The organism is Halomonas qaidamensis, from assembly GCF_025917315.1.
GTDB classification, from domain to species: Bacteria; Pseudomonadota; Gammaproteobacteria; order Pseudomonadales; family Halomonadaceae; genus Vreelandella; species Vreelandella qaidamensis.
The window spans coordinates 2708629-2766299 of the sequence record NZ_CP080627.1 but is presented as its reverse complement, the minus strand read 5'-3'; the positions used below and the strand labels follow the sequence as shown (position 1 = coordinate 2766299).

The following is a 57671-nucleotide window of genomic DNA, read 5'->3' as shown; positions in this document are numbered from 1 at the left end:
TGTTGGGGCCTACTATTTCTCCGCTGCCAGGGGCACTGGCCTGGGAAGGGTTTTGGCTACAGTTGATGGGCCACTCGCTAGCAAAAGCGGCTATGTTTATGGCCGTTGGTAATTTGATTCTTGCCACCGGCGAAAGCTCAATCAAAGGGCTTGCAGGCACTAGCCGCCGTTTACCGCTGTCACTGCTTGTGTTCGGCATTGCGTCCGTTACGCTGATGGGATTGCCGCCTAGCGCAGGGTTTACCGCAAAGTGGTTGCTGCTACAGGCGATGGTGATGACACAGCAATGGGTAGCTGTTGCCGCACTATTGGTGGGCACACTGCTGACAGCTGCTTATATATTTCGTGTTTTCCGTTACTGCTTTGATGAAACTGCGCCTCGCCATCATTACCAGCCGTTAGCGCCTGGCATGGATCTTATTGCGCTTTGTTTGGCGGTGGCAGCGTTTGCCCTAGGCTTATTGGCTCACCTACCACTGGCGCTACTCCAGGGAGGTGGCGCATGAATGCGGCTTGGCTACCGCTAACAACGTTAGCAACGTCTCTTTTTGCAGCAGCGGTTATTTTTCTTTTGCCTGAAGACGCGCGGCGGCTGCGTACCAGCATTAACCTGATTGCCGCTGTGAGTAAAATCATCCTGGTAACCTTGATGGTTGGGCGGGTTTCTCAGGGGGTTGAAGACACCTTTAGTTTCCAGATAGTGGGCGGTGTTGAGTTTGTATTGAGAGCTGATGCGTTGGGAGTAATGTTTGCTGGACTTTCTTCGCTACTGTGGCTGTGTACCACGATCTACGCGATCGGCTATTTAGAAGGGGCGGCGAACCGAAAACGTTTTTTTGGCTTTTTCAGCCTGTGTGTCGCGAGTACGTTGGGTATCGCGTTAGCCGGGAATCTGTTTACGTTCCTGATTTTCTACGAAATGCTGACCCTTTCTACCTACCCGCTGGTCGTCCACTACGGAACCGCCAAAGCGTTAGCAGCGGGGCGTGTTTATCTGCGTTATACCTTAACGGCTGGCGTGGTGCTGCTACTCGGTGTGGTGCTGCTTTATAGTTTAACCGGCGACCATTCGTTCGCTTCTGAGCAGGGATTGTCGCCATACCTCAATGATCATCGTGGTCTGCTGATACTGATATTTACATTACTGGTAGGAGGCCTTGCCGTTAAAGCTGCCATGGTGCCGTTGCATGGATGGCTGCCAAGAGCAATGGTAGCGCCTGCGCCAGTTAGCGCGCTGTTACATGCGGTTGCGGTTGTAAAAGCCGGTGCCTTTGGCATCCTTCGGGTGATTTATGATCTTTATGGTATTGAGCTCAGCGTTGAACTTGGTGTCACCACTGTATTGGCGGTCGCGGCTTCAATTACGATTATTTACGGCTCGCTGCGCGCGATTGCCCAGCAAGAATTAAAGCCTCGGTTGGCATTTTCTACTATCAGCCAGGTCTCCTATGTTGTGCTTGGTGTTTGCCTGTTTGGCCCCTTCGGTACCATTGGTGCACTTGCGCATCTTCTGCATCAAGGTTTGATGAAAGTCACGCTGTTCTTTTGCGCGGGTAACTACGCTGAAGAGCTTGGTATCCACCGTATTGATGAAATGAACGGTGCCGGCAAGCGTATGCCCCTTACCAGCTTCGCATTCACCGTAGGGGCGTTGGGTATGATTGGGCTGCCTCCTATCGCGGGCTTTATCACTAAGTGGTACTTGGGGGTGGGGGCTATCCAGGCGCAGATGTATTGGGTTGTGGCGGTTTTAGTTGCGAGTAGTACCTTGAATGCTATTTATTTTTTGCCTATTTTGCACCGCCTTTGGTTTCGTGAGGGGCCGGCTCATGGAAAGGGTGAGTGGCCTAATGAACAGCGCCTTGGGCGCTTGGAAACCCACGGCTGGCTATTATGGCCAGCCGTGTTTACTGCACTGGTAAGCATTGGAGCAGGTTTATTGGCAGGATTGCCGTTTAGCCCGCTGGATTGGGCTACCCGCGTGGCGGTAGGGGAGTACCTGCCATGATCACGCTACTTTTGCTTGCGGCATTACTTTGGCCTCTGTGCGTTGCGGGCACCACAATATGGCAGGCGTATAGAACGCCTGCGGCGAGCCGCGACTACTTCTCGATGCTCTGGGTGAGTGCTTCATGGCCGGCGTTACTGCTAGCCTTTAGCGGCGAGGTCCAGTGGTCAATCAGCGCCTGGATGTTAGGCGGTTATTGGGAGTTAAATGCACTGAGCCGTCCGTGGCTGGCCTTTACCGCTTTGCTATGGAGCTTAGCGGCCATTCATGCGCGTGGATACTTTGCAGCAGAGCAACGAAAAGCACAGGCAGGCGATCAGGTTATACAGCGTCGATGTCAGCGGTTAGCGCTTCTGTGGCCGCTGACGTTGTTGGGCAATGTGCTGCTGATTATTGCTCAAGATATCGCCAGTTTTTATCTGGGCTTTGCATTGATGACGTTTGCCGCATATGCCCTGGTAGTCCATAGCGGTAGTGACGAAGCGCGGTTGGGCGCAAGGGCATACTTAATCTTAGCCGTTATTGGTGAAGGGCTTATCCTTGGCGGTTTTCTTTGGGTGGCAGGCACTTCAGAAACGCTGACGCTTAAGGGAGTGCGTGAGGGAATCGCTGTCGCTGACCACGGGGCCACGATGGCGCTTTTGTTGTGGCTTGGATTTGGGGTGAAAGCGGGGGTTATTGGCCTTCATGTTTGGTTGCCGTTAGCGCATCCAGTAGCGCCTGCTCCTGCTAGCGCGGTGCTGAGCGGCGCGATGATTAAAGCTGGGCTATTAGCATGGATAAATGTATTGCCGTTAGGAGTTAACGGATTGTCACCTGCGCTCCTCCAGCTTGGCAACGTCATGCTAATAGCAGGATTGGCAGCCGCCTTTGGTGCTGCGTTGTATGGTGTGTGGCAGCGCCATCCAAAAGCGGTTCTGGCGTACTCCAGCATCAGCCAAATGGGAATGCTCACTGCTATGGTGGCAATGGGGTTAGCCGCCCCAGACGTGTGGCCGCTGTTATTACCTGGTGTGGTGTTGTTTACCGCTCATCATGCATTGGCAAAAGGAGCACTCTTTCTGGGTACTAGTATTAGCGAGCACATGCCTCGCTGGCCGCAACCGATGCTGTTTGCGTTAATCGCCTTGCCTGGCGTGTCGCTAACGGGTGCGCTAGCGGCGGGGATGCTAAGTAAGTGGGGCGTTAAAAGTGCGCTTTATGACATGCATCACGAACATCTTATTATGCTGCTTACCTGGGCGGCCATTGGCACTTCTGCGTTGATCAGTGTTTGCGTGTGGCGTCAGTGGCAGCAACGGCACTCAGGGGGTAGTAATGCCTTCCAGTGGGGCGCGTGGTTGGCTGCATTGGTCGCCGCCCTGGTAACGCCAATATGGCTTCCACTGCCCGCTGGTAGTGTTGAGATACCACCAGCCTCCGAATGGTTAAGCCTGAGTTGGCCTTTCCCTGTTGGTGTCATGATTGTTGTGATGGTGGTGGTGATTGGCGCTAGCTTACTGCGCCGCGTTGTCATTCAAGCGCCACCTGCAGGCGATTTATGGTGGCTGTATAGCGTCTTTTCTGTAAAAGGATTGCGCGTTATAGAGGCTTTGGCCCATGCCTGTGAAAAGGTGAAAATGGCGAGTGTTGCGTTTTCGCTTGCTCGTGAAAGAGCGTTAATGAGGCAGTTGAACAGAGGTTTATTCGCAGAAGCATGGATGCGTCATCATGGTAGCGGTTTGATGATGGTGTTCGCTGTAATAGTGGCGCTTTTACTAATGTGGGAGGGGCTGCGATGAGCCAAAAAGGGAGAGTAGAGTCTCACTGGCGGGGTCGGAAAGCCACAGCGCCTGACGATATCCCCCGTAAGGGGTGGCACGATATTATTTGGCGGGTAGTGCGTGCTGCTCGTCGTGACCGTATTACCATGTTTGCGGCGGGCGTGGCTTTTTATGCCTTATTGGCGCTATTTCCAACGATTGCAGCAGTTATCTCTCTTTGGGGGCTGTTGTTTGATCCTGTTGAGGCCGGTCGTCAGCTTTATGAAATTAGTCGTTTTATGCCGCCGGATGCGGCGAAGCTGATTGATCAGCAGGCCCAAGAGGTCGTGGAAAGTACGGAGTCTGGGAATGTAATGACTGCGCTAGCAGGACTGTTGGTTGCCATGTTTATTGCGTCAAAAAGTGTTTCTGTACTCGTCGTCGGTTTGAATGTGGTGTACGGGGAACATGAAAAGCGTCCGTTGCTACTGCGCGGTGTGGTGTTGGTGTCGTTAACCTTCGGGCTAATTACGATGACGTTAGTGTCACTGGGGTTTATCGCCATTGTGCCGATTGTGGTTGATACGCTGATGATTGAACCACCGGTAGATAGTGTCTTGAAATGGTTGCGTTGGCCGGCGTTGTTGGTACTGATGAGCGTACTTATTGCTTTACTATATCGTTACGCCCCCTATCGGCGTTCTGCCCAGTGGCGGTGGTTAAGCTATGGCACGCTGTTTGCCACCACTATGTGGCTACTAGGCTCCGGCGGTCTATCGCTTTACGTACGTTACTTTTCTACCTTTAGTGAGCTGTATGGCTCTCTCGGGGCCGTTGTAGCGTTAATGCTATGGTTTTGGCTCTCAGCGTTTGTGGTGCTGTTTGGTGCGGAGCTCAACTGTGAGATGGAGCGTCAGACTTGCAACGATACAACGATTGGAGCGGCTCGCCCCCTAGGTGAACGAGAGGCGTTTGCTGCCGATACAGTGGGTGTTGAAAACCCTTGGAATAGTGAAAATTCTGACACGCAGCACCAACCACGGGAGTAGAGTAATAGCCCTGCTAGCTATATTCATTAGAGCACATCGCCCAGTTTTGCTGGGCGATGCTCTTAGTCGAAGGGTGAATCGGCAAGGTGGTTTGCGGCAAGCGTTACAAAAGCTCTTCAGCTGCCAGCGCGAGGCGCGACCGTTCAACGCTTTTCAGCGTGATATGCCCAGCATGGGGCCAATCTCTAAATCGTTCGACAACAGCAGCCATGCCACAGGTGTTGGCGGTTAAGTAGGGGGTGTCGATCTGGCCAACGTTGCCTAAACAGACAATCTTAGTATTTCGGCCCGCTCGGGTTACCAGCGACTTGAGTTGTTTGGGGGTAAAGTTTTGCGCCTCGTCAATAATCAAGAACGTATCGTTTAAGGTACGCCCACGCATGAAGCTTGGGGAGCGAATCTGCACCCGCGAGCCAATAAGCTGTCGGGTGGCACCATTATCCCAGCTAGACTCTCCCTCTTCGTTACGCAACAGGTTATCCATATTGTCGTGGAAGGCACCCATCCACGGTGACATTTTCTCCTCTTCGGTGCCCGGTAAGAAACCGATATCTTCGCCCATGGGAATCGGTGCACGGGTAAATACAATGCGCTCAAATAGTTTGGCATCTAGTGTTTGCTGGAACGCTGCGGCGAGCGTCATAAACGTTTTACCGGTACCTGCATTACCAGCAATCGTGACCAGATCAATGTCTGGGTCCATCAGCAAGTTGAGGGTGAAGTTTTGGCGGCTGTCGTGGGCATGAACGCCCCACACGCCAGCATGGTGACGGTAGTTGGTAAGTAGCTGTAGTCGGGCAGATGACGGTGATAGCTCACGGACAATGGCTTCAAACTCAGCGCCATTTTCGCTATCGGATACCAGCATGCCGACATGCCAATGGCGCGGCATGTTGCCACTTAATTGATAGAAAGTATGGTGGTCGACACGCTCGACGGTGACATCGACATTGAGCGTTTCCCACAGCGAGGCACCGTCCTGCCCCGCAGTGGTGTATACCTGTGCGCCTTCAATCATTGCATCGCTGTCAGAATAGGCGCGATCATTCAGGTAGTCTTCCACCGGCACTTTTAGTGCGGCTGCTTTTACCCTCAGGTTAATGTCTTTGGTGATCAGGATGACCGAAGCATCCGGGCGCTCATCGCGTAACCGACAGGTTTCCGCCAAAATGCGGTTGTCGGGGCTGTCATCAAGGGAGTCGAAGGGTTTAAGGTCGTTGTAGCACAAAAAATGTAAGCGGCCCGATTCACCGCTAATGCGCGGAATAGGAATACCTTTCTGGATCTCATCAAAGGTGACTTGGTTGGTAAGGTCTGACAGCGTGCGGCTAATCTGCCGCGCGGTGCGGGCGATCTCTCTGATGCCGTTTTTATGCTTGTCTAGTTCTTCAAGCACAGTCATGGGAATAACCACGTCGTGCTCATCAAAATGGTAAAGCGCGGCGGGGTCATGGATCAGGACATTCGTGTCCAGGACATACAGCCTAGTGGCTTTCTTATCGAGTCGTACCATCGTGGAAACTACTCCTTAGTTGACGGCAACATCGACACTGGCAGATGCACTTTACGCTTAGATGACACTCACCTGTGTCGGTTCTCTAGCGTGTCCTTTTGATCTCCTTGTATGGTTTTTTATAGATTGGAAGCTACAAGCGATTTTTTCCAATGCTCTATTTCAACGTTTTGGCGGGCCTCAACGAGTGTTCCCTAAAAAGCGTGACACCTTCGTTAGCAGCGCGGTGGCGACTACCCCTAGGCTTTCGCCTTCCACATAGCGGTAGTAATGACTGTCCAGGGCAAGGTCATGGTTAAGAGCGCAAAGCTGATGGCTTTCTATGGCTTCCTTGACTAGTGGGTAAGGTAGCAACGCCCAGCCAGTGCCATTAATCGCTGCATCGCGGATGACCTCGAACATGGTCAGGCCCAAGTAATTTGTCGAAAAAAGTGCTTCACTGACCAACTTATCGCCCTGCTCATAGGTTAAACAGACTTGGGTATATTGGGCGAGATCATCGCGAGTAACGCTGGGAAGCCGGCTTAACGGGTGCGATGTTGCTGCTACTAAGCACATGCTGACCGGTGCAAGGTTACTGGCATTTACGTCGGCACCTTCAGCGGTATACAACCCAAAAGCTATATCAACGGTTTGTCGAAGGACGAACTGTGGGTGTTCTTGGGGGGGCAATAAATATACCGAGATGGCTGTAAGTGGATAGCGCTGTTTTAAGTCGTGCATGACTTGTCGCCAAAATGCTTCAGGCAGCGCATCATCCCGGGCAATGCAGAGCTGGTTTTCGACCCCCTGCAGGTGTTGTTGGCAGTGTTTTTTGATTCGGCTGGCACTGGTCAGTAGGCGGTAGCAGTCCGGCAAAACGCTTTCACCTACGGCTGTTAGCTGCAGGCTATTGCCTGAACGCTCGAACAGCACGACTCCAAGACTGTCTTCCAAGGCATTCACTGTGGCGCTTAGGGTGCTGCGTTTCATTCCGGTGTGCCGCGCGGCGGCGGCAAAGGAACCATGTTCAGTAACGTCAATAAACGCCTGCACTTGTTCTGCGCGCATAGGTTACTCCATGGAGAGCCAAAAAAGTTGGCGCTGAGCGATTGGTGAAACGTTAGTGTACTCACTATTATGCGTTGGGTTTAAGACACTTTACTGGAGTATTTCGCGTGACCCCCTTTGTCGCCGAGCGCCGAGCGCTCAGATTTTCTGCTGTCTCCGCCAGCCTGTTTGCCTTTACTGGCCTTGCTCTCGGGCTTGCCAGTGGATCAATTACTATTTTATTCGATAGTGGTTATTCGCTATTAAGTTTAGTGCTGGCGTCGCTGTCCTTGTTTGCATTGCAGCAGGCGCGCAAACCGGCAGATGATCACTACCCCTTTGGGCGGCTTACTGTAGAGCCGTTGGCTGTGCTGCTTAAAGGCGTAGTGATAGCACTGGTGTGCCTGTTTTCGATGGTCTCGGCTGTATGGAGCCTTGCGCAAGGTGGGCGGCTGGTAACGTTGGATCTTGCGTTAATGTTTGGCGTGGTAAACGTAGCAGGATGTTTACTTACGTGGTGGTGGTTGAACCGTTATGCTCGAATTGCGCGCTCATCACTGCTAGCTGCCGAACTGCGTCAGTGGCAAATGGATACTTGGTTAAGTGCCGCCGTTATGTTGGGCTTTGCGCTCACATGGGGGTTGACGCTTACCCCGTGGTCTCACCTTGCGCGCTTTGCCGATCCGGTGATGGTACTAATAATCGCGGGCTACTTCCTGCCGATGCCCATTCGTATGGTGCGTGGCGCGCTGCGCGAATTGATGTTTGGCGAGCCTTTAGGTAGCGTTCGCCAGGAGATGGTGCAAGAAGTGGCAGATTTTGATATTGCCAATGACGATGTACGTCTAGCTCAAGTGGGTAGCTTCTTAATGGTTGATATTCAGCTAGATAAGCAGCAGATCAATGATGCTGAAGAGATTGTTGAAAGTGTTGAGCAGCATTGCAAGTTGCGGAATCTGCGTGCTGTGACCAGCATTACGTTAGTAACTTAATCACATAAACTTCTCCCACAACGGCACAGCGATCACTTCTGCCTTTGCTGTTGCCGTTGTGGAACACAGCTTTTTCAATCATCTTCTTTCTTTTGCGGTTTTCCCTTGCGCTGAGTGCTGGCCATTTCTTCGAGTTCCTCTTCACTCATTGAGTCATACATCTCTTTGGAGGAATCATAAAGTTCACTGGGCTGTGTTTCACCACGCTTGGCAGAAAGCGCAGCCCCAGCGGCTTTCTGCTGTGCTTTGGAAGTTGCTTTCATATCAAGACTCCTGTCAGTTGACATCCTTAAATCAATCACGCTATTTAGCGTAGCAGGGAGAAGTCTACTTTTCAGGCAGGCTGATAATGCTAACTTAAGAGAACTTCATGACACCGGCGATCAATAGTGCAAAACACGCAGGCATTGCGTTTCAGCTCCATGAGTATCAACACGATGCTGCTGCGCAGTCCTACGGGCTGGAGGCAGCTGAAAAACTGGGTGTTGCCGCTCAGCAAGTATTTAAAACTTTGGTAGTTACCTTGGATGGTAAGCAGTTGGCCGTTGGTATTGTGCCGGTCACCAGCCAACTGGGGTTAAAGCAAATTGCTAAAGCGGCAGGGGCGAAAAAAGCGGCAATGGCAGCGCCAGGTGACGTGGAGCGGACCACGGGGTATGTGCTTGGCGGTGTTAGCCCTCTCGGCCAGAAAAAGCGTCTGCCTACTTTTATTGATAGCTCGGCGCAGGCGTTTTCGACACTTTATGTAAGCGCGGGGCGGCGTGGGTTGGAGATAGAGCTTTCCCCAAGCGACTTAGCAACATTATGTCAGGGGCGTTTTGCAGCGTTAGCAACTGCGTTGTCTTAAGTGCTGTGTCTTAAGTGCTGTGTCTTAAGTGCTGTGTCTCCACTACTCTATCTTAATTACGCTGTCCTACTCGCTGGCCTGTTGGCTAAAAGTCTAGCAATCACCCATGGTTTAACGTTTGGCTATCCTTGCAGCAAGGCATGGGTTGGCGCTTTCTGGTATGGTGCTTCACATTATAGGTTTGCTGGGCAATATAGCCCCTTCAGGATGATTTTGTGTCTGACACTTCTTTTGCATCGCTTGCGCTCTCTCCTGCGCTTTTAACCAACTTAGACTCCCTTGGCTATCACGCCATGACACCAGTGCAGGCGCAAAGCCTGCCACCGATGTTGGCGGGCCGAGATGTGTTGGCCCAGGCCAAAACGGGATCGGGGAAAACTGCTGCCTTTGGTTTGGCACTGCTGGCAGAACTGCGCATAGAGGCGTTTGCTGTTCAGGGCCTTGTGCTGTGCCCCACCCGAGAGCTTGCTGACCAGGTAGCCGAAGAGTTACGGCGATTGGCGCGTGGGTTGCCTAACGTTAAAGTGCTCACTCTATGTGGCGGTGCGCCGTTTGGGCCGCAGCTTGGCTCCTTAGAACACGGCGCGCATATTGTCGTAGGGACGCCTGGGCGAATCGATGAGCATTTGCGCAAAGGCTCGTTGACACTAGGGTCGCTTACCACCTTGGTACTTGATGAAGCCGATCGTATGCTCGATATGGGCTTTCAAGACACCATTGATGCGATCATTGATGAGACGCCCGCCGACCGCCAAACGCTGCTGTTTAGCGCGACGTTCCCCGATGACCAGGCGTCAGGTGGCCTGACGGCTATGACCCGCGGCATTATGCGTGAGCCAGTGATGGTCAAAGTGGCCGAGGTTCATGATGCCACTACCATCGATCAACACTTCTATGACGTTGCCAATGAAGAGGCGCGTTTTGCGGCCCTTCAACAGCTGCTACTGGTTTATCGGCCAGCGACCAGCGTGGTGTTCTGCAACACTAAGCGCGAAACTCAGGCGGTGGCTGAGCAACTGGTAGATGCTGGCTTTAGTGCCGTGGCGCTCAACGGCGACTTAGAGCAGAAAGATCGTGATCGACGGCTAATTCTGTTTGCTAACCAAAGTGCGTCTATTCTAGTAGCAACGGATGTTGCTGCACGTGGTTTAGATATTGCTCAATTAGATGCGGTGTTTAATTATCAGATTGCCCGTGAGCTTGATGTTCACGTGCATCGGGTAGGGCGAACCGGGCGCGCAGGGGCTAGCGGCATTGCCTGTACGCTGGTCACGCCTAAAGAGCATTATCGGCTGGAGCGGTTGGAAGGCTTGCTAGAACAACCGATTACCACCGAGCCTTTGCCGAAGCCCCAAAATTCAGTGCCATTTGAGCCGCCTATGGCAACGCTACAGTTGGCAGGCGGTAAGAAAGACAAGCTGCGCCCGGGTGATATTTTGGGAGCACTGACCAGCGAGGGCGGCTTACGTGGCGACCAGGTAGGCAAAATTAAAGTGCTAGCCCGCAGTGCCTATGTGGCAGTGGAGCATGGCGCTGTTCAAAAAGCCCAAGCCAAGCTTGAGCGTGACAAACTTAAAGGGCGCGCATTCCGCGTCCGCCGTATTCGCTATTGATCGATTAATGATTGTGCACAGATAGTAAAGAGGAGCCGACGCAGCTAACCATGAAAATCCCTAAGCGATTACAGCCCCTGGTCGATGATGGAATGATCGATGAGGTGCTGGTGCAGTTAATGAGTGGTAAAGAGGCGCAGGTGTATGTCGTGCGCTGCGGTGAAGAAGTACGTTGTGCCAAGGTCTTTAAAGAAGCTAAACAGCGTAGCTTTAAACAGGCCGTGCAGTATCAAGAAGGGCGTAAGGAGCGCAATAGTCGTCGTTCTCGCGCCATGGCTAAAAAGACCCGCTACGGCCAAAAAGAGCAGGAGCAGGCGTGGTTGAATGCGGAAGTCGATGCGCTATATCGTCTTGCCGCCGCCGATGTACGTGTGCCTGAGCCACATGGGTTTGTTGATGGCGTACTGCTCATGGAAATGATTAGCGATGCCGAGGGGAACGTGGCGCCGCGCCTGGATGAAGTGACCCTCACTCATGAGCAAGCGCTTCGCTATCACGCCAAAGTGATTCAAGACGTGGTGCGGATGCTGTGTGCAGGTCTGATTCATGGTGATTTATCAGAATTCAATGTGTTGGTAGATGCTGAAGGGCCAGTGATTATCGACTTGCCCCAGGCAGTGGATGCAGCGGGCAATAATAGTGCAGAAGCAATGTTAGAGCGCGATGTTGATAATATGCGCGCCTACTTTGGTCGTTTCGCGCCGGAGCTTCTCACCACCCACTATGGTAAAGAAATGTGGGCTTTATATGAATCAGGCAAGCTGCACCCCGACAGCAAACTGACCGGCCACTTCGAGCTTGATAGCCACATTGCCAATGTCGATGAGCTATTAGAAGTGATTGACGATGCTATTGAAGAAGAGGCCGATCGACAGGCGCGAATGCGCGGTGATGAAGACGAAGATTGAGGCTAGCAGCACCTTGCGACTAACGCCCTAAATGCCCTTTATGGTGGTAAGCTAACGTTTACGCTTAGCAGGTTAACAATTGCGTTTTAACGTTAGAGATTAGGGTGGAGGGAAGCGTGAAGGGCATCCTTGTCAGCGCAGACAGTGCAAAGGGGCTGGTAACGTCGCTTGCCGTAGGTGCAGTAGGTGGCGTTATTTTTCAGCTCACCGGCTTACCGCTTGCCTGGATGTTAGGCCCATTGATTGCCAACCTGCTGATGTCAGCGAAAGGCATCAACGTGAGCGTACCTGAACCGCTGCGCAATGTGTTTTTAGCGGTTATGGGATTAGTGCTGGGCAGCCAGGTGACGCCTCAACTTGCCCATCGTGTGTTGGACTGGCCAATCTCTGCGGCACTCTTGCTGGCTGGTGTTGTGGCCTCTACCGCTGTTGCCGCGGCGTGGTATCGTCGCTGTGGCTTCGACCCGGTCAGTGCTTGGTTTGGTTCATCGCCAGGGGCAATGACGGCAATGATCATGCTCGGTGATAAATGTGGCGGTGACCCGCAACGTATCGCCATTGCCCAGTCGCTTCGTATTATCCTCGTCATTCTGTTTCTTCCTCCTCTGTTTTGGGCATTTGAAGGCGGTGCAGGTGACATTGGGCCGGCACAGGCCACCCTTGAGCACGGTTGGATGCTGCTCACTATTCCTTTCTTATTACCCATGGGCCAGTGGCTGCGCATTCCAAGTGCGGCGCTACTTGCGCCGCTTATTATGGCGGCCTTGTTGTCTGGGTTTGGGCTTGCAAGCCTTACGTTGCCTAGTTGGGGAATGAACCTCATGTTGTGGGTGCTAGGCAGCGCGATTGGCTCGCGTTTTCAGGGCATAACACGGCGCTTGCTCGGGCGCTATTTATGGCAGTCGGGGGTGGCGACGCTGCTTGCTCTGGTGGTATTAGCGCTGTTTGCTGAACTGATCCACCAGCTGCTGGGCGTGCGCCGTGACGTTGCTCTATTAGCGCTAGCTCCCGGCGGCATCGGTGAAATGGCTATTCTTGCTGTCGCGCTTAATATCGACCCAGTGTTTGTAGCCTTTCACCACCTACTGCGTATGGTCACACTGATGATTGTGGCCCCTTTTTGGGCTCGTTGGCTATTGCGTCATCAATCTTCTTAACTACGTCTGTCCACCAAGGTAACGAAAGGACCTTCCATGCTGTCACGTTTACTAGCGCCGCTATTCCGTTACTTTGAAACGCGGGTGAACCCCTATCCCGAAGGCGAGGTTGCCACGCCTCCGAAAGGTCTGCTGCCGTTTATTTGGCATTTTTCGCGCCCCGTTTGGCCGTGGCTGTTACTGATGTCGCTAGCGACTGCCCTGGTCTCTGCGGCGGAAGTGGTGTTTTTTAGTTATATGGGCGACTTGGTCGACTGGCTGGGTAACGTAGAACGCGCTAATTTCTGGTCGGATCATGGGCTTTGGCTGGCAGGTGTGGGCGTGTTGGTAATTATCGGCCTGCCGCTACTGGTGCTGGCGCAGTCACTGGTGACTCACCAAAGTATCTTCGGTAACTACCCGATGATCGGCCGCTGGCTTTCTCACCGCCATATGCTTAGCCAAAGCCTAGCGTTTTATCAGGATGAGTTTGCAGGGCGGGTGTCGCAAAAAGTCATGCAAACAGCGTTGGCCATTCGTGAGACCGTCACCAAAGTGATGGATCTAATGGTTTACGCCATCGTGTACTTTACCGGGGCGGCAATTTTACTAGGCCGTGCTGACCCGTGGCTACTGCTGCCGCTAGGACTTTGGTTGGTCGGTTATTTAAGCATTATGCGCTTTTTTGTGCCGCGCCTGCGCGACGTTTCAATGGCTCAGGCCGATGCCCGTGCCCAGATGACAGGGCGCGTGGTTGATAGTTACAGCAATATCCAAACGATTAAGCTGTTTGCTGATACCGAGCGTGAGCAGAGCTACGCCAAGGATGCGATGCAAGGTTTCATGGGGACTGTGCATCGGCAAATGCGGCTAGTCACCATCATGAGTGTTTGCCTAACGCTGCTCAACACGCTGCTGCTGGTGGGAACGGCAGGCATGGCGATCAGCGCCTGGTATTTGGACGCCATTTCCCTGGGTGTGTTGGCCATTGCGATTGCTCTGGTAATGCGTATCCGCTTTATGTCAGATTGGATTTTATGGGAAGTGGCCGGACTGTTTGAAAACATCGGTACCGTGCAAGATGGTATGAATACCATCGCCCAGGAGCCCACGATCAAAGATGCACCAAATGCTAACGCGCTTGCGGTGCCCAAGGGCGAAATTGTGTTTGATGCGCTGCGCTTTCAGTACGCCCAAGCTGAAGGTGAAAGTAAAAACGTGTTTGACGGGCTGAGTTTGACGATTAAACCTGGCGAGAAAATTGGCCTGATTGGCCGTTCTGGCGCGGGAAAATCGACGCTGGCAAACCTGTTGCTGCGCTTTTATGACTTACAGGGCGGGCGCATCTTGATTGATGGGCAGGATATTGCTGAGGTTACCCAAACCTCATTGCGCCATCAGATTGGCATGGTGACCCAGGATACCTCGCTACTGCATCGTTCGCTGAGAGATAATATTCGCTACGGTAGTCCTCATGCCAGCGATGATGATGTGTGGCAAGCAGTGTGCCGCGCCCATGCAGATACCTTTATCAACGAGTTGGTCGACCCTAAAGGGCGGCGCGGATTAGACGCCCATGTCGGCGAGCGTGGTGTGAAACTATCCGGTGGTCAGCGCCAGCGTATTGCTATTGCCCGCGTACTGCTTAAAAACGCCCCCATTCTGGTGTTGGACGAGGCTACCTCAGCGTTGGATTCCGAAGTGGAAGCCGCGATTCAAGAGCAACTCGATTCGCTGATGGAAGGCAAAACGGTGATTGCCATTGCTCATCGACTCTCTACCATTGCGATGCTTGACCGGTTAATTGTAGTAGATGAAGGGCGCATGGTAGAGAGTGGTACGCACCAAGAACTGTTAGCCCATAACGGCATTTATGCCAGCTTATGGCAGCGTCAGTCAGGGGGCTTTTTGGGTCACGACCTTGATCTTGGCCTTGATACTGACCACACTGCCCCCAGCTCTTAATAGACCAGTCGCTTATTGAGCGATTCTAGCTAAGCACTTTCAACAGGAGGTAGCGATGCAAGCCATTCAGCTTCAACAGCCCGGCGGTTTAGATAAACTGGACGTGGTTGACCTAGCGGCGCCGGGCGAGCCAGGCCCCGGTGAAATTAAAGTACGTCTACACGCCAGCTCGCTTAACTTCCACGACTACGCCGTGGTGGCGGGCATGATTCCTACTGAGGATGGCCGTATTCCCATGTCAGATGGTGCTGGCGTGGTTGAAGCGGTTGGCGAAGGTGTTAGCGAGTTCGCTGTGGGTGATGCGGTGGTATCGACGTTTTTCCCAGGTTGGCTCGAAGGGCCTGCGCGAATCGCTGATTTCCGTACCACCCCAGGGGATGGCATTGACGGCTATGCCCGCGAGCAGGTGGTGGCATCTGCTAATTCGTTCACCCATCAGCCGAAAGGTTACAGCCATGCGGAAGCGGCAACGCTAACCACCGCTGGTTTAACCGCTTGGCGCGCGCTGGTGGTAGATGGTGGCATTAAAGCAGGTGATACCGTACTGGTATTGGGTACTGGCGGCGTTTCCATTTTTGCGCTGCAGTTTGCCAAGATGATGGGCGCTCAGGTAATTGCGACGTCATCTTCCGATGAGAAGCTGGAACGCCTCAAGACGTTGGGCGCTGATCATGTGATTAATTACAAAACGACGCCAGAGTGGGGTAAAGCCGTTAGTGAATTGACCGCTGGCGAAGGGGTTGATCATATTGTGGAAGTCGGCGGCCCCGGCACGTTGCCGCAATCCATTGATGCGGTCAAAATTGGCGGCCACATTGCTTTAATTGGCATACTTACCGGCCGTCAGGGGGATATACCAACCATTAAGCTGATGGCTAAGCAGGCCACGCTGAAAGGCTTGATTGTAGGTAGTCGCCGTGACCAAATTGATATGATCCGCGCCATTGATACTCTCGGTCTCAAGCCGATTATCGACCGAGAGTTTGCGCTACATGAGATTGCCGATGCGTTTCGTCATCAGGAGTCAGGCAAACACTTCGGCAAAATCTGCCTAACCTTCTAGTCTCACTGGGAGAGCGCATGACGTTGCTTCTAGGCAAGTGAATTAAAGCGGCCATTTACGTAGAATGGCCGCTTTTATTTGCCGGTGACATACATGCAGCATATTGCCCATCTTATTCATAGCACGTTAGGTCAGGCAAGCCTGGGAGATAACGAATAAGCGAACGGTATGTCAGCGAAATGGGTACCGCTGGAAGAAGCGCTCAAACACAACCGTAGTGTTATCGCACGTCAGCCTGCCAGCATGGGATTATCTATTCATCGCGAGACGCTGGTGCTGGAACGTGTTGCCTCCGCGTTGGCAGGTTAATTTAGCAAAACGTCTTTTCAAACGTCGTCGTTTTGACGGCTATACACCACGCCTTTGACTTCAAGTTCCCAAATGTCGTCGTAAGGCACTGTCACACCATCGATATCGCCAGGGTCGCCTGTGCTGTTCTTAATCTGAGTTTCCGGGATGACTTTTAGTCCCATTAAGCCAACGTGCTGAATACGGGCGCTAAATCGATTTCCCTCGTGGTCAATAAGCACCCGTTCGCCTGCAATGCATTTTGAAAGCTTCTCATGCAGTTCTGCCATTGTGACGTTAACTACGCTCATTATCGCCTCCTGCGCTTTGCTCTCATATGGGGTAGTTACTGACTAACGACTTTATATTAGCCGATAAGTTCGGCTAACCCCTCAATAACACTATTTCCTCAACCTCACTATGAGGCATGCTAATCTTAATCTACTTATTTATGTTCGAGGCGGCATATGACGCAGCGCTTATCGAAGTCTGCTTTATCGCCATGGCAAGTCGTGGCACTTGAGTCGTTTCAAACACCAGAGCAGACCCAAGCCAGCCAGTGGCGGCGTAGCTGGCGAGCAGCAACCACGTGGATAATTGGTAAAGAGGCCTCGGAACGCCAGGCAAAGGAAGAGAGCGAGCTGCGTAAGTTGCCTGAAGTCGCGCTTTCACATTGGGTACCTGCTATTGATTGGGTGCCAGCAGCTAATGCCCTTAGCCAAGCCATGGGTGAATATGCTGATGCACCGGTCGTACTGTTTATTTCTCCCCCTTATGGTGGCCACGGTGCAGTCGTTAGCCATTGGGCGCAGCAGCAGGATGTCAGTTGCCTGTCCACGCCAACCTTTGCAGAGCTTGTTGACGGGTGTCTTGAGTGGGTGGAGCGTTGTGGTCATCAGCGTCGTTGGGCAATTCCTACCCTAGAGAGGCATTTTTTACGTCATAGTCTTGGCTTACAAGGTGTGCGCGAACTGTTAGAGCGGGCCTTAAGTGGCCGCCTAGGGCAAGGCGTAATAGGTTGTGATAGCTGGACGTATGCTTACCTGCAGCATGCGGTGGGTTTGGAGGGCGTCCCCGTGGTTACCTTGCAGGCGCTAGAAGGTGAGCAGCTGGCACACTATTTTACTCAGTTGGCGAATGATGGTGGTGTCTTCCCAACGGTATATAGCTCCCGTACGGGGCGGCCTATTCTTGCCAACACGAGTGAAGATGACGATGAGCGTGAGCGCTCCTATAAAGAGTTGCAACGTCTGGCGGCCCACTGTCGGGGGCATTTGGGTATAGCCTGGCACTACTGGCGGGAGCGCTTGCGAAAGCCGGTTGAAAGCTGCAATACCGAGCGCTCTGACGAGCAGTTTCAAGAAGAGCAGTCTCAAGAAGAGCTTTGGTTGTTAGACGCGTTAGCAGAAGCAGAGTTGCCTACTGATACAGGAGATGTGGCAACATTGTTACTACATGCTTTGTTAATTCATGGAGGGCTAGAGGATCAGGCGTTAGGCCATGTTCTGCCATTTTCACATCATGAAGCGCTGGGCGCTCGATTGGCGCTGGCTCGCCAAGAAATTCTTAGTTGTCATCAAGGACGTTGGCAAGTGGCTCCCTTAAGCTACGCCAGCGTAAGGCAACTGCTGGAATCGCGTAACTACCTAGTGGACCCGCTTTAGGAGCTGACATGGACGATCAAGAGCAGTACGCCAAACTGTTTAATGAATTTGATAGTCAAATGTTGATCACATTAGGCGTCATTCTAGTCAGCACAGTGATACTGATCATTGCTAGTCAGCGGGGGCTCAACTGGTTGGCTAATCGGCTTCATGGACAGCTTCGATTCCGAGTATTTGCGCTAGTGCCGCTAACCCGCCTGCTGATTTTAATTACCGCGCTGGCGATTGCTGTACCTATTGTCATTGAGCCTTCCTTGCGCAATATGGTAACGCTACTGGGGGCCATTGGCCTGGCGATTGGCTTTGCCCTGAAAGACTATGTCAGCAGCCTAATTGCAGGAGTAGTATCTGCCGTTGAATTGCCCTATCGGCCTGGGGATTGGGTCAATATCGAGGGAACTTACGGCGAAGTAAAGCATGTTGGAATGCGCACCGTAGAAATCCTTACGCCTGACGATGATCTGGTTGCGGTGCCTCATCTTAAACTTTGGGATTCAGCCATTTATAACGCCAACAATGGCGGCACCAGTCTTCAGTGCGTGGCAAGCTTTTATCTTCAGCCGGAGCATGAAGCTGGCTGGGTGCGCAAGGCGCTACGAGACGTCGCGTTAACCAGTGCTTACCTGAAATTTGATAAGCCGATTATTGTCGTAGCAGAGGAGAAACCTTGGGGAACCCATTACCGTATTCGTGCCTACCCGGTGGATCCTCGGCAACAGTTTTTGTTTATCACCGATTTAACCGTGCGCGGTAAACAGGTGCTAAGCGCGGCGGGCGTTACCCCAGCGTTGTTGCCGCCTGATGCGGCCTTGGATACACGGGGTGCCGCCAGCTAATGAGTGTATCTGAGTCGCTTTATATTGGCTGGGATGTGGGCGGCTGGAATTGCGATAATAATCCCACCAGCCGCGATGCGTTGGTGGTGTTAGATGAAACACTCCGCTTAGTGGGGACACCGTGGAGAGGCAATCTGCGAGCCGCGCTCAACGAATCGCTAACTAGCCGTGACTTGATAAATAGCCTAGTGGGGCTGTGTCAATACGCAGCAAGTGGCAATGAACGAGTGGTGATGGCAATAGACACGCCGCTTGCGCTACCAACGGCGCTGTTGGCACTGGCAAAAGGTGACGCTGTTGAGGCGCTAGGCCGCTCTCAAGATAATCCGTATCTATATCGCGAAACTGAACGCTGGCTGTTTCAGCGAGGTGTCACGCCGCTGTCACCCATCAAAGATATGATTGGCAGCCAGGCCACTAAAGGTATGCATCTGCTGGCGCGCTTTGCGCCGCATATTGCCGCTTGCGGGCAGTGGCAAAGTGCTGAGGGTGCGTTAAGTGTAGTAGAAGGCTACCCAACGCCCGCCAAGCGCTCAGCGGCATTTGCTGCACTACGTCATCAGGTAACAATGCCGTCTGAGTTTGCTTCCATGTTGCACCAGCCAACGCCAAAGCAGCAGGATATCCAGGATGCTTGGCACTGTGCACTCCTTGCCTGGAGCTTGGAGCACGCTAAAGAGACAGTTGCCTGGCCGCCAGCAGACATGCCAGCGGCCGAAGGATGGATTTTTGTCCCTTGTGACTCTTTAAGTGTGCAATGATTTAAGCAGTTTGTTCCGGTAGTTCGGCGCTATGGAAAACATTTTGCACATCGTCGAGCTCTTCAAGCATACCCAGCAGTTTCTCAAACATCGCCACGTCATCGCCTTCGATGGGCGTTGGGGTCTGTGGTAAGAACTGGATCTCGTCAACCTCGAAATCAACCTCACCAAAAGCATCTAGCAGCGCTTGTTTGGCTTTAGCGTAATCGGTGTGCGGCGCAAACACCGTGATACGACCGTCTTCCTGCTCGATATCGGTAACGTCGACATCGGCTTCCATGAGTGCTTCAAGCACGGCTTCTTCATCGCTGCCTGCAAACGAAAAAATTGCGCAGTGATCAAACATGTGGCTGACGCTGCCGGGGGTGCCAATTTTGCTTTTGGTTTTGGTAAAGCAGCCGCGCACATCACCAAAGGTGCGATTGGGGTTGTCGGTCAAACAGTCGACAATCACCATCACGTTGCCTGGCCCAAAGCCTTCATAGCGCGCTGGAGAAAAGTCTTCGCCACCTGCGCCACTGGCCTTATCTAAGGCTTTATCGATAACGTGAGAGGGTACTTGGTCTTTTTTAGCCCGCTCCATTAAACCGCGCAGCGCAAGGTTACCGTTTGGATCTGTGCCGCCTGCTTTGGCACAAACGTAAATTTCACGCCCGTATTTGCTGTAAACCTTGGTTTTCGCAGCGGCCGTTTTGGCCATGGATTCCTTACGGTTTTGAAACGCCCTACCCATATTGAAGTCCTTCATTAGCCATGAACCGCCTGCAGGGCAGGCGTCATCGTTTTCAAAAAGGGGAAAATTTTACCCAACAGCGTACCATGCTAACAGCGTTATTTAAGGAGGCGGATTTATTCGCTTAGAACCCGCTTAGCTGGCGTATAATTAGTCAGCCTATCTTGCTGATTTCAAGGAGAGAAAAATGCCGCTGTCACTCTGGCTATCGCTGGCTGCTATTTGTGCCATGGGAGCGATGTCCCCAGGACCTAGTCTAGCGCTAGTGTTGCGCCATACGTTAGGCGGGGGCCGCTTGCCCGGTATGACGGCTGCAGTTTTTCATGCGCTGGGTGTCGGGTTTTATGCGTTGCTCACCGTATGGGGCTTGGGTGCACTTATTGTGCGCCACCCAGCGTTATTTCAGCTAGTGACATGGTGCGGCGCAGCCTATTTGGCCTGGCTTGGAATAAAGGCACTACGGGCAGGCAGAGGTGGAGCGCTGTCACCCGAGGCAGCAGTGACGACACCACGCCAAGCGGCTAAAGAAGCAGTGCTAGTGGCGCTAGGTAATCCCAAGTTGATCATCTTTTTTGTGGCGCTATTAAGTCAGTTTGTAACGCCTGACATGAGTCTACTGGCCAAGGCTATCATCGTCGCAACTGCAATTATTATTGACGGGGGGTGGTACGTTTTGGTGGCGGTGGGGCTTTCCCACTCTCGCGTACTGCCTTGGCTTCAGCGTCATGCCCACTGGATCAATCGAATCACTGGTGTGCTGCTTATTGCGCTGGCGCTGCGGGTTGTTGCAGGCCCGATTAGTTGATAAACCGTACTGGTGTAACCGCCATCGCCGTGGCATGGTAAAGCCTATGCTGGTGGAGTCATTTAGGGGGGCCTTGCGATGATTTATGAGCAGGATTGTTACACCCATCAAGGCAAGCCGTTCAACTTGCGGGCGCTGCGCGGGCAAGTATTGTTGGTGGTTAATGTGGCTAGTAAGTGTGGCTTTACCCCGCAGCTAAAAGAGCTAGAGGGTTTATATCAGCGCTATCGAGATCGTGGGTTTACGGTGCTTGGCTTCCCCTGTAACCAGTTTGGTAAGCAGTCGCCAGAGAGTGCAGAGGCTTTCTGTCTTTTTGGCGAGCAACAGTTTGGAGTCAGCTTTCCACTAATGGAAAAAGTATCAGTGAACGGTCCAAACGCCCATCCGCTGTTTGTTGTGCTTAAACAGGAGGCACCGGGCGTATTAGGTACTAAGGCGATCAAGTGGAATTTCACAAAGTTTCTGGTGGGGCGCGATGGCAGGGTGATCGCAAGATTTGCCCCTAACGACCATGGGGCATCACTTCGGCTGGCGTTGGAAGCCGCTCTTGATAAAGAGTAACGGGTAAAAAAACGACGCGCACTGTTATATCTCGCCGCGGGTAACCATCAGTCGCTGCATTAATTCTACCCAGCGATGACGCACCATCATTGTGGTTAATCCTGAAAAAAGCGCCCAACTTTTGCGCCGCCAGCCTTTTAGGCGCAGGTTGTGGCTTACCAGCTGCTTCATCAGTTGATAGTCATCGAACTTTCGCCATTCACTGGCAATTGATAGCTGGTGTCTCATCATCACGGGAGCAAGCTCCAAGCGGAACATCCACTCTAATTCCTTCAGCGACATGTCATGCTGTTCAATCATCTCAATCATATGGGCGTAATCACGCTCGCTCGGCTCGCGGTCCAACCACAGCGGGGCGAGAGCAAGCCATAAATCGCCGCGTTCATCGACTAGCTGCTGTGCGTTCATCAGGGTCTCGTCGGCAAAGGAGTGGTCAGGTCGCTATCCTGCCGTGAATGGCGGAGAAGCTCAAGAGCGGACAGGGCGCGTCTAGACCGCTAGAATACACCCCACACGGTAATGGCATTGCCATGCTGATAGCGACATCAATCTGATAAAGGGGTCCAACGTGATCATTAAACCAAAAGTGCGTGGCTTTATCTGCACCACCACTCATCCTAAAGGCTGCGAGCAAAACGTTTTAGAACAGATTGAAGCGACCCGCGCGCGTGGTTTAGATAAAAGCCAAGGTCCAAAAAAGGTGCTGGTGATTGGTGCTTCCAGCGGCTACGGCTTAGCAGCTCGTATTACGGCTGCCTTTGGTTATGGCGCTGATACCCTAGGTGTCTTCTTTGAAAAGCCTAGCAGTGAGAAAAAGACCGGTACTGCTGGCTGGTACAACAGCGCCGCGTTCGACAAGTTCGCCAAGCAAGAAGGTCTGTATAGCAAATCAATCAACGGCGATGCGTTTTCTAACGAAGCACGTGAAAAAGCCATTGAATTGATCAAGCAGGACATGGGGGAAGTTGATCTGGTGGTGTACTCCCTGGCTTCGCCAGTGCGTAAGCTGCCAGATACGGGTGAAGTGAAGCGCTCGAGCCTGAAGCCAATTGGTGAAACCTATCGCGCAACCGCGATCGACACCAATAAAGACGCCATCATCGAAGCAGAAGTCGAGCCTGCTACTCAGCAAGAGATCGACGACACCATCACCGTGATGGGCGGCGAAGACTGGGAGCTGTGGATGAGCGCCCTAGACGACGCGGGTGTGCTAGCCAAAGGTGCACGTAGTGTGGCGTTTAGCTATATCGGCACTGAAATCACCTGGCCGATTTACTGGCACGGTGCGTTGGGTAAAGCCAAGGAAGACCTTGATCGCGCCGCCGCAGCGATTGATGCCAAACTGAAAGAGTCGGGTGGTGGTGCCAACGTCGCCGTGCTTAAGTCGGTGGTTACTCAGGCGAGTGCCGCGATTCCTGTGATGCCGCTGTATATCGCCATGGTCTATCGCATCATGAAAGAACAGGGCCTACACGAAGGTACGATTGATCAACTAAACCGCTTGTTTGGTGATTACCTCTACACTGGTCAAGGTGATGCGATGGCCACCGATGATAAAGGTCGCCTACGTCTTGATGATTGGGAACTACGTGACGATGTACAAAAAGCCTGCCAAGACCTATGGCCTGCCGTCACTACAGAGAACCTGTTCGAAATTACCGACTATGCTGGTTATAAGCATGAATTCTTGAAGCTGTTTGGCTTCGAGCGTGATGATGTAGATTACGACGCAGATGTGAACCCTGATGTTCACTTTGATGTCGTTACACTATAGCGCGAAGCGTGTCGAAGAGGGTTAATCGCCGCGTTTTGATCATCTAACCGGAAAGCGAGAGGTGTTGTATGGATACCAAGGAAAGCAAAACCCGGGAAGAAGAGAAAGAGCACGTCATGAACGAACGTCTGCCCGAGGACTTTGAAACGTCACAGCCACAACGGCAGCCGGAAGCAAAAAAGTCTCCTAACGGACTGCATAAAATGCTCCCTTTAATTATTATCGTGATGGGGATTATCGTTGCAGGCATTGTCATGCTGGGGCTTGGCAACAGCGGCGGTTAACGAAGACGACATAGTATCGCCTTTTGTAGTATCCCCCTATTGCCGAGCATTACGCTCGGCAATTTTGTATTTATGCCCGCTATTTTTGTTTTAAGAGCCATAGCGCTGCCTTCACTTGCGCAATTGGGTAAGATGGCTTTTTTCTTGGCTATTTATCTGAGTTGGCGGCGATTTCTATGCAGCAAAGCAACGTGTTATGTCCTCAAGTACGTTGATGTCATCCGCTGGTGAACGCAGGCGGGTGGCCTTTGTGCTGCTGCCTGGTTTTTCGCTGCTGGCCCATGCGAGCGCTATCGAACCGCTGCATATGGCCAATCAGCTAAGCGGGCAGATGCTTTACCAAACCGTTACGTTAAGCTTAACCGATGAACCTGTACGCAGCGGCGCGCAGCTTTCCTTACTCGCTCAACATGTCTTAGGCGCGCCGCTTGGGCCGCTTGATATGCTGTTGGTATGTGCTCCTACACCGCTACCCTATGCATTGCCTGCCAAGCTAAATGAATGGTTGCGCAGCCATCAGGGCAGAGGTGTTGCTATCGGCGGCCTTGCGGGTGGCACGGAAGTGCTTGCCCGCTGTGGGTTGTTGGAAGGTTACCGCGCTACATTGCCCTGGCAACGTTTCGATGCGTTTGCGCAGGCGTACCCCCAGGTCACGCTTTCTCAGCAGCTATTTGAAATTGACCGTGACCGGATAACCTGTGCCGGTGGCACTGCTGCAATGGATATGATGCTAACGCTGATTGGCAAGCATCACGGCCAGCGCCTTGCCGAGCAGGTTTCTGAGCAGTTCGTCTGTGATCGCATCCGCTTAGCCGATGAGCGCCAACATGTACCACTACGTAATCGCCTTGGTCATGCGCCGCAAAGCCTAGTAGATGCCGTTACATTGATGGAGGCCAATATTGAAGAGCCGCTTTCTACGCTAGAGCTGGCCGAGCATTTGGGTATCTCTCGGCGTCAATTAGAGCGCTTATTTAAGAAGTATTTGCAAGCAGTGCCCAGCCGTTATTACCTGGATTTGCGCCTGCAGGATGCGCGTAAACAATTAAGAGAGAGCGACCGGCCGGTCGGTGATATCGCGCTAATGACTGGATTCTCCTCTGGCGCGCATTTTTCTACCGCCTATCGCAATCATTTTGGCATTACGCCACGTGAAGAGCGGCTTGGATAAGCGCAGCTTTTCATAATTTACCGTCCCAATACTGAAAGCACGGCGTCTGTCGCCCCCCGTATACTAACTCTATCCTTTATTTCACCGGAGGTATTGTCCCATGAACTACACCCCAAGCCGTCAGGATTTCGATCACTACATGACGCCTAACTACGCACCACAGCAAATTATCCCGGTACGTGGTGAAGGCAGCCGCTTGTGGGATCAACAGGGACGTGAATACATCGATTTCGCCGGTGGTATTGCGGTCAACTCACTAGGCCATTGCCACCCGGTGCTGGTAAATGCGCTTAAAGAGCAGGGCGAAAAGCTTTGGCATTTGTCGAATGTATTTACCAATGAGCCGGCGCTGGCACTTGCCAAAACGCTTACTGAGCGCACGTTCGCCGATAAGGTGTTCCTATGCTCTTCCGGTGGCGAAGCTAACGAAGCCGCGCTAAAGCTAGCCCGCCGTTGGGCGGTAGACCACCATGGCGAGCATAAAGATAAAATTATCTCGTTTTATCAGTCTTTCCATGGCCGCACTTTCTTTACTGTGAGTGTGGGTGGCCAACCCAAGTACTCTCAAGGCTTTGGCCCAGTGCCTGGTGGCATTCTGCACGCCAACTTCAATGACCTGGAAAGCGTACGCAAGCTAGTGGGCGACGATACCTGCGCCATTATGGTTGAGCCGATGCAGGGCGAAGGTGGCATTGTTCCCGCGACCCAAGAGTTTCTTCAGGGGCTACGTGATCTGTGTGATGAGCACAACGCGCTGCTAATTTTTGATGAAGTACAAACCGGCGTTGGCCGCAGCGGCGAGCTTTACGCCTACAAAAATTTCGGTATCACCCCGGATATTCTCACCAGTGCCAAGTCACTGGGTGGTGGTTTCCCGATTGGTGCCACCTTAACCACGGATGCGATTGCGAAATCTTTAGCGATTGGTACCCATGGTTCTACCTATGGGGGCAATGCGTTGGCATCGGCGGTTGCGCTAGCGGCCGTGGAATTCATTGATACCCCTGAAGTACTTAGCGGCGTTAAGCATCGTCACGACCTGTTCCGTGAGCATTTAGAAACTATTAACCGCAAACATGGCGTGTTTAAAGAAATCCGCGGCATGGGGATGCTGATGGGCGCACAAATGTCGGATGCTTTTGAAGGCCGTGCTAAAGACATTCTGCCGTTGGCTATCGAAGAGGGCGTGATGGCATTGATTGCTGGTCCTAACGTGCTACGCATGGCGCCATCTTTAGTTATTCCAGAAGACGATATTGCTGAGGGCATGGCGCGCCTAGAGCGTGCGATTGAGCGGCTAGTTGCCAGCGCATGAGTAGGCAAGAAGCCACACAAGAGGGGGCGTTAAGGATGCTGGTAATTCGACCGGTAACAATGGCTGATCTTCCAGCCCTGGAGCAGTTGGCAGAGCACGCAGTGCCACGGCTCACCAATCTGCCCGCCAACCGTGATCGGCTAGAGGAGCGCATTGTGCGCTCCCAGGAAGCTTTTAATAGTGAAATTGAGTTTCCCGGCAACGAACATTATATGTTTGTGCTGGCGGATGATGAACGCGAGGAAGTGCTAGGCACGGCGACCATCCGTGCCCAAGCCGGTGCAGCAGAAGCCTATTACACTTATCGTCAGGAAACGCTGATTCATGCTTCTCAGCAGTTGAACGTACGTAGGGAAGTGCAAACCTTAGCGCTTTCTCACGAAGCCTCTGACGCCACGCTGCTCTGCGCGTTATCGCTCAACCCGCGCTATAAAGGCACCAGTGCAGAAAGTCTGTTACGCCGTGCGCGGCTGATGTTCATTGCTCAATATCCCGAGCGTTTTTCACGCATTCTGGCGGTAGCGTTTCCGGGCTACTTGGATAGCAAAAACGAATCGCCTTTTTGGGAAAGCGTTGGCCGTCACTTTTTTGCCCGCAGCTTTCAAGAGATGAATCACATTGCTGGCGTCCGCTCGAAAAGCTTTATTGCTGAAGTGATGCCGCAATTTCCGCTTTATCTACCGCTGCTAACACCGCAGGCGCGCGCTGCCATTGGTCGCGAGCATCCCGCCCATGAGGACGCGTTAGCCGAAATGTTGGCAGAAGGCTTTGTACGCTCTCGCCATGTCGATATTTTTGACGCAGGGCCGATTGTAAAAGCCGAACGCGAGCGCTTGGAAACCTTCCGGCGTGCTGCCTGGCATCCGGTTAGGGTACGCCCTGAACACGCACTGCCCGATGCAGAACCCGCGATGATTGCCAATCAAACGCTAGGTGATTTCCGCTGTATCGTGGCGCGTTATGCGCTTTCACCTACTGGGCAATTGATGCTTTCACCACAGCACGCTAAACGCTTAGGTGTTGAAGAGGGGCGCGCGGTGCTGGCCGCGCCATTAACCCTGCCAAGCGCGGTAGATGCGCTTGATGAAGGAGAAATGTAATGCGCATTCGACCCATTGCCCGTGACGATTTAGATGGGCTCCAGGCGCTTGCGCAACAGGCAGGCGTTGGTTTTACCTCACTGCCGGATAACCGTGAGTTTTTGGCTGGAAAAATTGAAGCCGCTGCCCGTGCCTTTGAAGAGCGCACGCCGATTAACGATCGACTCTACTTCTTTGTACTGGAAGATGAGCAGAGTGGTGAGTTGGCAGGCTGCTGCGCCATTGAAGGCCAAGTGGGTCGTGAAGTGCCATTTTACAACTACCGGCTGGGTACGTTAGCGCACTCCTCGGTGCAGTTAGATTTGCACCGCACGATCGATACGCTGTTTTTAAGCTCTGATCATACCGGCGATGCCGAAGTGTGCTCGCTGTTCTTACGCCCTGAATATCGCGGCGAAGCGAGTAAACACCTACGTAATGGCGCGCTTCTTTCCAAAGCCCGCTGGCTGTTTATTGCGCAGTTTCGTGACCGTTTTCCGCAAAAAGTGCTGGCAGAGATGCGCGGCGTGTTTGATGAACATAACACCAGCCCCTTTTGGGAAAGCTTGGGTAAACACTTTTTTCCCATGGACTTTAATGAGGCCGATCGGTTAACCGGGCTAGGCCAGAAAAGCTTTATCGGTGAGTTGATGCCGAAGTTCCCGATCTACACCACGTTTATGTCGGAAGAGGCACGTGCCTGCATTGGTCAAGTGCACCGCCATACACGACCAGCTCTTGAAATGCTCAAGAAAGAAGGTCTGCGTTGGGAAGGCTATATCGATATTTTCGATGGTGGACCCACAGTGGAGGCCTACATTGACGACGTGCGAGCGATTCGTAATTCGCAGCTTTGCCAAGTAGAAGTTTCTCAAAACGCGCCTGACGAAAGCGAGAGCCTCTGGCTGGCAGCCACTACTGAGATGCTTAACTTCAGCGCTAGTTGGATAGGACGCGGCCCCACCCAGGAAAACACCATTGTGCTTAGCCAGCAAGAAGCCGACCGCCTGGGTGTTACAGCAGGTGACCACATTCGCTTGTTGGAAACCTAGCTTTTCAAGCACAGCTATTTAAACACTGATCTTTATTAACAGTCTTTCAAAACAAATACACATAACAAGCTCGCACCACCAGCACGCATACGGGAAGGAGATAACGATGCACGCCCAACAGCAGCAACTGATTAACGGCGCCTGGGTAACGGGCGATGCCGACACCTTTACAAAGCATGATCCTGTTTCTGGAACACTGCTTTGGCAAGGAGCTTCGGCCTCAAACGCACAAGTTAGCGCCGCTATCGATGCCGCGCGTGCCGCTTTTCCTGAATGGGCGCGCACTTCGTTTGCGCAGCGCCAAGCACTTGTTGAGCGTTTTGTTGAGGTACTGACGGCTCGCCGTGAAGACCTAGCAATAGCAATTGCCTCTGAGACCGGCAAGCCGCTTTGGGAAGCACGCACTGAAGCCGGCGCGATGGTCGGCAAGGTGGCGCTATCTATCAAGGCCTACCATGAACGTACAGGTGAGCGAGAAAAAGACGTGGGCAGTGCGAAAGCCGTACTGCGCCATCGCCCTCATGGTGTCATGGTGGTGTTTGGCCCCTACAACTTCCCTGGCCACCTACCCAATGGCCATATGGTGCCCGCGTTGCTCGCAGGCAATACCGTAGTGTTTAAACCCAGCGACCAAACCCCGCTGACCGCTGACTTAACCCTGCAATGCTGGGTGGAAGCGGGACTGCCTGCTGGGGTGATTAATCTAGTGCAGGGCGGTGTTGCTGTCGGCCAAGCCTTGGCAGCGCACCCCGGTATCGACGGCCTACTATTTACCGGCAGCGCTAAAGTCGGTGGCATGCTACAGCAGCAGTTCGCTGGACAGCTGGATAAAATTCTCGCTTTGGAGTTGGGAGGCAATAACCCGCTGGTGGTCAAAGACGTCGACGACGAGCGTGCAGCTGTACTGACTATTCTGCAGTCGGCGTTTTTATCTGGTGGCCAGCGCTGCACCTGTGCCCGTCGCTTAATGGTACCGCAGGGTGAGGTTGGCGATCGCCTGATCGACGCGCTTTCTGATGCGATCAGCAAGTTGCACGTGGCTGGGCAATTTGAAGAAGAGCCCGTGGCGCCATTTTATGGCGGCTTGGTCAGCGTGGTAGCTGCCGACGGCCTGCTGAAAGCGCAAGATGAGCTGGAAGCCATGGGCGGTACGGTGATTAACCGGATGCAGCGCCTGAAAGAGAACACCAGCCTGTTAAGCCCGGCGTTGATTGATGTGACGGGGCTGGACGTGCCGGACGAGGAGCATTTCGGCCCGCTGCTGAAAATCCATCGTTACAGCGATTGGGATGAAGCATTAGCCCTTGCCAATGATACACGCTATGGCTTATCTGCAGGACTCATCGGTGGCGATAAAGCTGACTGGGATGATTTCCTGCTGCGCATTCGTGCGGGCATCGTGAACTGGAACCGCCAAACCACAGGTGCCTCTGGCGACGCCCCCTTTGGCGGCGTAGGTGACAGCGGCAACCACCGGCCCAGCGCTTACTACGCGGCGGACTACTGCGCTTACCCAGTGGCATCTATGGAAGCCGACACCCTGGAAATGCCGGACACGCTGCCGCCAGGAGTCAACCTATGAGTGACGTGGTGAATATTAATAACAACGTGGTTAATAACAACGTCAGAGAAGTCAATTTTGATGGTCTGGTAGGGCCTACCCACAACTACTCTGGGCTGGCACACGGCAACGTGGCGTCGATGAGTCATGGTGGATTGGTATCCAACCCCAAAGAGGGCGCACTGCAGGGGCTTCTGAAAATGAAGTCACTGATGGATGCGGGCTACGCCCAGGGCGTATTACCACCCCAACAACGACCCGATGTGGGGGCGCTGCGGGATTTAGGCTTCAGCGGTAGCAATAGCGACGTGCTCACCCGCGCTGCAAAAGAGGCTCCTCAGTTATTGCGCGCCGTCTGCTCGGCTTCCAGTATGTGGACGGCCAACGCAGGCACTGTTACCCCCAGCGTTGATGCGCCAGATCGTCGGGTGCACTTCACCCCGGCGAACCTGCAATCGAGCTTTCATCGCTACCTAGAGCCGCAAACCACTGGCCGTGTACTACAGGCTATTTTCCATGATGAGCAGCACTTCGCTCATCACCCTGTACTGCCAGCAACGCCTGCTTTTTCTGATGAGGGCGCGGCCAATCACACCCGGCTATGCGGTGAACACGGCGAGCCAGGCATTCACCTATTTGTGTATGGTCGCCAAGCATTTGGCGGTGAGCGTGAGCCGCAACGCTTCCCCGCTCGTCAAACCCTGGAAGCCAGCCAGGCGGTGGCCCGCCAGCATGGGCTAACAGATGCGCAAACGGTATTTGCCCAGCAGCATCCAGATGCCATCGACGCGGGTGTCTTCCACAACGATGTCATTGCCGTGGGTAATGGCCCCGTGTTGCTTTATCATGAAATGGCCTTTTTGGATGAAGCGCGCACGTTGGATGAGCTGCGCGCCAAAATGTCCACGCCATTGATCCCGGTGCGGGTGCCGTTAGACGCAGTGAGTATGGAGGATGCGGTAGCGTCGTACCTGTTTAACTCCCAGCTACTTTCCAACCCGGATGGCACCATGACGCTGGTCGTGCCCAGCGAGTGCCAAGAGCGTGAAGCCGTCTGGCGCACGATCCAGGACTTCATTCTGGCGGGCCATAACCCGATTGCGGAAGTGGTCGTTAAAGATGTTAAACAGAGCATGCGCAATGGTGGTGGACCTGCCTGCCTGCGTTTACGCGTTGCCTTATCAAACGCTGAACAGGCAGCGTTGACCGGCCGCGTGTTAATGAATGATGCGCTATACGATGATCTGACTGCGTGGGTCAACCGCCATTACCGTGACCGCCTTACGGCAGATGATCTTTCCGACCCCCAGCTTGCCACTGAAGTGCTCACCGCGCTGGATGAGCTGACACAACTGCTTAAAATCGGACCTGTCTATCCGTTTCAGTTGGGATAATGGTAGCGGTGGTCGACAGGCTTTCTATGTTGTTTAGTGCTGCTTGGGGGAGGGGTGTAAGCTCCCGCTTCTTTAAATGGGAGCTTACGGAATAATGATACAACGCTGATCCCCGTAATTGGTTAAGGTGGTTCATGACCGTATAGCGGAATAAGGGTGTGGGACTCACTCCTGCCGGAAGTCTATGCGGTAAAGCTAAGCAAGTCTGCGCTATGATTTGATTAAACAATTCTTAGCGGCTGCTAGCCACCTCATCATTCGCGATCTTCTACCGCTATCGTTTTCAAGGAAGAGAGCTGCCTATTCAATGTCTGTAAAATCGATCAGCAAAAGGCCAGATCAGCTTAATGACTATCTCTAACCACCACTTCTCCGATGCCGAGAAGCGCGGGCTGTACCGCGCCATTTATGAACGGCGCGATGTGCGCTCACAGTTCTTACCTGATCCTATTGCCCCCGAGGTGTTATCAAGACTGCTAAAGGCAGCCCATCACGCACCTTCGGTAGGCTTTATGCAGCCGTGGGATTTTATTGTGATCGAAAGCCGCGAGGTTAGAGCAGCGATATTGGCGATGTTTGAGCAAGAAAACCACAAAGCCGCGGAGCGGTTTGAGGGCGATCGCAAGGAGCGTTACCAAGGCTTGAAGCTTCAAGGCATTTTGGAAAGTCCGCTTAACCTCTGTATTACCTGCGATCGCAGTCGGGGAGGCCCCCATGTACTAGGCCGCAATAGTATTGTGGATACCGACCTTTTCAGCACGTGTTTAGCGGTGCAAAATCTTTGGTTGGCGGCGCGGGCAGAAGGCATTGGCGTTGGTTGGGTCAGTATTCTCGACCAAGATCAGCTCAGCACGGCGTTAAAGTTGCCTGAACATGTTTATCCGTTGGCTTATCTTTGCATGGGCTATGTCAGCGAGTTTCTAGATCAGCCTGAGTTGGAAACAAAAGGCTGGCGCTCTCGGCTTTCATTAGATGAATTGGTGCACCATGATGGCTGGGGTAGTTCGTTGGCAGAAAGCCCGCTTCTAACTTTTTTACAAGAGCACGAATAGCCAGATCTTAACGTTGGGGAATTCGTCGATACCCGAGTTAGCTAACTGGGTATAGTTAAAATTTGCTAATGACTTATTCTCTTAACGTTTCTCACCTACGCTGATAGCAGAATGCTTTTTACGCACAGAAAAAGGCAACGCGATGAGCCATGCACTAACCGGACATAACCGCCCACAGCAAGTGATTGAGGCGATTCAGCAGGTGAATGCCCCGCTAAATGTGGCACACCGCCAAGCAAAGTACGCCAAGATGGCTGCCTCTCCCTACCGATTCTTTCGTGGAACTAATCACTTATATTGGCAGGACGTATGGCATGACTGGCGTTTTGCGCTATTTGGCGGATGGCCGTCTACCCAAACATGGCTTCAAGGCGATGCGCATATTTATAACTTTGGTGCTTATGGTCACCACGATGACCAAGTGCGCTATGGCATGGATGATTTTGATGATGCGTTGATAGGCGACTATCAATACGATGTATGGCGGCTGGCGATCAGCGTAGTGTTGGATAGCCGTGAAAACGCAGCGTTAAGTTCTAAAGCGTCTGATAAAGCGCTGAAAAAGCTGTTAGAGGGGTACATCCATACGCTAGCGGATTACAAAGAAGCTCATGTAAAAGATGACCATACTAAAGAGCTGCCCATTGATGCGGTGACTTTGGATAGCGCCAAAGGGCCACTCAAGCCGTTTATGGGGAAAGTTGCCGATAAGCAGAGTCGGGCGCGTATGCTGGAAAAATGGACGACTCTAGATGAGCAGAAAGGGCGCATATTTGCCGAGCGCCCTGGCAAGTTAGCGAACTTACCTGCAGATGTCGCCAGCCAGCTGCGTCGTTTGATTGAGCAAGAGTACCAACAGACGCTACAGCATCCGATCAAAGAGAGTGACCCAAAACACTTTCGTGTAAAAGATACCGCGCGCCGCCTAGATGCGGGAACGGGCTCGCTAGGTGTCGAGCGCTATTATGTATTAATCGAGGGTGGTGCGGCTCATGAACACGACGACGTTATATTAGATGTTAAAGAACAGGTAACGCCGGAAGCTTACAGCTTAATGAATAAAGCTCAGCAGCAAGCGTGGCGAAAGTTATTTCCTAATGAAGGCATTCGCCATGCGGCAGCCTTTCATGCCATTGCTGAACACCCGGACGCCTATTTGGGTTGGCTGACCATGAACGGCAAAGTGTTTTCGGTCAGAGAGCGGTCTCCATTCAAAAAAGATGTGCCTACCCACAAACTTTCAGGGGGCAAGTCTTATCGCAAGTTAGCGCGTCAGTGGGGAGAAATTCTCGCACGTGAACATCTGCGCGGTGCCCAGGCTCTTCACCGTGGGCATTCTGCACCATTTGCCAACGCGGTATGTCAGCGCTTGGAAGGACGTGAAGCGCAATTTATTGAGGTGGTATCGACCCTTGCGGTTGCTTATGCCGCCTGCGTATCACAAGATTACGAGGTATTTGTAGAGCACTTTCTGGCGACGAATTCTTGCTAAGAGGCTACGCCATTAATGTTGATGGCGTTTGTTCATAGCGTTTGTTGTTTACTAAACAAGTAGCTTTGCTCTTCAAGCGATTCTTCCCAAACAACACAGCGGTTTCGTCCGCTGTGTTTTGCGTGATAAAGGGCTTCGTCAGCGAGTCGTAGCAGCTTCTTAGGGTCTCGAGTGTGATCAGGGTAGGTGGCTATCCCGCAGGACAGTGTTATTTGCCGAAGAGCCGTGCCTTCATGAGTAAATATCTCTTGAGATATAGAGGCTAGTAGCGTGTTTGCCCTGGACTCCGCAGCGATTTGGGACGTGGCAGGTAGCAGAGCAATAAACTCTTCGCCACCGAAACGACAGATAACATCAAGACCGCGTAAGTGTTGGCGTAGTAGTCGTGCGACCTCTACCAATACAGCGTCTCCTGTATCGTGACCAAAAACGTCGTTAATCTGTTTGAAATGATCGATATCAAGCATTAAAACTGAAAGTTGGCTGGCGTATTGTTGCGCTCGCTGACAGTGATGATCAAACGCAGTATCGAAGTGGCGTCGGTTATGCAGCCCTGTTAGCGGGTCTTTAAATGATAGCCCTTCGAGTTCCTGAACCAGCTTGTCGAGATCGGCTGTCCGAGACGCTACCTGTTGCTCAAGCGTTTCATTCGCGATAGCAAGCTGTTGCTGGGTATGGCGGTAGTGCCATAGGAAAATAGCAGCATTGGCGAGAGTGAAAGCTAATGTGCCATAGCTTAATGGTACGTTGCGCCAGGTTATAAAGCCGTGAGCAACGGCCATATCAGCTAACAACAACGGTGCAAAAAACGTAAAGCTAACCACCAGCAACCGCTGCTCCACTTTCAGTCGTTGAAAGCGCATAAGTGCGAGTACCAGCATCATGGGAAGTGTGATAGCTAGCATTACGTCAAAGATGGGAAAAGTGATTGAAAGGCTGATCACACCAAGCTGCACTAGCCCCATAGTGGCAACGAGATATACTAGGTGAATAATCCACAGCCGGGTTATCCAGCGCTTAGCAGTGCCCTCCAACCAGTCGCTGAGCAATAAGCCCAATGCCACTGGCAGGGTGTAGTAACTTCCAGCACGCAATATGTCCCAGGCTAGCGCTCCATCTGCCATTAGTTGGCGCGCTGGAGTTTCTGCAATTAACATCAGCCCCGAAGCGTAGGCAAATAGCGCAATGGCACTAAAACCGCGTCGTTCAGGGCCAATTAAAGTGAAAATGGTTGCGAGAATAGCCAACACTAATACCAGCGCACTGACGGCTAAATCTTTAGTAGAGTCGTGAATCACTTGCTTTAGAACATCACTACGCTCCATTACCTGGATTTGGCCCCACAAGCCAATACTGGTGTAGTACGAATAGAAGCGAAAAGTGAGGGGCTGGCCGGCGGCATCTTGGGGAAGGTCAATCATATGCCAGGGCCAGCCAGCAAAATCCCCTTTTCCTAGATCGTCAAACTCCCCGTATTGATAAATAAGCGTGTCGCCTAGATAAACTTGACCGATAAGATTAATGCTAGTGATAAATAGAACCGGGTCGTTCCAGTCACCGGCTGGCAGCGTCGTTCGCAACCAAAGATGCTCGTGCCCTTCGCGTCCCGGTGGATTAAACGGAGAGTCAATTGACTGCCATTCACTAAAATTGCCGTGTAGCCATTGTGGCTGGTTATTTGAATCAAGTGGTGAGTCACCCCAGCGAAATTCCCAATTTTGCAGCGGTAGGGGCTGAGCAGCAGCGGTAAGGCCACTAGGCAGTAGCACAAAAGCAGCCAGTATTAGAAGTAGCTGGGTGCAGTGACGTATGGCAAGCCAATGAGGCAGCATGATGAACGCCCTAATCTACTGGTTACAATCCTTGTGCTGAAAAGTGCCTCAGCCCAATAATCAGATGAGTTGGTTGAGGCGCGATGATAAAAACACTAACCCAGCCGCCCGCTTAACTAGCAAGAAACATCAGGCGATGACAGTGCCTTTAACGTTAAAATGCGCGATAACACTAATAAACAGAGTCAACTATGAAACAGGGTTGGCTGGGTTTTTTAACCAGCCTAACCGTGTTTCACACTGCCTCTAGGTATAACACCTCTAGAAATAGCATTTAGCCTGGTATTATTGAAATAGTACTTTTTAAATGACTACAAAATAATTATTTATCACTAAACAATTAATGACCGCCAGCCGCGCCACCGACGATACCGCTACGAAAGCCGCTTTCGCTGCTGTTGCGCTGTTTTAAGTGATTAGCGACAGTGTCTTCGGGGGAGCCCGCCATTTCACGGAACATGCCCATTGACCCCAGTAGAGCAGAGGACTCGTAAGGCACGAATACCCGCTCTCCGTCTTTCGCCATGTTGGGCAGCCCTTTGATATAGCTTTGGCCAAGTAGGTAGCCCACTACGGTGCGCTTGTTCTCTTCGCTGTCGCCGATGGCGCTAAGCACAAGCTTAATAGATTCCTGCTCACCTTGGGCGCGTAGAATTGCTGACTCTTTGTCCCCCTGGGCATTTAGAATGGCCGACTCACGCTGCCCTTGCGCCATTGCAATGGCGGCGGACTTTTCACCTTCTGCTTCTGTTACCGTCGCACGGCGTTTACGTTCGGCAGCCATTTGCAGGCGCATTGCGGTTTCTACCTCGTCCGGCATGGCAATATCTTGCACCTCTACGCGGGAGATCTTGACTCCCCATTTGGACGCGGGCTCCTCCATTGCTGCCTGGATTTCATTGTTCACCTCAGCACGGGACTCAAACAGTTTATCTAGCTCCATCTTACCGACTACTGAGCGAAGCGTGGTTTTTGCCAGCACCTCGACGGCTTGACTCATATTTTCTACTTCATAGACGGCACGTTTAGGGTCAATAATTTGGTAGTAGAGCGCACCATTGATTCTCACGGTGACGTTATCTGTGGTGACAACTGGCTGGCCAGGAAAGTCCATGACCGTTTCACGGCGGTCAATACGGATTTCATCGCTGGTAATGGCTGTGTAGTCTTCGCCCATCTTGCGATAGCGCAGCATTGTGATCGCACGCGGCTGCTCAATAAACGGAATAATAATGTTGATGCCGCTTTCAAGTACGCGATGAAACGAACCGAGACGCTCGATCACCATCACTTCTGACTGGCGAACAATGACCAATCCTTTCGAGATGATGAGCACGCCAATAACGACGATAATCAGGCTGATGAGCAGGCCTGGGCTAATCGAGAAATCCATGAGGCTATTCATGTTTATGGCTCCTTGCGTTGGAAATTGCATCCTGGGAAGTAGCGTCTGTTGAAGGTGTCAGCGTCACTAAGGCCGTTGTACCTTCAAAGCGTTTAAAGACCACTTGGGTTCCTGGCGGCAGCTCAGTATCACCGCTTTCGATCACCCGTAAACGGTAGAAGTCACCGTTCACCTTAATACCGGTTGCACTGTCAAAGTCACGTATCAGCGTTCTGTACTGGTTGTCTTTTTCAACGCCGGTACCCGTTGTGCCATAGGCAACGCCTTTTGGCGAAAAGCGCGGGCGAATTACCATAACGCCTAAGGGTACTAGAATGCCTGCGAAAACCCCCATGCTGAGCAACTGCCAAGGTAGCGATAACCCCAGCGCCGTTACCGCGGCGGTCAGCGCCGCAGCGATCCCCAGCGCAAGCAGTAGCATTGCGCCGGAGGTTAGTTCTGCCAAGCTTAGCAACAGGGCAATCACCAACCACGTATAAGCAAGGTTCCAGTCCATGTGTGCTCCTATGCAGTCTATGGGTGAAGCTGTTCACTAGAATAAGCTGTCCACTAGAGTAACCTACTCGACGTCTGTTGACCTGTGTGCTGCCTATAGGTTTTAAACTCTATTTCCTCTTATTTCATGCTTTTATCACTCTCTGGGAGAGTTGCTATGTCGCTCGTTTTTTTAACATGTAAATTAGCCAGTGCACGTTTATTAAATCCATTAAACGTGGCAGTGAGTGTTGTCGCCATGGCGAGTTTGATGGCGGCTCCTTTACTGTTTGCTGATCATCATGGCAGCTATGACCATCATGATAGCCATACACAACAAGATAGCCGTACACAGCATGGTAGCCGTACACAGCATGGTAGCGATGGCCACCATGGAGCCTCGGCGCAGGCACAGGAAGAAAATCCAGCCGTTACAGCGTATCAAACTGCCAGTGATCGTATGCATGAAGATATGGCAATGTCATTTACAGGCAACCCGGATATAGACTTCGCTAAAGGTATGATTCCTCATCATGAAGGCGCTATTGCTATGGCAGAAATTGTGTTGGAGTACGGCGAAGATTCTGAGATTCGCCAACTGGCAGAAGATATTGTTGCTGCTCAAGAGAGTGAAATTGCTTTCCTTCGCGAATGGTTAGAGCGCCATGGTCACTAGTTAATATTTTCATCGCTTTTGGGATGACCCTCCCATTCACAGGAGTGCTATTCTGCTCGCCTTATTAAGCATGTCTCTAAGGAGCGTCGCGTGTCGGGTGTGATTTACTGGTTGGATATGGCGGGGGTCATCGTATTTGCTTTGTCAGGTGTGATTTTGGCATGCCGCTCGCGGATGGACCCCTTCGGTATGCTGGTGCTCGCGGCGGTGACGGGCATCGGTGGCGGCACGCTCAGGGACTTGGTGCTAGGCGTTCGCCCGGTATTCTGGGTGACAGATCCGACCTATTTGTGGGTGATATTAGCCACAGTGGGCGTATCCTTGGTGGGGTTTCACTATATTCATCGCCTTTCTCGGGGTTTTCTACCCGTTGCTGATGCATTTGGGCTGGCGCTATTTACCGTCATTGGCACTCATAAAGCATTGCTGCTGGGTACATCAGGCGTTGTGGCGGTGTTAATGGGTATGATGACCGGTGTGGCAGGTGGCATGATTCGTGATGTGCTAGCCCAGCGGGTGCCCATGGTGCTCCGTGAAGAGATCTACGCGACCGCAGCCTTGGCGGGGGGCATTGTTTACGTGGCGTTCGATGCGTTAGAGGCGCCGCTAACCGTTGCAATTGCAGCTGCTTTAACAGTGACACTTGGGTTGCGCCTAGCGGCGATTTACTGGCACCTGGCGTTACCGGTGTTTGCCTGGGTAACCCTACCACCGAAAACCCATGATGAGTCTGCCGTACCGTTATCAACCCCTCAGAAAGCCAAAGAGCGGGTGCGGATGATTCGCCGGGAACGCACAAAGCGTTAGCCTGACCGCCTACTTTTTGCGATGTCGCTAAAAGTAGGCGCGCCTATTCTTTTCCTTCATTTTTTCTTGTGTTCGTCGCTATCTTCTCTCTCATTTACTTTCAAAATGCACGTGCTTCTCGCCAGCGATCAAACCAGCGCCTTGGTTGCACTACCTTCAATGTGGGTTCGCTATCGATCAGCTCTACGCCTATTCCTAATGCGCCAAGGTGTGCATAGAGCGCACCGTTGGCGCTTTTGTCAGATAATGTGACATCTGAAAGCAGTAACAGCGGACCACCGGTAAGCGTGAGGTTATGTAGGCGTATGCGTTCGCCGTTGATCTGAAGCTGCGCGTTACCGTTAATGCCATGGACGTTTAATAGCCGCCCCAGCCAGTCACTTTGCCTGGCGCGGGCTAGGAAGAGCCGGGCCAATAGCCCGGTATCACGCATGCCAAGGCGCAGTTGGCTAGTTAAGCGAATAGGGTCACCCCACTCAAGCTGTGCTTCGTCCATGCTAAGTTGCACCCACCAGCCAGCATCTTGTGCGCCTTCCAAGCTTTGCCGAAAAACATTTTCTAGCCGCAGGAAAGAGTCATTGGCGTTGAAGCGCCGTGTTTCTAAATCACCTTCGGTAAGCCGCAGATGTAATTCAACATCGCCCTTTAACTGCTGATCAAGTAGTGCTAGTTCGGCACCAAATGCACGTAAGGTAATATCTCCCTGAGCGGTAAGTCCATCCAGTAGCCATTCGCTGGTTAGGCTAGCTTGGCCGCCCAGCAAGGTAACTCCTGCATCTTCAGGTAGGTAACGGTTATAACGGGTGAAGTCAGGCACCTCCGTAATAGGCAGCGCGATGCGAGTAGTGAATAAATCGGGCTCTGGCGACTCCAGCACGTCACTAAAGCGGGCTGTTTCAGTTGTGAGGGCAAAGTGGCGGCCCTCCAAATGGGGGCGGTCATCGTCTTGGCGCATCAGCGCAAAGTGTGGAATGCCTAACGAAAGCCGGGCCTGCTCAGACGTGTCGAGTTGGGCCGTCAGTTCGCCGCGCCCAGTAGCGATGTAATCTAAAAATGCCACCTCAAGCTGGTTGGCATTCACCCGTAGGCGAGTGGGCGCTAATAAGCGATCATCACGAAAAGCTCCCTGAGCGAATAGTTGGCCGTTACCGGAAAGTGCCAGCCCGTGGGCGTCGGGTAAAAAGATATTTAAGAACCCCAGTCGCTGAACGCTACCTTCGAGTGAAAACTCGCCGCTGAGCGGTTTATCCCCATCACTGTTACTTCCATTGCGCTGAAAGCGGCCATCATTGAGTACTAGAATACTCTCCAATTGCTCGCTGGTAGCGTGCCTATCCGCTACTTGCCAGCGCAGACGTGAACCGCTGATATCAAGCCTTGTGCCGTCCAGAGCCGCTTGTCGAATGGCTAATCTAAGCTGCGCGTTGCTTTCCAGTACACCGTTCTGTTCCGTGTGTTGCCAGCGGGTGGCTAATTGCTCTCCTTCTAAAAGGATCTCACCCTGCGTTTGCTCGGTGGTGAAGTCGAGCCGCCCACTGCTAGTCGCTTGGCCACTGAGCAGCTGTAAGGGGGCTGGGTCGGGCAAGGCGGCTTTAAGATAGGTTTGTAACACGCTAATGTCGGGTAAGCGCGCGGATTGCCAGGTTAGGCGAGCAGTAGCGTTTCCTTGCGCCAACGTTGGGTCTAGTGGGCTACTTGCATTCAGCGTAATGGCAGCATCGGCCATCAACGTTCGCTGATGGTGGCTGAGGGTGGCGTCAGTGAAGGTGAGTGTCGCGTCTATCGCCTCTTCGTTTGACAGTTGTGCGGCCAATGAGCCGCTTCCTTGAGCCGTGAAATCAAGTAAATTAGCCGCAAGTGTTGGCGCTTGAATCGCTAACGATGCGTGATAAGGCTTGGCGTCACGTAGTGTCACGCTAGCCTCAATTTGACCGTTACCGGCAAGCCGAACTCCTTGGCCGTCAAATGTATGTGCCAGGTAGCGGTCAAGCATATCCAGGCGAGTGACGTCGCCCTTTAGTTCAAGTGAGGCGCCAGTGGGAAGGTCTAGTTGGTCTAGGCGCTGATTGGGCATACTGGTCGCTAGGCGAAGTTGCGTATTGGTGGCGTAGGGGTGGGTATCCGCCAATACGACATCGATGAGCTGGGTTGAAAAGTTAAGCTCATCGTTTTCTACCGCCAAGCGCACAGCGCCTTCACCAACGGCGGTGTGGAGCGGAGGCGGTGCTTCTGCAATCAACCAGCGCAGGTTGTCTGTTTCGCGGGGTCGCAGGCGCTGTTCGTTCACCGATAAGCGCAATTCAGGCGCATTTAAGGTTAGCACGCTGCCATGCTGTAGCTCGCCGTCGCTCAGGTTAAGCTCACCTGTTAAGTTGCCATGACCATCAAGTGTCAACCAGGGTAGCGCTTCTAAGTAGGGCATAAAGACGTCCCAGGCATCTGCTTGGGCCTCTATGGTCAGTTGAGCAGACAGGGCGCTGAGTAACTCCGCGGTGAGTTCTTCGCGGGGGATTTGCGCGGTAGTGACGCTCTCTAAGGAGGCATCTGCGCGTAACTGAATATCTTGCACCAGCGAGGCTTGGTCGCTAAGGCGTATTAGGCGACCTTGGCTGATATCCAACGATACGCTAGGGACGGCTAACGCAGCGCGGCTTAACTGGGTATCCTTCACCTGTAGTTGGCCTTGTGCCTCTAAGGCAATATCGCCGACGGTTAAGCGGCGAATGCCGTTGGCATCCAATGCCTGTATGTGCAGCTCACCGCGCAGGAGTGCCAGTAATGATAGCGAAAGTGTTGCCTGCTGGGCTTCAACGGATATTGGCAAACTGTCGTCTTCTCGTGCCAAGTAAAGATTTTCTACTTCCCAGCGTCCTGGGTGAAGGCTGTTTGCATTCGTCCAGCGCACGTCGACCCCTTCGATCTGAGAAAGTCGTTCTGGTAGCCATTGGCTATTGAGCAGCCAGGTGCTGCCACCTACCCACACCAACGTCGCCACTAATGCGCTTAATAGTAGGATGATCAGGACACGGGGTAGACGTTTTGATCTTGGGTTCTCGTTCGGCATACGGGCTTCCTTGCAGATGACTCCTGTCGGCGCGTGTTTTATGGCATTATGCGCGTCGTGGGACCGTAATGGGTTTTCGATTTCAACGCTAGGCAGGCAGCAAAGCCATGTTCAAGGATTTTTACGCGCAGCGCGGAGAGTATGTTGTGATCTCTGCTGAGCAGGCCAGCCGTTTCGCCAAGGGCGTGGCCGGCGATTACAACCCGATTCATAATCCAGATGCGCGCCGTTTTTGCGTACCTGGTGACCTGCTATTTACGCTGGTATTGGTGAAATTTGGGTTGTCGCGACAAATGGAATTTCGCTTCACCAATATGGTGGGAGCCGACACACCGCTCAAATTTAGTGAAGACGAGAACGGTCATCTACATGTCTGCGATGATGGTGGTAAATGCTACCTTCAGGTAACTCGTGGTGGAGAAGTGACTCACGATGAAGCGGCTATTGAGGCCTTTGCTCGCTGCTATGTGGCATTTTCGGGTAAAAACTTTCCCCACTATTTAAAACCTTTGATGGAGCAGCATGGGGTAATGTTTAATCCTAAGCGCCCCTTGGTTATTTACGACAGCATGGGCTTTTCCCTAGAGCGTTTAGACGGTTTTTCGCCGAACTTAGCGCTAACAAGCTCCTCGCTAGAAGTGCAGGGTAAGCGCGCCGATGCCTTGCTTGAGTTTTCGATTGAGTCTGCTGGAGAAGCGGTTGGGGTGGGCTCTAAGAAATTAGTGGTTAGTGGCTTGTGTGATTACGACGCGACTGAAATGGCAGCAATTGTTGATGAGTTTTACCGCTTAAAAGCGGCTTACGAAGCAGCGTAAGTAGCGTCGTTGCGTTAGCGTAATGGCGGGTGCCATTAACGCTAACGCTAATGTATTCTCAAAGTCTATCAATTAAAAAAACACGCGAAGCGCTATGGGCGCTTCCGCTGGATACAAGAGGCTTTGCATGAATCGCATCAAAACGCTTACGCTTGCCTGCGCAACAGCCACGCTCGCCGTTTCAGCCATGAGTGCTCAAGCGCGGGATTTTCGTCTCGGTCTTATCACGCCTGCACAGCATCTATGGTCCACCGAGGCGGAAGCCTTTGCCCAAACGCTTAACGAGCGCTCTGATGGTGAGCATAGCGTTAGCGTTTTTCCAGCCCAGCAGCTTGGCAATGAAGCGCAGATGGTTCAGCAGCTTCAAACTGGCGCATTAGATATGGCTTTTTTAACAATTGCCGAAATTTCTAATCGTATTCCTGATTTTGGTGCACTTTATGCGCCTTATCTAGTGGATGACGTTAACCATGCGGCACAGCTGTTACGTTCTGACGCGGCTGGAGAACTACTCGAATTAATGCCGCAAGAAGTCGGCTTAATTGGCGTTGGTTACGGCATGGTGGGTATGCGCCAAGTGCTCAGCCGTGATCCTATTGAAAGCGCCGACGATCTGCAGGGGCAGCGTTTACGTATTACCCCATTTGAGCCAATCCGTGATTTCTATACGGCCACTGGTGCTGCCCCTGCGCCCATGCCGCTATTAGAAGTATATGATGCGCTGGCTAACGGCCAGGTCGATGCTATTGATATGGATTTCGACTCTATTTTGATTTTGAAATTCTACGAGCAGGCGGAAAATCTGCTGATTTCTAATCATATGATGTTCCCTATGGTGGGCGTGGTGTCTGGTCGAGTGTGGCGCGAGCTGTCGGAAGATGATCGTGAGCTGATTGATACCGCAATGGCGGAGCATCTTGAAAACGTGTTGGTAGGCTTTGAAGAGATGGATGCCGCTCAGGAAGAGGAAATCCGTGCTTTAGATATCAACATTGTTGAAGCGGATGCTGAGTTCTTCTCTGACGCCATTGCACAGTGGGAAAGCATCTGGGCGCCGAAAGCGCCTATGTTAGAAACGTTACGTGCTGAAGCTGAACGGCTGCGCGACGAGTAAGATGCTGCAACGTTTTTCTTCAAGGCTTGCCCGTTGCGAAGAGATAGCCGCCGCTGCTTTAGCAGCGGCAGTTACCTGCTTCATTCTCACCAATATTGCATTTCGTGCGCTGGGTAGTCCGCTTTATTGGATTAGTGAGTTGGCAATTTATTCCATGATTTGGATGACTTTTTTAATTGCCGGCGCGGTATTTAAACGCCGCCAAGGGATAGCGGTAACACTGTTGAGCGATCTACTGCCGCAAACGGGGCGAAAACTAATTGGTCTTTGGGTAGATGCCATTGTGCTGCTATTTGCACTGCTGCTCGTGTGGCTGTGCTGGCGTTGGTATCAGCCTCTTGAACTTGCGCAAGCAGGGTTCGACACCCGTGCGTTCCAGGGGCACACTTTTAATTTTATTTACGCTGAAAACACTTCCACTCTTGGCGTTAAAAAGTTCTGGGCGTGGTTGATTGTGCCGTGGTTTGCACTGTCTCTTAGTCTGCATGGCTGGGCAAATCTTATCCAGTCACTCAACCAGTGGCGCACCCCGACTCAAGAACCTACTGCCAAAACGTGACGCTAATCCTGCTTATCATGTGACGGTACGTTTATGACGATTGCTGTGTTTTTGCTGCTGTTGCTCGGTGCCGTGCCGATTGCGCTGGTATTGGCACTGACCGCGATGTGGTATATCCAAGCATCAGGTAATACGGTGCTATTTGATTCCTATCCGCAGCAGCTGTTTAGTGCCATTGAAAGCTATGGATTGCTGGCGATCCCGCTATTTATGCTGGCGGGCGAGTTAATGAATGAAGGTGGTTTAACCCGTCGTTTAATCGCGCTGGCGCGTATTTTAGTGGGCGGTTTTCGTGGCGGTCTTGCCTACATTAATTTAGTGGCCAATATGATGATGGCCGCGATTATTGGTTCGGCGGCGTCGCAAATTGCCATTATGTCCCGTGCGATGGTGCCGGCAATGGAGCAGGAAGGTTACGACAAATCTTATAGCGCAGCGATTACCGCAGCCGGTGGTTTACTGTCGCCGATTATTCCACCTTCCATGCTGTTTGTGTTGTTTGGTGTTATGGCCCAAGTCCCCATTGCAGAGATGTTTATTGCTGGATTACTGCCAGGGCTACTCTTAGGGGCAAGTTTTTTTATCGTGATTGCGTTGATAGGCTTGGTAGAGCAATACCCTAAAGGCCAATGGCCTAGCCGTCGTCAGGCGCTTCATGACTTGCTTTGGGGGCTGCCTGCACTGCTCATACCCGTGATCATTATTGGCGGTATTTTATGGGGGATTGCCACGCCCACTGAGTCAGCGGCGTTAGCTTCGCTGGCGGCGCTATTAATGGGACGCTTTGTATACGGTGACCTGCGTTTAAGTCAGCTACCTCAGGTACTGACTCGCACAGCGATCAACGCGGGCTTGGTGATAATGCTAATTGCTGCCGCGGGTGTGTTTGGTTGGGTGGTGATTTATGAGCGATTGCCGCAAATGGCCGCAGCGTGGATTGCGGCGTTTACCAGCGACCCCTTTGTATTTTTACTGTTGGTGATTGGCGCGCTGCTGTTGGTGGGAATGGTAATTGACGGTATTGCGGCACTGATCTTGGTCGTGCCGATTTTAATGCCCATTGCTCAAAGCCAGTTCGCGATTAGCCCCTATCAATTTGGTGTGGTGGTGTGTTTAACCTTGGTAATGGGCTTATTAACGCCTCCGGTGGGGGCGGGACTGTTTATTGCATCGTCGATGACCGGCGCACCGCCGCTCAAAATATTTCGCGCACTGCTGCCATTTTTGTTGGCAACCTTAGTGACTCTAGTGCTTCTTGCCTGGGTGCCTTGGTTAACCAATGGGCTTATTCAGCGCTAATTGGCATCACATCCACTTCCACCTCTAGCTTATGGTCGCCGCCGCCATTCATTACCCCTTTTAATGGTGCAACATCCGCGTAGTCACGTCCCCAGGCCAGCACTGGGTGCTGTTCGCCAGCAAGGGTACCGTTGGTGGGGTCGAGTGCTAGCCAGCCCCAATCGGGAATCCAGGTCGCAAGCCATGCGTGAGATGCGTCTGCCCCCACCAGCCTTGGCTGTCCGGGCGGCGGCTGGGTTTCTAGATAGCCGCTCACATAGCGTGCGGCCAAGCCTATCGAGCGCAGCGCTCCAATCGCTAGGTGAGCAAAGTCTTGGCATACCCCACGACGGTTAGCCAGCACATCACTAAGCGGAGTAGCAAGCGTGGTGAAGCTGGGGTCATACTCGAAGGTATCGTAGATCAGTTGATTGAGCGCCAAGGCGCTCTCTACCAGCGGACGCCCGGGCGTAAAGCAGCTGCGAGCAAAAGCGGCTAAGTCCTCGTTACGGCGAATAAACGGCGAGTCCAGGCGATACAGCTGCATATCAAAGCGGCAATCGCTGTTGAGCTGTTCGGCGACACTCTCCCAGCCAGGAGACGTCGTGGGCAGTGGGGGCAGCGGCTGGGTATTCAGCTGGGTGACCACTGTGACGTCTAACGTCTGGTGAATATCCTCCATGGCAAAATAAAGTACGCGATTACCGAATACGTCGCGTCGTTCTGCTTGAACCTGCGGCAGTGGGCTAATGGTTAGCTCGGATGCGCCGCACTCTTGGTGCAGCGTTTTGCGCGGCAACACCCGTGCCTCACTATGACATAGTGTGACGGGTGCGCTGTAATGATAGCGCGTGGTGTGCCGCAGGGTGTACTTCATGCATCAGGCTCCATGCTAACTAATTGGCGCGGCCGCTCGACATGGCTGAAATGGCTGTGGCTGATAGCATCGGAAAGTGCTGTTAGCGGTTCAATCAGTTCATCAAGCAACTGCTCTAGCGCTTCTTGCGCTTCGGGGGTTTCGGTAAGGTGGCTAAGGCGATCAATATCGGCCAAATGCAGAGCGGCGTTGGCCTGAATTAACAGGCGCCGCTCCGCGTTACGATAGGGTGAAGAGTTACCAGGCAGGCGGTTCATTTGCCGCTCAAGGCGTTTGAGCATGTAGCCCACGGAGCGCGGGTTAGTTTCATCAAAGAGCAGTAGGTCTAAAATCGCTTCCGGATGTAGCTCACTGCGATAGCGCCTGCGATACGCAGTAAAGTTGTCGGTGGTGGCCAGCACTACTTCCCAGAGCGCAAGGCCGGGAGAGTGAGGAGCATTAAGGGTCAGCTTTAGCAGCGACAGCAGGCCTAAGACGCGGTCTAAAAAGCGCCCAATATCCATAAACCGCCAGCCGTAGTGGTGGGGCATGGTTTCGTTGCATAAGCCAAAAAAAGCGGCTATTTGAGCAGAAAGCCCTTCACAGGCACGTCGTGCGGCACTGGCACCCAGGCTTGAGTTAAAACTGCTGACGCGTTGGCGAAGCTGGTTAATCACCCGCCAAGAGTCATCGCCTAGGTGGTCACGTACGCTACGGGCGTTACGCAGTAGCTGATCAAACAGGGCATGTAAGGCCTGGGTGTCTGTGGTGTCAAATTGGGCTAGCAGGGCTGCGCGTTTCTGCACAAAGCCGACCAGTGGCGGTTTGCTGTTTTCGCTATCTTCGTTAAGCGTAGTGATTTCCAGGGCGATCAACAGTTCATCAAGTAACTGGTCGGCGATTTCATCTTGATCAACTTCCAGCAAGCGCATCAGCGCTTCACGTAGCAAGCGTGCCCGTGCATCCAGGCGTTCGCCATAGCGTCCTAACCAGAACAGACTTTCGGCCACGCGACTGGGTAAGTCTGTGCCATCCCGGGTGGCGACTACTGGGCCGCGGGCCTGGCGAAGTTGGCTGACATGAGGCTGGGGCGTGCTGGCCGTTACCCACACATCTTTCACAACAGGACTATTCAACGACGGCGAACCCGGCGTACCTACCCAGGCTAAACCACCCGGCATAACGTGGTAGTCGCTTGGCTGCTGGCCTGAACTGGCGATACTTCCCGGCGAGCGAGTAATAAAACAGCGCAGGTTCATGGTGGTAGGCGATAAACGCTGCATCTGATGGTCAAATATGGGTGCCGTGGCCGGTCGCGTGGCGGCATTGGCGTTCGGCAGCAGCAGTTTTTCGCCTAGCAAATGCTCACAAAGGGCGGGCAGATAATCGGCAAGTTCGGGAGATTCTAAAATGCCCACGCCTAACGCATTGGACATCGCTACCCCTCCGGCACGAGCAGCTTGAAGTAAACCGGGCACGCCTAACTGAGAATCGCCGCGCAGCTCAAGCGGGTCGCAGTAGGCGTCATCACAATGGCGCAGCACCACATCCACCGGCTGTAAACCGCCTAGGGTGCGAAGCCATAGCTGTGAATCTCTAACGATTAAGTCCTGCCCCTCGGCAAGGTCAATATTGAGATAGTTAGCCAGGTAGGCGTGCTCAAAATAGCGTGGGCTGCCCGGACCAGGTGTCAGTAGTACAACGTTTGGGTTGTCACGGTGCTGGTAGGCAAGGGCAATAAGCGTGCGGTGGTAATTATCGAGAAAGCCCGCTAGTCGTTTAAGTGGCGCATTGCGGTACATGTCAGGCAGTGCCCGCGCCATCAATATGCGGTTTTCAAGGGTGAAACCGGTACCGGAAGGAGCCTGTAAGCGGTCGCCAATCACGCGCCACTGACCTTCGGCATCCTGAATCACATCAACGCCGTGAAAGTTGATGGCTGGACGGTCACTTGGCTGCGAGCCGTGACACGGTAGTAGCAAATGCGGCGAAGCGAGCAGCGCCTGGGTAGGGAGTAGGCCGGTATCAAACAGGCGGCGTGCTCCGTAGATATCGTCAAAGAGAGCATTGAGTAAGCGAGTGCGTTGATGCAAGCCTACTTCAAGCGCTTGCCAGTCGGTGTGGTTAATCACCCAGGGCAGCGGGTCCAGCCGCCAGGAGCGCTTGGCCTCATCATGCATGTTGAAGATAACGCCATTTTCAGCCAACAGTCGCTGGATTTCTTCACGCTGCTGAAGGCGGCCATCGGTCCCGAGTGCTTCAAGCGCCCTAAGAAGGGTTTCCCAACCTGGCCGCAGCTGACCATAACGGTCAACCATGGCATCAAAGACGCCTGGCTGTCCCTCGCAAAGTTGGTTGAAGTAGTCCTCCACAAGCCCGGCTGTGCCGGGCTCGAGAAGAGTGGGAGAGACTGGGGCCGTCATGTTCCTTGTCGTCCTAAGCGAATAGGCTGCGAATTATCCTGCAGCTTGTGTCAATAGGAAAGCATTAGCTTGGTCTCCAGCGAAGATCTAGCGTGTTGGGCAATTCTTGGCTAGGTGTTTCAGCGCTAGGCGACTGGTAACCATGGCGGTGGCCATCATCACTGAACCGACCTAGACGACGGGCTTCCGCTTCAAATGCATTCACGGGGAATGTTTCAAAGCTGCGGCCGGTGGGGTGTGTCACATGGTAGGTGCAGCCTGCAACGGAACGTTGATTCCAGGTATCTAATACATCAAATACCAGTGGGGCATGAATAGGGATTTGCGGATGTAGCGCCGAGGGTGGCTGCCAGGCGCGGTAGCGGACACCGGCAACCGCTTCACCGTTACGGCCAGTGGGAGATAGTGGTACCAGACGGCCATTGCAGGTCACCTTATAGCGGCTGCCGCTCATACCGCTGACTTTAATTTCCAAACGCTCCACAGAGGAGTCGACGTAGCGGGAGGAGCCGCCAGCAGAGGTCTCTTCACCGAGCACATGCCAGGGCTCGATAGCTTGGCGCAGCTCAATATCCAGCATTGGGGTATGCAGTCGTCCGTGAACAGGGAAGCGGAATTCAAGAAAAGGTGCAAACCATTCACGCTTAAAATCAAAGCCATGATGACCCAGGTCACTCAGTACATCGCCTAAGTCTTCCCACAAATAGTGGGGTAGCATCCAACGATCTTGTAGAGCGCTTCCCCATCGAACGGGCTTCGCACGGTAGGGCGCTTTCCAGCAGCGGGCGACAAGCGCGCGAATCAGCAGCATCTGCATTAAGCTCATGCGAGCGTGGGGTGGCATCTCAAAACCGCGCAGTTCTAAAAGCCCTAAACGACCGCTGTCACTATCTGGCGAGTAAAGTTTATCAATGCAGAATTCAGCACGATGAGTGTTGCCGGTTAAGTCGGTGAGCAGGTGGCGCAGCAAGCGATCCACTAGCCAAGGCTGAACAACGTCTCCTTCAGGCATTTGTTGTAATGCAATTTCCAGCTCGTAAAGCGCCTCATGGCGAGCCTCATCGACACGTGGAGCCTGGCTAGTGGGGCCAATAAACAGGCCTGAAAAGAGGTACGAAAGGCTTGGGTGATGCTGCCAATAAGTGACCAGGCTTGCTAATAAATCAGGACGGCGCAGGAAGGGGGAATCATCGGGCGTAATACCGCCAAGAGTGACATGGTTGCCGCCACCGGTGCCCGTATGACGGCCATCGAGCATAAACTTTTCGGTGCACAAGCGTGCTAGCCGGGCTTCCTCATAGAGTCGCTCGGTTTGAGCGACCAGGGTTTTCCAGCTAGCCGCTGGCATGATGTTAACTTCGATAACACCGGGGTCGGGGGTGATCATAAAGTTTTCAAGACGCGGATCACGGGGCGGCGAGTAGCCCTCGATCATCACTGGACAGCTAAGCGTTCGTGCGCACTCTTCAATACTGCTGAGCAGGTCTAAATAGTGTTCTAGCCGGGTGAGCGGCGGCAAAAAGATATGCAGACGACCGTCACGGGGCTCTATGCACAGACTGGTATGAATCACTTTATGATCGCGGTCATTCTCGGGAAGGGGCTGCTGCTGAACGGCTTCTCCTTCTGGGTGGCTCAGGCTGGGGTGAAGGCTTTGACCGTGGCGCTCGGTGCTACTTAAACGATGTTGCTCAGCATGACGTCTAGCGACTTCGCCGTGAATATCACCAATTTCCGGTCGTGGCGCGAACAGTGACTCAGGCTGGGGCTGCTCTTCAGGATCGGCCCAGGGCAGCGCAGAAAGCGGTAGACGCAGGCCCATAGGTGAGTCGCCAGGCACCAAAAATAAATGATCGCGTTTGAGTGGCCAGCGCCCACTTTCCCAGCGATGGGATTGGGAAACTGAATGACGCAGTGGCAAGGCATAACCAACGACTGCCGCTAAATCTTGCTCAAGTAGCCGTGCCAGACGGCGGCGTTCGGCATCATCTTTTAAATCGGCTTTGCGCGGATCGATACTGACCGGGAGCGTTTGCTCTTTCCAAAGATAGTAGTAGGCGTCTTCGAAAGCGGGTATCCAGTAATGTGGGGCTATGCCTAGACGTTCGCTAAGCGCCTGGGTAAACCGCTGTGCCATGGCATCATCAACCGCTACTTTTGGGGCGCCCTCCATGCAGGCAAGCCATTTGGCGTCACGCCAAAGCGGTACGCCATCTTTACGCCAGTAACATGCTAGCGCCCAGCGGGGCAGCGGCTCGCCGGGGTACCATTTACCCTGCTGCTGCTGAATGACGCTGCCAGGAGCATAAGCTTCCTGCAAACGGCTCAGCAGCACTTCGGCGCGTTCACGTTTATGGTCACCAAGCGCCTCAATGTTCCACTGTGGGCTTTCCATGTCATCAACGGAAACAAACGTAGGTTCGCCGCCCATGGTCAGGCGGACGTCTTGCTTATTAAGCTCCTTATCAACCTGGTCGCCCAGCTGCAAAATTTCCTGCCACTGCTGCTCACTGTAGGGCTTAGTGACGCGTGGGTCTTCGTGGATACGCTCGATGCGCATTTCCACACTAAACTCTACCTCGCATTTATCAGAAAAACCGGTAATCGCGGCGGCACTACCGGTTGTCGGCGTGGCTGCAAGGGGAATATGGCCTTCTCCAGCAAAGAGGCCAGACGTTGGGTCTAAGCCAACCCAGCCCGCGCCGGGTAGAAAAACTTCTGTCCAGGCGTGCAGGTCGGTGAAGTCGACCTCTGTGCCGCTTGGGCCATCAAGTGCTTTGACATCAGGCGCTAGCTGAATCAAATAACCCGATACAAAGCGGGCGGCAAGCCCCAAGTGCCGCAGAATCTGAACCAGAAGCCAGGCACTGTCGCGACAGGAGCCGCTGGCCAGGGTCAATGTCTCTTCGCAGCTCTGAACGCCCGGCTCCATACGCACCAGATAGCTGATGTCGTTCTGAAGGCGCTGATTAAGGGCCACTAAAAAATCAACGCTGACAGTGGGCTCCCTGGGAACTTCTTCAAGCCACGCCATCAGCTTTGGGCCTGCCTCAGTAACTTCAAGATAAGGCCCCAGTTCTTTGCTGAGTTCTTCTGGATAGGCAAACGGGATTTTTTGTGCGATGTCGTCGAGGAAAAAATCAAACGGGTTGATAACGGTCATTGGGGCGATAAGTTCGACCGCAATGGTTAGTTCTTTGCGAGGCTCTGGAAACACAATGCGGGCATTAAAGTTGCCAAAGGGGTCTTGCTGCCAGTTTAGATAGTGATCATTACCAGAAATATTCAGCGAATAGGCATCGATATGGGTTCGGCAATGAGGTGCTGGGCGCAAACGAACAACATGGGGTGACAACTTCACCGGACGGTCAAAGTGATAAGTAGTTCGGTGATACAAGGCAACACGAATGGTCATAAGCCACCCTCTGGGTTAAGTCTATATCAACCGATTCGTCATTAAGACGCCTCGATAAAAAGAGCTAAGTTACGGCAGTATCGTTGTAGTTAGGTTTTTTTGCAGCTGCAAAATTAACTAAGCCGTTTAAGAAGTGTGAAAAACATAAAATGCACCATTAGAGTTAGTGGTGCGCACTATTTTGGTGCTTTTGTTTGTGGCTTTAAGTGAGCGTTCAGCTATTCACTAAAAGTAACGGTTCAGTAGAGGGGCATTAGAGAGATTAGCAGCGTGTTATTAGCAGTGTTGTTATAAGCAGCATTGTTATTAGTAGCGTAGTTATTAGTAGCGCTGCCAGTACTAGTAGCGTCGCTAGTAGACGGTGGGCGAGGGTGCGTATTGAAAGCATCCTTTTAACGTTGAAATAGCGAAAAAGATGGTATGCATTTTGCGTGCTTATATGTGAAGAGAACTGCGTAGATCGCGCGGGGCTAGGCCTGCACTACGTAAGAGGAAGTTGCCGCTTCCACCATTGCGCCAGGAGAGCGCCCATGAGCCAAGTGAATTGGAATAACTATGCGTGCCGTGACTATTACGATGAGTTACTAGCGGCGCCAGGCAAGCCACGAGCCTCGGCTGATGAGCTGTGTAATATGTTGGCAAGGTTTAGTGCAGAGGAGTTGGCAGAGCGTAAAACCGCAGCAGAAATTGCCATTCGCACCATGGGGATTACCTTTACCGTTTATTCAGAAGGCGCGATGATTGATCGTGCTTGGCCTTTTGATATTGTGCCGCGAATTATTCCTGCCAGTGAGTGGCGTAAAACTGAAGCGGGTTTAAAACAACGCGTGCAAGCGCTTAATCTATTTATTGATGATCTTTATCACGATCAAAAAGTAATTAAAGACAAAGTGTTACCTGCTGAAGTGTTGGCGCAATCGGTTAACTTCCGCCCCCAGTGTGTTGGTATCAACCCTCCTCATGGCATTTGGGCGCATATTTGCGGGTCAGACTTAGTGCGTGGCGGTGATGGCACGCTTTATGTACTAGAAGACAATTTGCGTATTCCCTCTGGGGTTTCGTACATGCTGGAAAATCGTAATGTAACCAAGCGTGTGCTGCCTGAGCTTTTTGCATCTGGCAAAATTCTTCCCGTAGACGACTACGTTGCCCAGCTATATGACATGTTAGCGTCGATGTCGCCTCGCCCAGGTGACGACCCTCAAGTGGTAGTGCTAACGCCTGGTATCTATAACTCCGCCTACTTTGAACATGCGTATCTTGCTCAGCAAATGGGAGTTGAGTTAGTGCAAGGTAGCGACTTGCTGGTCGATGACGACGACGTGGTTTATATGCGGACTGTTGAAGGGTTGCGCCGTGTCGATGTGATTTATCGTCGTGTCGACGACGAGTTTCTCGATCCTGAAGCGTTTAATCCAGATTCAATGCTTGGGGTGGCCGGCCTAATGCGCGCTTGGCGGGCGGGGAAAGTAGCGCTTGCTAATGCCCCTGGGGCGGGAGTCGCCGACGATAAAGTCGTGTACGCCTTTGTCCCTGAAATCATTCGTTACTATCTAGACCAAGAACCGCTGCTGCCAAACGTACCAAGTTATTTATGTATGTTTGAAGATGATCGCAAGTATGTGTTGGAGCATTTGGATGAGCTGGTGGTGAAGCCAGCAAATGAATCCGGCGGCTATGGCATGTTGATAGGCCCTCGTTCTACTAAAGAAACTCGCGATGAGTTTGCACGCTTAATTAAAGCCAATCCCCGTAACTATATGGCACAGCCAACGCTGGCACTTTCGACGACGCCGACGCTGGCTAACGGCTTGCCCCAGCCGCGCCACGTAGACCTTCGCCCGTTTATTCTTTCTGGGCCGGAAACCCACGTCACCACTGGTGGCTTGACCCGGGTCGCCCTGGTGGAGGGCTCACTGGTGGTTAACTCTTCTCAAGGGGGCGGCAGTAAAGATACTTGGATTGTTGAAACCGATGAGAACGCGGCAGTTGCCGCTGAGCAGGAAGGAGTCTAGCGCCATGCTGTCACGCGTTGCTGAAAACCTCTACTGGATGGCGCGTTACATCGAACGGGCCGAAGATACTGCTCGGTTGCTGAGTGTTAATAGCCACCTAATGCTGGATCTGCCGCGTCACTTGCCCCTGGGCTGGGCGCCGTTAATTGAAATGACCGGCACGTTGGAAGCGTTTAATGAGCGACATTCAAGTTTTGACGAGCGTAGCGTGGTGCACTTTCTGTGTGCAGACGCGCAAAATGGCAGCTCTATTCTTGCCGCCTTAGCGAGCGCTAGGGAAAACCTGCGTACCACTCGTGATGTCGTGCCAAGAGAGATCTGGGAAGAGGTCAATCAACTCTATTTGAGTGTTGCAGATCATGCCGAAAATGGCGTTAGTCCGCGGCGCCGCGACACCTTTTTGAAAAGTGTAATTCGCGGCTGCCAGACATTGACAGGCTTAATAGAAGGTACGCTAAGCCATGGGCCTGCTCGCACCTTCATCAAGTTAGGTCGCCATTTAGAGCGGGCAGATATGACGACCCGAATTGTCGATGTTCGGTCCGCCAGTTTGCTGCCGCAAAATCCAGAGGAACTGCTGCCGTTTGAAAATTTGCAGTGGATGAGCGTGCTGAAGTCGCTCACTGCTTACCAAATGTACCGGCAGCAAGTCCGTTTGCGGGTGCGTGGGCCTGACGTGCTGCGCTTTTTGCTGCAGGACCCCCACCTACCACGCTCTATTGCCTGCAGCCTGGAAACGGTGGGGCACGAGCTACAGCTGTTACCCAGGCAAGACCGAGCGGCGGCAACGGTGTCGCTTGTACGAGCCGATGTGGTCGACGCCGACATTCAGGCGTTGGCTCACTCCCCCAGCAAACTACATGCGTTTGTGGATGAGCTGCAGATTGGTTTCGCGGCGATTCACGACACGCTAAGCGCAACCTATTTTGTCAACAGTGATGGCGTTCCCCGTGTGACCCAGCGCCAGTCGCAAAGCCATGCAGGAGAGCACGACAACGATTAACGGTTGTTAAGGACGGGGGCTGGCGTTCGCATTAAGAATCAGTTGATGCAGATACGTCAGCTTCTGTCTCACCGCCGGGGCAATGACGCTCGGTGCTAAATCCAGCAGTCCCATATCACGATTGAGTTCGTTTACGGCCATGCCTACCTGATGAAATGCTCGTAACATGCTGTCTAATGTGCCGTTGTGTTCGGTGCGGGAAAGCCCCATATGACGCGCTGTATCGAGCACAGCGACCATATCTAAGTAGTACGCAAAGGTTTCTGCAAAGTCTTCCCAGGGGTGCATCGAGGCGTAGGCAGAAATAAACTGTGTTGACCAATCAGCAGGCGTTCCCTGTTGGTAATACCGTTCTAAGGCATCACCGTAGGTAGGGTTGTTGTGATCTCCGAACACGTGGCGGCAGGTGTCTTCATCGCGTCCTTTTACCAATAAATCCCAATAGTAGTGACCAATTTCATGGCGGAAGTGGCCGATGAGAGTGCGGTGGGACTCATTCATATCAACCCGCAGGCGCTCGCGTTCAACGTCGTCGGCTTCTTTCACGTTGATCGTGATATGACCATTGGCATGACCGGTGTATATCTTTTCCTGGCTAGCGGTAGAGCGCCAAAGGCCTTGATCGGGCAAAGCATCTGCCATAAACGAAAAGCTAAGCGGAACACGAATGTTTTCACCGCTGACGCCGTAGGGAAGCGTGAGTAAGTCTAATGTGTGAAATAGCCGTCGCTTGGCAGCTTCAAGCGCAGCCCAGCGCTCCCGGTTGCCATTGATAGTTAAGTCGGGAATCACTTCATTAAAGCGGCAGCAGTCGCAAAGCGTATCGGCATGCCCCTCGACCATCACTACCATCCGGTTGCATACATTCTCAACCGCATAGTTATGGCACTTCATTAAGGTGGATCCACAGTCTGGGTGAGTGCAGCGGTATCCTCCATTTGGTAGCGGTTCAAGAGCTACAATAGCTGAGCAGGTTGGGCACCAGCCCACCTCGGATTCGCAGGCCAAGCAATACGTGTTTTCAAAAAAAAGCGGGTTGCCACAGCGACAGCTAAAGGTCTGCATGGATGCCTCCTGGGGTGGTGAACACGTACGCGTCTAAACAGCTGGGCTCACGTCATTGGCCTGCTGTTAGCCAGCATAGCGAGGGCAGTGCTAGGAGGGAAAGCGTAAATAGTAGTGCTAGGTGAGTTTTATCTTTATCAAGTGGCTAATTGACGTTTACGTCAACTTGCTGCTATACCCTAGGATTCATATTTACGTCTGATAATAAACATAACGATGAGGAAGGTAGTCATGTCTGTTCGTGAAATCCCTATGTATATCGATGGTCAGCCAGTCATGTCACAAAGCCAGGATTGGCGTGATGTGGTGAACCCAGCGACCCAAGAAGTTGTTGCCCGTGTGCCCTTTTGTACCGCCGAAGAAGTGGAGCGTGCGGTTGCGAGTGCTAAAACAGCATTCAAAGAGTGGCGTAAAGTGCCGCTTGGCAAGCGCATGCGCATTATGCTCAAGCTTCAGGCTCTGATACGGGAAAATACCGCTGAGTTAGCCGCATTGATTACGCAAGAGCATGGTAAAACCTTACCAGATGCCGAAGGCGAGGTAGGGCGCGGTTTAGAGGTAGTTGAACACGCTTGTTCGATTACCTCGCTGCAGCTGGGTGAGCTGGCGGAAAACGCCGCTAATGAAGTCGATGTTTACACCATGCACCAGCCACTGGGCGTTGGCGCGGGCATTACCGCTTTTAACTTTCCGATTATGCTGCCCTGTTTTATGTTCCCGATGGCCATTGCTACGGGCAACACCTTTGTACTGAAGCCTTCGGAGCAAGATCCTAGCTCCACAATGCGTCTCGTGGAGCTTGCCCATGAAGCTGGCATACCCGCCGGTGTTTTGAACGTGGTGCATGGTGGTCCGGATGTCGCCAATCAGATCGCCGACCACCAGGATATTAAAGCACTCTCGTTTATTGGTTCGACCCATGTCGGCTCGCTGCTTTACAACCGTGCTGCAGCTGCAGGCAAGCGTATGCAGTCGATGATGGGGGCTAAAAACCACTGTGTGGTGATGCCGGATGCTAACCGCAGCCAAGCTATTGATAGCCTGCTGGGTTCGGCATTTGGCGCCGCTGGCCAGCGCTGCATGGCTAACTCGGTTGTCGTGCTAGTGGGTGAAGCCCGTGAGTGGCTGAACGATATTGAGGAAGGCGCGCGCCGTATGAAAGTAGGGCCGGGCACTCAGCGCG

General features: G+C 52.8%; 49 protein-coding genes and 1 pseudogene (2 of these 50 only partly in view). 36 read left to right on the top strand and 14 right to left on the bottom strand.

What is annotated here, in order from left to right:
• The 4 genes in view from K1Y77_RS12540 to K1Y77_RS12525 are tightly spaced (each overlapping or abutting the next) and all read left to right on the top strand, a layout consistent with a single transcriptional unit that may run on beyond the window.
• On the top strand, window positions 1-506 hold the 3' portion of the coding sequence (locus tag K1Y77_RS12540) for a complex I subunit 5 family protein (protein ID WP_030073610.1). It extends 985 nt beyond the left edge of the window; the window shows 506 of its 1491 coding nt (coding positions 986-1491); its start codon lies beyond the left edge, outside the window; the stop codon is at window positions 504-506.
• Window positions 503-2008, top strand: a complete 1506-nt coding sequence (locus tag K1Y77_RS12535) for a complex I subunit 5 family protein (protein ID WP_030073608.1) — start codon at window positions 503-505, stop codon at window positions 2006-2008. The genes K1Y77_RS12540 and K1Y77_RS12535 overlap by 4 nt, the downstream gene beginning before the upstream one ends.
• Window positions 2005-3789 carry a complex I subunit 5 family protein gene (locus K1Y77_RS12530; protein ID WP_264428809.1) on the top strand — a complete coding sequence of 595 codons (1785 nt, stop codon included), beginning with the start codon at window positions 2005-2007 and terminating at the stop codon, window positions 3787-3789. Before K1Y77_RS12535 ends, K1Y77_RS12530 begins: the two co-directional genes overlap by 4 nt.
• Window positions 3786-4799 (top strand): YihY/virulence factor BrkB family protein, encoded by a 1014-nt coding sequence (locus K1Y77_RS12525; protein WP_030073604.1) that lies wholly within the window; start codon window positions 3786-3788, stop codon window positions 4797-4799. The genes K1Y77_RS12530 and K1Y77_RS12525 overlap by 4 nt, the downstream gene beginning before the upstream one ends.
• A 103-nt stretch (window positions 4800-4902) precedes the next feature.
• Here the strand turns inward: K1Y77_RS12525 and K1Y77_RS12520 are convergent, their stop codons facing one another.
• Window positions 4903-6312: a PhoH family protein gene (locus K1Y77_RS12520; RefSeq protein ID WP_264017761.1), complete on the bottom strand. Its 1410-nt coding sequence runs from the start codon at window positions 6310-6312 to the stop codon at window positions 4903-4905.
• 180 nt (window positions 6313-6492) lie between these two features.
• Window positions 6493-7362 (bottom strand): LysR family transcriptional regulator, encoded by an 870-nt coding sequence (locus tag K1Y77_RS12515; RefSeq protein ID WP_264017762.1) that lies wholly within the window; start codon window positions 7360-7362, stop codon window positions 6493-6495.
• A gap of 107 nt (window positions 7363-7469) precedes the next feature.
• Between K1Y77_RS12515 and K1Y77_RS12510 the strand changes: the two genes are divergently transcribed.
• A complete protein-coding gene (locus K1Y77_RS12510; protein WP_030073598.1) occupies window positions 7470-8333 on the top strand; it encodes a cation diffusion facilitator family transporter in 864 nt (287 codons plus the stop codon).
• Between the two features lie 74 nt (window positions 8334-8407).
• On the opposite strand, the gene K1Y77_RS12505 is transcribed toward K1Y77_RS12510, so the two are convergent.
• Entirely contained in the window at window positions 8408-8596 is a 189-nt protein-coding gene (locus K1Y77_RS12505) for a DUF3008 family protein (RefSeq protein ID WP_030073597.1), read from the bottom strand.
• 107 nt (window positions 8597-8703) lie between these two features.
• Between K1Y77_RS12505 and ybaK the strand changes: the two genes are divergently transcribed.
• From ybaK to K1Y77_RS12470, 7 genes are all read left to right on the top strand, one after another.
• Entirely contained in the window at window positions 8704-9180 is a 477-nt protein-coding gene (gene ybaK, locus K1Y77_RS12500) for a Cys-tRNA(Pro) deacylase (RefSeq protein WP_030073595.1), read from the top strand.
• A 215-nt stretch (window positions 9181-9395) separates the two neighbouring features.
• Window positions 9396-10793, top strand: coding sequence for an ATP-dependent RNA helicase DbpA (gene dbpA, locus K1Y77_RS12495; protein WP_030073593.1), 1398 nt, complete (start codon window positions 9396-9398; stop codon window positions 10791-10793).
• Between the two features lie 50 nt (window positions 10794-10843).
• Window positions 10844-11701: a PA4780 family RIO1-like protein kinase gene (locus tag K1Y77_RS12490; RefSeq protein ID WP_030073590.1), complete on the top strand. Its 858-nt coding sequence runs from the start codon at window positions 10844-10846 to the stop codon at window positions 11699-11701.
• Window positions 11702-11817: 116 nt separating this feature from the next.
• Entirely contained in the window at window positions 11818-12858 is a 1041-nt protein-coding gene (locus tag K1Y77_RS12485) for an AbrB family transcriptional regulator (RefSeq protein WP_264017766.1), read from the top strand.
• 36 nt (window positions 12859-12894) lie between these two features.
• Window positions 12895-14802 carry an ABC transporter ATP-binding protein gene (locus tag K1Y77_RS12480; RefSeq protein WP_264017767.1) on the top strand — a complete coding sequence of 636 codons (1908 nt, stop codon included), beginning with the start codon at window positions 12895-12897 and terminating at the stop codon, window positions 14800-14802.
• A gap of 55 nt (window positions 14803-14857) precedes the next feature.
• Window positions 14858-15865, top strand: coding sequence for a zinc-dependent alcohol dehydrogenase family protein (locus K1Y77_RS12475; protein ID WP_264428803.1), 1008 nt, complete (start codon window positions 14858-14860; stop codon window positions 15863-15865).
• A 168-nt stretch (window positions 15866-16033) separates the two neighbouring features.
• A complete protein-coding gene (locus K1Y77_RS12470) occupies window positions 16034-16174 on the top strand; it encodes a hypothetical protein (RefSeq protein WP_264428800.1) in 141 nt (46 codons plus the stop codon).
• Between the two features lie 17 nt (window positions 16175-16191).
• Here the strand turns inward: K1Y77_RS12470 and K1Y77_RS12465 are convergent, their stop codons facing one another.
• Complete coding sequence (locus K1Y77_RS12465) at window positions 16192-16464, bottom strand: hypothetical protein (RefSeq protein ID WP_264017768.1); 273 nt, start codon at window positions 16462-16464, stop codon at window positions 16192-16194.
• A gap of 156 nt (window positions 16465-16620) precedes the next feature.
• Between K1Y77_RS12465 and K1Y77_RS12460 the strand changes: the two genes are divergently transcribed.
• Genes K1Y77_RS12460 through K1Y77_RS12450 form a run of 3 tightly spaced genes read left to right on the top strand, consistent with a single transcriptional unit; the run spans window position 16621 to window position 19414 of the window.
• Complete coding sequence (locus K1Y77_RS12460; RefSeq protein ID WP_264428798.1) at window positions 16621-17817, top strand: hypothetical protein; 1197 nt, start codon at window positions 16621-16623, stop codon at window positions 17815-17817.
• Window positions 17818-17825: 8 nt separating this feature from the next.
• The gene (locus tag K1Y77_RS12455; protein WP_264428796.1) at window positions 17826-18653 is read left to right on the top strand and encodes a mechanosensitive ion channel family protein; all 828 of its coding nucleotides are present in this window, start codon (window positions 17826-17828) and stop codon (window positions 18651-18653) included.
• Window positions 18653-19414: a C15 family peptidase gene (locus tag K1Y77_RS12450; RefSeq protein ID WP_264428794.1), complete on the top strand. Its 762-nt coding sequence runs from the start codon at window positions 18653-18655 to the stop codon at window positions 19412-19414. The genes K1Y77_RS12455 and K1Y77_RS12450 overlap by 1 nt, the downstream gene beginning before the upstream one ends.
• 1 nt (window position 19415) lies before the next feature.
• Here the strand turns inward: K1Y77_RS12450 and K1Y77_RS12445 are convergent, their stop codons facing one another.
• Complete coding sequence (locus K1Y77_RS12445) at window positions 19416-20147, bottom strand: YebC/PmpR family DNA-binding transcriptional regulator (protein WP_030073572.1); 732 nt, start codon at window positions 20145-20147, stop codon at window positions 19416-19418.
• Window positions 20148-20334: 187 nt separating this feature from the next.
• On the opposite strand from K1Y77_RS12445, the gene K1Y77_RS12440 reads away from it, so the two are divergent.
• Together K1Y77_RS12440 and K1Y77_RS12435 are read left to right on the top strand one after the other, a co-directional pair.
• A complete protein-coding gene (locus tag K1Y77_RS12440) occupies window positions 20335-20952 on the top strand; it encodes a LysE family translocator (RefSeq protein WP_030073570.1) in 618 nt (205 codons plus the stop codon).
• A 78-nt stretch (window positions 20953-21030) separates the two neighbouring features.
• Window positions 21031-21513 carry a glutathione peroxidase gene (locus tag K1Y77_RS12435; RefSeq protein ID WP_030073569.1) on the top strand — a complete coding sequence of 161 codons (483 nt, stop codon included), beginning with the start codon at window positions 21031-21033 and terminating at the stop codon, window positions 21511-21513.
• Between the two features lie 24 nt (window positions 21514-21537).
• Here K1Y77_RS12435 and K1Y77_RS12430 read toward each other — a convergent pair whose 3' ends face one another.
• Window positions 21538-21921, bottom strand: a complete 384-nt coding sequence (locus tag K1Y77_RS12430) for a DUF7079 family protein (RefSeq protein ID WP_030073568.1) — start codon at window positions 21919-21921, stop codon at window positions 21538-21540.
• A gap of 160 nt (window positions 21922-22081) precedes the next feature.
• Here K1Y77_RS12430 and fabV point away from each other — a divergent pair, with 160 nt between their 5' ends.
• The 10 genes from fabV to K1Y77_RS12380 all read left to right on the top strand — a co-directional run bounded on the left by fabV (window position 22082) and on the right by K1Y77_RS12380 (window position 33687).
• The gene (fabV, locus tag K1Y77_RS12425; protein WP_030073566.1) at window positions 22082-23287 is read left to right on the top strand and encodes an enoyl-ACP reductase FabV; all 1206 of its coding nucleotides are present in this window, start codon (window positions 22082-22084) and stop codon (window positions 23285-23287) included.
• Between the two features lie 68 nt (window positions 23288-23355).
• Complete coding sequence (locus K1Y77_RS12420; protein ID WP_030073564.1) at window positions 23356-23571, top strand: hypothetical protein; 216 nt, start codon at window positions 23356-23358, stop codon at window positions 23569-23571.
• A 196-nt stretch (window positions 23572-23767) separates the two neighbouring features.
• Entirely contained in the window at window positions 23768-24742 is a 975-nt protein-coding gene (locus tag K1Y77_RS12415) for a GlxA family transcriptional regulator (protein WP_030073562.1), read from the top strand.
• A gap of 100 nt (window positions 24743-24842) precedes the next feature.
• Window positions 24843-26057: an aspartate aminotransferase family protein gene (locus K1Y77_RS12410; protein WP_264428791.1), complete on the top strand. Its 1215-nt coding sequence runs from the start codon at window positions 24843-24845 to the stop codon at window positions 26055-26057.
• A 35-nt stretch (window positions 26058-26092) separates the two neighbouring features.
• Window positions 26093-27157 carry an arginine N-succinyltransferase gene (locus tag K1Y77_RS12405; RefSeq protein WP_264428790.1) on the top strand — a complete coding sequence of 355 codons (1065 nt, stop codon included), beginning with the start codon at window positions 26093-26095 and terminating at the stop codon, window positions 27155-27157.
• Window positions 27157-28188, top strand: coding sequence for an arginine N-succinyltransferase (gene astA / locus K1Y77_RS12400; RefSeq protein WP_264428789.1), 1032 nt, complete (start codon window positions 27157-27159; stop codon window positions 28186-28188). Before K1Y77_RS12405 ends, astA begins: the two co-directional genes overlap by 1 nt.
• 106 nt (window positions 28189-28294) lie before the next feature.
• Window positions 28295-29770, top strand: coding sequence for a succinylglutamate-semialdehyde dehydrogenase (gene astD, locus K1Y77_RS12395; RefSeq protein WP_264428788.1), 1476 nt, complete (start codon window positions 28295-28297; stop codon window positions 29768-29770).
• Window positions 29767-31143 (top strand): N-succinylarginine dihydrolase, encoded by a 1377-nt coding sequence (astB, locus tag K1Y77_RS12390; protein WP_051690182.1) that lies wholly within the window; start codon window positions 29767-29769, stop codon window positions 31141-31143. Before astD ends, astB begins: the two co-directional genes overlap by 4 nt.
• A gap of 347 nt (window positions 31144-31490) precedes the next feature.
• Window positions 31491-32195, top strand: coding sequence for a 5,6-dimethylbenzimidazole synthase (bluB, locus tag K1Y77_RS12385; protein ID WP_030073549.1), 705 nt, complete (start codon window positions 31491-31493; stop codon window positions 32193-32195).
• A gap of 142 nt (window positions 32196-32337) precedes the next feature.
• Window positions 32338-33687 (top strand): DUF2252 domain-containing protein, encoded by a 1350-nt coding sequence (locus K1Y77_RS12380; RefSeq protein WP_264428787.1) that lies wholly within the window; start codon window positions 32338-32340, stop codon window positions 33685-33687.
• Between the two features lie 32 nt (window positions 33688-33719).
• On the opposite strand, the gene K1Y77_RS12375 is transcribed toward K1Y77_RS12380, so the two are convergent.
• The 3 genes and pseudogenes from K1Y77_RS12375 to K1Y77_RS12365 form a co-directional block, all read right to left on the bottom strand.
• Complete coding sequence (locus K1Y77_RS12375) at window positions 33720-35519, bottom strand: GGDEF domain-containing protein (RefSeq protein ID WP_264428785.1); 1800 nt, start codon at window positions 35517-35519, stop codon at window positions 33720-33722.
• Between the two features lie 340 nt (window positions 35520-35859).
• Complete coding sequence (locus tag K1Y77_RS12370) at window positions 35860-36912, bottom strand: SPFH domain-containing protein (RefSeq protein ID WP_030073544.1); 1053 nt, start codon at window positions 36910-36912, stop codon at window positions 35860-35862.
• A 14-nt stretch (window positions 36913-36926) separates the two neighbouring features.
• Window positions 36927-37420: pseudogene (locus tag K1Y77_RS12365) on the bottom strand (NfeD family protein).
• 156 nt (window positions 37421-37576) lie between these two features.
• Between K1Y77_RS12365 and copM the strand changes: the two are divergent.
• Window positions 37577-38074, top strand: coding sequence for a CopM family metallochaperone (gene copM, locus K1Y77_RS12360; protein WP_264428781.1), 498 nt, complete (start codon window positions 37577-37579; stop codon window positions 38072-38074).
• 90 nt (window positions 38075-38164) lie between these two features.
• Complete coding sequence (locus K1Y77_RS12355; RefSeq protein WP_084180481.1) at window positions 38165-38881, top strand: trimeric intracellular cation channel family protein; 717 nt, start codon at window positions 38165-38167, stop codon at window positions 38879-38881.
• 100 nt (window positions 38882-38981) lie between these two features.
• Here K1Y77_RS12355 and K1Y77_RS12350 read toward each other — a convergent pair whose 3' ends face one another.
• Complete coding sequence (locus K1Y77_RS12350; RefSeq protein ID WP_264428779.1) at window positions 38982-41945, bottom strand: hypothetical protein; 2964 nt, start codon at window positions 41943-41945, stop codon at window positions 38982-38984.
• A 107-nt stretch (window positions 41946-42052) separates the two neighbouring features.
• On the opposite strand from K1Y77_RS12350, the gene K1Y77_RS12345 reads away from it, so the two are divergent.
• From K1Y77_RS12345 to K1Y77_RS12330, 4 genes are all read left to right on the top strand, one after another.
• Window positions 42053-42760: a DUF3581 family protein gene (locus tag K1Y77_RS12345; RefSeq protein WP_030073535.1), complete on the top strand. Its 708-nt coding sequence runs from the start codon at window positions 42053-42055 to the stop codon at window positions 42758-42760.
• A 127-nt stretch (window positions 42761-42887) separates the two neighbouring features.
• Window positions 42888-43874 carry a TRAP transporter substrate-binding protein gene (locus K1Y77_RS12340; protein WP_030073533.1) on the top strand — a complete coding sequence of 329 codons (987 nt, stop codon included), beginning with the start codon at window positions 42888-42890 and terminating at the stop codon, window positions 43872-43874.
• Window position 43875: 1 nt separating this feature from the next.
• Window positions 43876-44433: a TRAP transporter small permease gene (locus K1Y77_RS12335; protein ID WP_264428775.1), complete on the top strand. Its 558-nt coding sequence runs from the start codon at window positions 43876-43878 to the stop codon at window positions 44431-44433.
• Between the two features lie 33 nt (window positions 44434-44466).
• On the top strand, window positions 44467-45732 hold the full coding sequence (locus K1Y77_RS12330) for a TRAP transporter large permease (RefSeq protein WP_030073529.1): 1266 nt from the start codon (window positions 44467-44469) through the stop codon (window positions 45730-45732).
• Here K1Y77_RS12330 and K1Y77_RS12325 read toward each other — a convergent pair.
• The 3 genes from K1Y77_RS12325 to K1Y77_RS12315 form a co-directional block, all read right to left on the bottom strand.
• Window positions 45719-46588: a transglutaminase family protein gene (locus K1Y77_RS12325; protein ID WP_030073524.1), complete on the bottom strand. Its 870-nt coding sequence runs from the start codon at window positions 46586-46588 to the stop codon at window positions 45719-45721. The two genes, K1Y77_RS12330 and K1Y77_RS12325, sit on opposite strands and share 14 nt — an antisense overlap.
• On the bottom strand, window positions 46585-48990 hold the full coding sequence (locus tag K1Y77_RS12320; RefSeq protein ID WP_264428773.1) for a circularly permuted type 2 ATP-grasp protein: 2406 nt from the start codon (window positions 48988-48990) through the stop codon (window positions 46585-46587). Before K1Y77_RS12320 ends, K1Y77_RS12325 begins: the two co-directional genes overlap by 4 nt.
• A gap of 64 nt (window positions 48991-49054) precedes the next feature.
• The gene (locus tag K1Y77_RS12315) at window positions 49055-52405 is read right to left on the bottom strand and encodes a transglutaminase family protein (RefSeq protein ID WP_264428771.1); all 3351 of its coding nucleotides are present in this window, start codon (window positions 52403-52405) and stop codon (window positions 49055-49057) included.
• Window positions 52406-52935: 530 nt separating this feature from the next.
• On the opposite strand from K1Y77_RS12315, the gene K1Y77_RS12310 reads away from it, so the two are divergent.
• Together K1Y77_RS12310 and K1Y77_RS12305 are read left to right on the top strand one after the other, a co-directional pair.
• The gene (locus K1Y77_RS12310) at window positions 52936-54420 is read left to right on the top strand and encodes a circularly permuted type 2 ATP-grasp protein (RefSeq protein WP_030073512.1); all 1485 of its coding nucleotides are present in this window, start codon (window positions 52936-52938) and stop codon (window positions 54418-54420) included.
• 4 nt (window positions 54421-54424) lie between these two features.
• Window positions 54425-55423: an alpha-E domain-containing protein gene (locus K1Y77_RS12305; protein WP_030073510.1), complete on the top strand. Its 999-nt coding sequence runs from the start codon at window positions 54425-54427 to the stop codon at window positions 55421-55423.
• Between the two features lie 6 nt (window positions 55424-55429).
• On the opposite strand, the gene K1Y77_RS12300 is transcribed toward K1Y77_RS12305, so the two are convergent.
• Entirely contained in the window at window positions 55430-56488 is a 1059-nt protein-coding gene (locus tag K1Y77_RS12300; protein WP_264428768.1) for a zinc-binding metallopeptidase family protein, read from the bottom strand.
• A 231-nt stretch (window positions 56489-56719) separates the two neighbouring features.
• Between K1Y77_RS12300 and K1Y77_RS12295 the strand changes: the two genes are divergently transcribed.
• Window positions 56720-57671, top strand: the 5' portion of a protein-coding gene (locus tag K1Y77_RS12295) for a CoA-acylating methylmalonate-semialdehyde dehydrogenase (RefSeq protein ID WP_264428766.1). Its footprint extends 548 nt past the window's final position; the window shows 952 of its 1500 coding nt (coding positions 1-952); the start codon lies at window positions 56720-56722; the stop codon falls past the right edge of the window.

Excerpts from the sequence above, each read along its gene's own strand:
- K1Y77_RS12440 (WP_030073570.1), top strand. The coding sequence starts at position 20,335 with ATGCCGCTGTCACTCTGGCTATCGCTGGCTGCTATTTGTGCCATGGGA.
- K1Y77_RS12410 (WP_264428791.1), top strand. The coding sequence starts at position 24,843 with ATGAACTACACCCCAAGCCGTCAGGATTTCGATCACTACATGACGCCT.
- K1Y77_RS12515 (WP_264017762.1), bottom strand. The coding sequence starts at position 7,362 with ATGCGCGCAGAACAAGTGCAGGCGTTTATTGACGTTACTGAACATGGT.
- K1Y77_RS12530 (WP_264428809.1), top strand. The coding sequence starts at position 2,005 with ATGATCACGCTACTTTTGCTTGCGGCATTACTTTGGCCTCTGTGCGTT.
- K1Y77_RS12420 (WP_030073564.1), top strand. The coding sequence starts at position 23,356 with ATGGATACCAAGGAAAGCAAAACCCGGGAAGAAGAGAAAGAGCACGTC.
- K1Y77_RS12340 (WP_030073533.1), top strand. The coding sequence starts at position 42,888 with ATGAATCGCATCAAAACGCTTACGCTTGCCTGCGCAACAGCCACGCTC.
- K1Y77_RS12450 (WP_264428794.1), top strand. The coding sequence starts at position 18,653 with ATGAGTGTATCTGAGTCGCTTTATATTGGCTGGGATGTGGGCGGCTGG.
- K1Y77_RS12300 (WP_264428768.1), bottom strand. The coding sequence starts at position 56,488 with ATGCAGACCTTTAGCTGTCGCTGTGGCAACCCGCTTTTTTTTGAAAAC.
- bluB (WP_030073549.1), top strand. The coding sequence starts at position 31,491 with ATGACTATCTCTAACCACCACTTCTCCGATGCCGAGAAGCGCGGGCTG.
- K1Y77_RS12475 (WP_264428803.1), top strand. The coding sequence starts at position 14,858 with ATGCAAGCCATTCAGCTTCAACAGCCCGGCGGTTTAGATAAACTGGAC.
- K1Y77_RS12505 (WP_030073597.1), bottom strand. The coding sequence starts at position 8,596 with ATGAAAGCAACTTCCAAAGCACAGCAGAAAGCCGCTGGGGCTGCGCTT.
- astD (WP_264428788.1), top strand. The coding sequence starts at position 28,295 with ATGCACGCCCAACAGCAGCAACTGATTAACGGCGCCTGGGTAACGGGC.
- K1Y77_RS12305 (WP_030073510.1), top strand. The coding sequence starts at position 54,425 with ATGCTGTCACGCGTTGCTGAAAACCTCTACTGGATGGCGCGTTACATC.
- K1Y77_RS12330 (WP_030073529.1), top strand. The coding sequence starts at position 44,467 with ATGACGATTGCTGTGTTTTTGCTGCTGTTGCTCGGTGCCGTGCCGATT.
- K1Y77_RS12320 (WP_264428773.1), bottom strand. The coding sequence starts at position 48,990 with ATGACGGCCCCAGTCTCTCCCACTCTTCTCGAGCCCGGCACAGCCGGG.
- K1Y77_RS12415 (WP_030073562.1), top strand. The coding sequence starts at position 23,768 with ATGTCCTCAAGTACGTTGATGTCATCCGCTGGTGAACGCAGGCGGGTG.
- K1Y77_RS12520 (WP_264017761.1), bottom strand. The coding sequence starts at position 6,312 with ATGGTACGACTCGATAAGAAAGCCACTAGGCTGTATGTCCTGGACACG.
- K1Y77_RS12465 (WP_264017768.1), bottom strand. The coding sequence starts at position 16,464 with ATGAGCGTAGTTAACGTCACAATGGCAGAACTGCATGAGAAGCTTTCA.
- ybaK (WP_030073595.1), top strand. The coding sequence starts at position 8,704 with ATGACACCGGCGATCAATAGTGCAAAACACGCAGGCATTGCGTTTCAG.
- K1Y77_RS12405 (WP_264428790.1), top strand. The coding sequence starts at position 26,093 with ATGCTGGTAATTCGACCGGTAACAATGGCTGATCTTCCAGCCCTGGAG.
- K1Y77_RS12310 (WP_030073512.1), top strand. The coding sequence starts at position 52,936 with ATGAGCCAAGTGAATTGGAATAACTATGCGTGCCGTGACTATTACGAT.
- K1Y77_RS12325 (WP_030073524.1), bottom strand. The coding sequence starts at position 46,588 with ATGAAGTACACCCTGCGGCACACCACGCGCTATCATTACAGCGCACCC.
- K1Y77_RS12455 (WP_264428796.1), top strand. The coding sequence starts at position 17,826 with ATGGACGATCAAGAGCAGTACGCCAAACTGTTTAATGAATTTGATAGT.
- K1Y77_RS12535 (WP_030073608.1), top strand. The coding sequence starts at position 503 with ATGAATGCGGCTTGGCTACCGCTAACAACGTTAGCAACGTCTCTTTTT.
- K1Y77_RS12525 (WP_030073604.1), top strand. The coding sequence starts at position 3,786 with ATGAGCCAAAAAGGGAGAGTAGAGTCTCACTGGCGGGGTCGGAAAGCC.
- K1Y77_RS12470 (WP_264428800.1), top strand. The coding sequence starts at position 16,034 with ATGTCAGCGAAATGGGTACCGCTGGAAGAAGCGCTCAAACACAACCGT.
- K1Y77_RS12435 (WP_030073569.1), top strand. The coding sequence starts at position 21,031 with ATGATTTATGAGCAGGATTGTTACACCCATCAAGGCAAGCCGTTCAAC.
- K1Y77_RS12375 (WP_264428785.1), bottom strand. The coding sequence starts at position 35,519 with ATGCTGCCTCATTGGCTTGCCATACGTCACTGCACCCAGCTACTTCTA.
- K1Y77_RS12335 (WP_264428775.1), top strand. The coding sequence starts at position 43,876 with ATGCTGCAACGTTTTTCTTCAAGGCTTGCCCGTTGCGAAGAGATAGCC.
- K1Y77_RS12380 (WP_264428787.1), top strand. The coding sequence starts at position 32,338 with ATGAGCCATGCACTAACCGGACATAACCGCCCACAGCAAGTGATTGAG.
- K1Y77_RS12345 (WP_030073535.1), top strand. The coding sequence starts at position 42,053 with ATGTTCAAGGATTTTTACGCGCAGCGCGGAGAGTATGTTGTGATCTCT.
- K1Y77_RS12315 (WP_264428771.1), bottom strand. The coding sequence starts at position 52,405 with ATGACCATTCGTGTTGCCTTGTATCACCGAACTACTTATCACTTTGAC.
- K1Y77_RS12370 (WP_030073544.1), bottom strand. The coding sequence starts at position 36,912 with ATGGATTTCTCGATTAGCCCAGGCCTGCTCATCAGCCTGATTATCGTC.
- astA (WP_264428789.1), top strand. The coding sequence starts at position 27,157 with ATGCGCATTCGACCCATTGCCCGTGACGATTTAGATGGGCTCCAGGCG.
- K1Y77_RS12480 (WP_264017767.1), top strand. The coding sequence starts at position 12,895 with ATGCTGTCACGTTTACTAGCGCCGCTATTCCGTTACTTTGAAACGCGG.
- K1Y77_RS12350 (WP_264428779.1), bottom strand. The coding sequence starts at position 41,945 with ATGCCGAACGAGAACCCAAGATCAAAACGTCTACCCCGTGTCCTGATC.
- astB (WP_051690182.1), top strand. The coding sequence starts at position 29,767 with ATGAGTGACGTGGTGAATATTAATAACAACGTGGTTAATAACAACGTC.
- copM (WP_264428781.1), top strand. The coding sequence starts at position 37,577 with ATGTCGCTCGTTTTTTTAACATGTAAATTAGCCAGTGCACGTTTATTA.
- K1Y77_RS12490 (WP_030073590.1), top strand. The coding sequence starts at position 10,844 with ATGAAAATCCCTAAGCGATTACAGCCCCTGGTCGATGATGGAATGATC.
- K1Y77_RS12460 (WP_264428798.1), top strand. The coding sequence starts at position 16,621 with ATGACGCAGCGCTTATCGAAGTCTGCTTTATCGCCATGGCAAGTCGTG.
- K1Y77_RS12445 (WP_030073572.1), bottom strand. The coding sequence starts at position 20,147 with ATGGGTAGGGCGTTTCAAAACCGTAAGGAATCCATGGCCAAAACGGCC.
- K1Y77_RS12430 (WP_030073568.1), bottom strand. The coding sequence starts at position 21,921 with ATGAACGCACAGCAGCTAGTCGATGAACGCGGCGATTTATGGCTTGCT.